64 protein-coding genes, 1 pseudogene and 1 other annotated feature (1 of these 66 running past the window's edge) are annotated in these 57671 nt (G+C 36.7%); of the genes and pseudogenes, 21 read left to right on the top strand and 44 right to left on the bottom strand.

Translation table 11 applies throughout. The features are described from left to right. A protein-coding gene (locus DN410_RS21800; protein WP_149178032.1) for an argininosuccinate synthase crosses the window boundary here: on the bottom strand, window positions 1-231 show its start. The gene continues 975 nt to the left of window position 1, outside the view; only the first 231 of its 1206 coding nucleotides appear in the window; the start codon lies at window positions 229-231; its stop codon lies beyond the left edge, outside the window. Window positions 232-397: 166 nt separating this feature from the next. Between DN410_RS21800 and DN410_RS21795 the strand changes: the two genes are divergently transcribed. Next, window positions 398-715 (top strand): radical SAM protein, encoded by a 318-nt coding sequence (locus DN410_RS21795; RefSeq protein ID WP_149178155.1) that lies wholly within the window; start codon window positions 398-400, stop codon window positions 713-715. A gap of 28 nt (window positions 716-743) precedes the next feature. Here the strand turns inward: DN410_RS21795 and DN410_RS21790 are convergent, their stop codons facing one another. After that, window positions 744-938, bottom strand: coding sequence for a hypothetical protein (locus tag DN410_RS21790; RefSeq protein ID WP_149178031.1), 195 nt, complete (start codon window positions 936-938; stop codon window positions 744-746). An 849-nt stretch (window positions 939-1787) separates the two neighbouring features. On the opposite strand from DN410_RS21790, the gene DN410_RS21785 reads away from it, so the two are divergent. Further along, a complete protein-coding gene (locus DN410_RS21785; protein WP_149178030.1) occupies window positions 1788-2450 on the top strand; it encodes a YitT family protein in 663 nt (220 codons plus the stop codon). Window positions 2451-2482: 32 nt separating this feature from the next. Here the strand turns inward: DN410_RS21785 and DN410_RS21780 are convergent, their stop codons facing one another. Further along, window positions 2483-3316 carry an EcsC family protein gene (locus tag DN410_RS21780; protein WP_149178029.1) on the bottom strand — a complete coding sequence of 278 codons (834 nt, stop codon included), beginning with the start codon at window positions 3314-3316 and terminating at the stop codon, window positions 2483-2485. 178 nt (window positions 3317-3494) lie between these two features. On the opposite strand from DN410_RS21780, the gene DN410_RS21775 reads away from it, so the two are divergent. Beyond that, complete coding sequence (locus tag DN410_RS21775) at window positions 3495-3929, top strand: NUDIX hydrolase (RefSeq protein ID WP_149178028.1); 435 nt, start codon at window positions 3495-3497, stop codon at window positions 3927-3929. 28 nt (window positions 3930-3957) lie between these two features. Here DN410_RS21775 and ackA read toward each other — a convergent pair whose 3' ends face one another. The 5 genes from ackA to DN410_RS21750 form a co-directional block, all read right to left on the bottom strand. Further along, window positions 3958-5151: an acetate kinase gene (gene ackA / locus DN410_RS21770; protein ID WP_098638781.1), complete on the bottom strand. Its 1194-nt coding sequence runs from the start codon at window positions 5149-5151 to the stop codon at window positions 3958-3960. Between the two features lie 299 nt (window positions 5152-5450). Continuing rightward, window positions 5451-6437, bottom strand: a complete 987-nt coding sequence (locus DN410_RS21765; protein ID WP_149178027.1) for a class I SAM-dependent methyltransferase — start codon at window positions 6435-6437, stop codon at window positions 5451-5453. Window positions 6438-6636: 199 nt separating this feature from the next. Further along, window positions 6637-7137, bottom strand: coding sequence for a thiol peroxidase (tpx, locus tag DN410_RS21760; RefSeq protein WP_000024529.1), 501 nt, complete (start codon window positions 7135-7137; stop codon window positions 6637-6639). Between the two features lie 134 nt (window positions 7138-7271). Next, a complete protein-coding gene (gene ytfJ, locus DN410_RS21755) occupies window positions 7272-7664 on the bottom strand; it encodes a GerW family sporulation protein (protein WP_149178026.1) in 393 nt (130 codons plus the stop codon). Window positions 7665-7676: 12 nt separating this feature from the next. Further along, window positions 7677-8315: a DUF2953 domain-containing protein gene (locus DN410_RS21750; RefSeq protein WP_149178025.1), complete on the bottom strand. Its 639-nt coding sequence runs from the start codon at window positions 8313-8315 to the stop codon at window positions 7677-7679. A gap of 205 nt (window positions 8316-8520) precedes the next feature. On the opposite strand from DN410_RS21750, the gene DN410_RS21745 reads away from it, so the two are divergent. Continuing rightward, entirely contained in the window at window positions 8521-9324 is an 804-nt protein-coding gene (locus DN410_RS21745) for an NAD kinase (RefSeq protein WP_087986429.1), read from the top strand. 126 nt (window positions 9325-9450) lie between these two features. Here the strand turns inward: DN410_RS21745 and DN410_RS21740 are convergent, their stop codons facing one another. The 8 genes from DN410_RS21740 to DN410_RS21705 form a co-directional block, all read right to left on the bottom strand. Then, window positions 9451-11019: an amidohydrolase gene (locus tag DN410_RS21740; protein ID WP_149178024.1), complete on the bottom strand. Its 1569-nt coding sequence runs from the start codon at window positions 11017-11019 to the stop codon at window positions 9451-9453. 87 nt (window positions 11020-11106) lie between these two features. After that, window positions 11107-11538 (bottom strand): VOC family protein, encoded by a 432-nt coding sequence (locus DN410_RS21735; RefSeq protein WP_149178023.1) that lies wholly within the window; start codon window positions 11536-11538, stop codon window positions 11107-11109. Between the two features lie 104 nt (window positions 11539-11642). After that, on the bottom strand, window positions 11643-13229 hold the full coding sequence (gene mbcS / locus DN410_RS21730; RefSeq protein ID WP_149178022.1) for an acyl-CoA synthetase MbcS: 1587 nt from the start codon (window positions 13227-13229) through the stop codon (window positions 11643-11645). A gap of 328 nt (window positions 13230-13557) precedes the next feature. Next, window positions 13558-13755: an alpha/beta-type small acid-soluble spore protein gene (locus DN410_RS21725; RefSeq protein ID WP_000124490.1), complete on the bottom strand. Its 198-nt coding sequence runs from the start codon at window positions 13753-13755 to the stop codon at window positions 13558-13560. 80 nt (window positions 13756-13835) lie between these two features. Continuing rightward, on the bottom strand, window positions 13836-15050 hold the full coding sequence (gene thiI / locus DN410_RS21720) for a tRNA uracil 4-sulfurtransferase ThiI (RefSeq protein ID WP_149178021.1): 1215 nt from the start codon (window positions 15048-15050) through the stop codon (window positions 13836-13838). A 6-nt stretch (window positions 15051-15056) separates the two neighbouring features. Next, a complete protein-coding gene (locus tag DN410_RS21715; RefSeq protein ID WP_149178020.1) occupies window positions 15057-16199 on the bottom strand; it encodes a cysteine desulfurase family protein in 1143 nt (380 codons plus the stop codon). A 169-nt stretch (window positions 16200-16368) separates the two neighbouring features. After that, on the bottom strand, window positions 16369-18081 hold the full coding sequence (gene ezrA / locus DN410_RS21710; RefSeq protein WP_149178019.1) for a septation ring formation regulator EzrA: 1713 nt from the start codon (window positions 18079-18081) through the stop codon (window positions 16369-16371). A 210-nt stretch (window positions 18082-18291) separates the two neighbouring features. Continuing rightward, a complete protein-coding gene (locus DN410_RS21705) occupies window positions 18292-19131 on the bottom strand; it encodes a LysR family transcriptional regulator (RefSeq protein WP_149178018.1) in 840 nt (279 codons plus the stop codon). 124 nt (window positions 19132-19255) lie between these two features. On the opposite strand from DN410_RS21705, the gene DN410_RS21700 reads away from it, so the two are divergent. Then, window positions 19256-20200 carry a DMT family transporter gene (locus DN410_RS21700; protein WP_149178017.1) on the top strand — a complete coding sequence of 315 codons (945 nt, stop codon included), beginning with the start codon at window positions 19256-19258 and terminating at the stop codon, window positions 20198-20200. A gap of 11 nt (window positions 20201-20211) precedes the next feature. On the opposite strand, the gene refZ is transcribed toward DN410_RS21700, so the two are convergent. Further along, window positions 20212-20850: a forespore capture DNA-binding protein RefZ gene (gene refZ / locus DN410_RS21695; RefSeq protein WP_149178016.1), complete on the bottom strand. Its 639-nt coding sequence runs from the start codon at window positions 20848-20850 to the stop codon at window positions 20212-20214. 147 nt (window positions 20851-20997) lie between these two features. Here refZ and DN410_RS21690 point away from each other — a divergent pair, with 147 nt between their 5' ends. Further along, window positions 20998-21477, top strand: coding sequence for a GAF domain-containing protein (locus DN410_RS21690; RefSeq protein WP_149178015.1), 480 nt, complete (start codon window positions 20998-21000; stop codon window positions 21475-21477). 61 nt (window positions 21478-21538) lie between these two features. Here DN410_RS21690 and megL read toward each other — a convergent pair whose 3' ends face one another. Further along, a complete protein-coding gene (gene megL, locus DN410_RS21685; protein ID WP_149178014.1) occupies window positions 21539-22714 on the bottom strand; it encodes a methionine gamma-lyase in 1176 nt (391 codons plus the stop codon). Window positions 22715-23113: 399 nt separating this feature from the next. On the opposite strand from megL, the gene rpsD reads away from it, so the two are divergent. After that, on the top strand, window positions 23114-23716 hold the full coding sequence (gene rpsD / locus DN410_RS21680; RefSeq protein ID WP_071710345.1) for a 30S ribosomal protein S4: 603 nt from the start codon (window positions 23114-23116) through the stop codon (window positions 23714-23716). A 246-nt stretch (window positions 23717-23962) separates the two neighbouring features. Here the strand turns inward: rpsD and DN410_RS21675 are convergent, their stop codons facing one another. From DN410_RS21675 to DN410_RS21665, 3 genes are read right to left on the bottom strand one after another with little or no spacing between them, the layout of a single operon-like run. Beyond that, window positions 23963-24334 carry a hypothetical protein gene (locus DN410_RS21675; protein ID WP_001018599.1) on the bottom strand — a complete coding sequence of 124 codons (372 nt, stop codon included), beginning with the start codon at window positions 24332-24334 and terminating at the stop codon, window positions 23963-23965. Window positions 24335-24374: 40 nt separating this feature from the next. Then, window positions 24375-24572 carry a hypothetical protein gene (locus tag DN410_RS21670; protein ID WP_149178013.1) on the bottom strand — a complete coding sequence of 66 codons (198 nt, stop codon included), beginning with the start codon at window positions 24570-24572 and terminating at the stop codon, window positions 24375-24377. Next, window positions 24569-24814, bottom strand: a complete 246-nt coding sequence (locus tag DN410_RS21665; protein WP_149178012.1) for a hypothetical protein — start codon at window positions 24812-24814, stop codon at window positions 24569-24571. Before DN410_RS21665 ends, DN410_RS21670 begins: the two co-directional genes overlap by 4 nt. A gap of 256 nt (window positions 24815-25070) precedes the next feature. On the opposite strand from DN410_RS21665, the gene DN410_RS21660 reads away from it, so the two are divergent. The 3 genes from DN410_RS21660 (at window position 25071) to DN410_RS21650 (ending at window position 28188) form a co-directional block, all read left to right on the top strand. Further along, window positions 25071-25988: a hypothetical protein gene (locus tag DN410_RS21660; protein ID WP_149178011.1), complete on the top strand. Its 918-nt coding sequence runs from the start codon at window positions 25071-25073 to the stop codon at window positions 25986-25988. 269 nt (window positions 25989-26257) lie between these two features. Next, window positions 26258-27760, top strand: coding sequence for a T7SS effector LXG polymorphic toxin (locus DN410_RS21655; protein ID WP_149178010.1), 1503 nt, complete (start codon window positions 26258-26260; stop codon window positions 27758-27760). A 5-nt stretch (window positions 27761-27765) separates the two neighbouring features. Then, window positions 27766-28188 carry an immunity 70 family protein gene (locus tag DN410_RS21650; protein WP_149178009.1) on the top strand — a complete coding sequence of 141 codons (423 nt, stop codon included), beginning with the start codon at window positions 27766-27768 and terminating at the stop codon, window positions 28186-28188. A 313-nt stretch (window positions 28189-28501) separates the two neighbouring features. Here DN410_RS21650 and DN410_RS21645 read toward each other — a convergent pair whose 3' ends face one another. Next, window positions 28502-28885, bottom strand: a complete 384-nt coding sequence (locus tag DN410_RS21645) for a hypothetical protein (protein ID WP_255446789.1) — start codon at window positions 28883-28885, stop codon at window positions 28502-28504. An 83-nt stretch (window positions 28886-28968) separates the two neighbouring features. On the opposite strand from DN410_RS21645, the gene DN410_RS21640 reads away from it, so the two are divergent. Together DN410_RS21640 and DN410_RS21635 are read left to right on the top strand one after the other, a co-directional pair. Further along, window positions 28969-29139 carry a hypothetical protein gene (locus DN410_RS21640; RefSeq protein WP_255446788.1) on the top strand — a complete coding sequence of 57 codons (171 nt, stop codon included), beginning with the start codon at window positions 28969-28971 and terminating at the stop codon, window positions 29137-29139. A gap of 56 nt (window positions 29140-29195) precedes the next feature. Then, window positions 29196-29684 (top strand): annotated as a pseudogene (locus DN410_RS21635) (tyrosine-type recombinase/integrase); the annotation flags it as partial. Window positions 29685-29761: 77 nt separating this feature from the next. On the opposite strand, the gene DN410_RS21630 reads toward DN410_RS21635, so the two are convergent. Then, window positions 29762-29890: a hypothetical protein gene (locus tag DN410_RS21630; RefSeq protein ID WP_000050940.1), complete on the bottom strand. Its 129-nt coding sequence runs from the start codon at window positions 29888-29890 to the stop codon at window positions 29762-29764. Window positions 29891-30040: 150 nt separating this feature from the next. Here DN410_RS21630 and DN410_RS21625 point away from each other — a divergent pair, with 150 nt between their 5' ends. Continuing rightward, window positions 30041-30343, top strand: a complete 303-nt coding sequence (locus DN410_RS21625) for a YjdJ family protein (protein WP_149178008.1) — start codon at window positions 30041-30043, stop codon at window positions 30341-30343. A gap of 77 nt (window positions 30344-30420) precedes the next feature. Here the strand turns inward: DN410_RS21625 and tyrS are convergent, their stop codons facing one another. From tyrS to acsA, 6 genes are all read right to left on the bottom strand, one after another. Continuing rightward, on the bottom strand, window positions 30421-31677 hold the full coding sequence (gene tyrS / locus DN410_RS21620) for a tyrosine--tRNA ligase (RefSeq protein ID WP_000512081.1): 1257 nt from the start codon (window positions 31675-31677) through the stop codon (window positions 30421-30423). 70 nt (window positions 31678-31747) lie between these two features. Beyond that, window positions 31748-31975, bottom strand: a binding site (T-box leader). Window positions 31976-32052: 77 nt separating this feature from the next. Then, window positions 32053-32298, bottom strand: coding sequence for a hypothetical protein (locus DN410_RS21615; protein WP_149178007.1), 246 nt, complete (start codon window positions 32296-32298; stop codon window positions 32053-32055). Further along, a complete protein-coding gene (locus DN410_RS21610; RefSeq protein WP_149178006.1) occupies window positions 32279-32824 on the bottom strand; it encodes an RNA polymerase sigma factor in 546 nt (181 codons plus the stop codon). The genes DN410_RS21615 and DN410_RS21610 overlap by 20 nt, the downstream gene beginning before the upstream one ends. Beyond that, window positions 32805-33260: a hypothetical protein gene (locus DN410_RS21605; protein ID WP_149178005.1), complete on the bottom strand. Its 456-nt coding sequence runs from the start codon at window positions 33258-33260 to the stop codon at window positions 32805-32807. Before DN410_RS21605 ends, DN410_RS21610 begins: the two co-directional genes overlap by 20 nt. A 93-nt stretch (window positions 33261-33353) precedes the next feature. Further along, entirely contained in the window at window positions 33354-33902 is a 549-nt protein-coding gene (locus tag DN410_RS21600; protein ID WP_149178004.1) for a GNAT family N-acetyltransferase, read from the bottom strand. 67 nt (window positions 33903-33969) lie between these two features. Beyond that, window positions 33970-35688 carry an acetate--CoA ligase gene (gene acsA / locus DN410_RS21595; RefSeq protein ID WP_149178003.1) on the bottom strand — a complete coding sequence of 573 codons (1719 nt, stop codon included), beginning with the start codon at window positions 35686-35688 and terminating at the stop codon, window positions 33970-33972. A gap of 176 nt (window positions 35689-35864) precedes the next feature. Between acsA and acuA the strand changes: the two genes are divergently transcribed. The 4 genes from acuA (at window position 35865) to DN410_RS21575 (ending at window position 39360) form a co-directional block, all read left to right on the top strand. After that, window positions 35865-36497 carry an acetoin utilization protein acetyltransferase AcuA gene (gene acuA / locus DN410_RS21590; protein WP_000581396.1) on the top strand — a complete coding sequence of 211 codons (633 nt, stop codon included), beginning with the start codon at window positions 35865-35867 and terminating at the stop codon, window positions 36495-36497. A 17-nt stretch (window positions 36498-36514) separates the two neighbouring features. Further along, window positions 36515-37159, top strand: a complete 645-nt coding sequence (locus DN410_RS21585; RefSeq protein WP_000634570.1) for an acetoin utilization AcuB family protein — start codon at window positions 36515-36517, stop codon at window positions 37157-37159. Next, on the top strand, window positions 37156-38322 hold the full coding sequence (acuC, locus tag DN410_RS21580) for an acetoin utilization protein AcuC (protein WP_149178002.1): 1167 nt from the start codon (window positions 37156-37158) through the stop codon (window positions 38320-38322). Before DN410_RS21585 ends, acuC begins: the two co-directional genes overlap by 4 nt. Before the next feature lie 162 nt (window positions 38323-38484). Next, window positions 38485-39360 (top strand): alpha/beta fold hydrolase, encoded by an 876-nt coding sequence (locus DN410_RS21575; protein WP_149178001.1) that lies wholly within the window; start codon window positions 38485-38487, stop codon window positions 39358-39360. A gap of 156 nt (window positions 39361-39516) precedes the next feature. Here the strand turns inward: DN410_RS21575 and DN410_RS21570 are convergent, their stop codons facing one another. Further along, window positions 39517-40206 carry a response regulator transcription factor gene (locus tag DN410_RS21570; protein ID WP_149178000.1) on the bottom strand — a complete coding sequence of 230 codons (690 nt, stop codon included), beginning with the start codon at window positions 40204-40206 and terminating at the stop codon, window positions 39517-39519. Between the two features lies 1 nt (window position 40207). Then, a complete protein-coding gene (locus tag DN410_RS21565) occupies window positions 40208-41662 on the bottom strand; it encodes a sensor histidine kinase (RefSeq protein WP_149177999.1) in 1455 nt (484 codons plus the stop codon). Between the two features lie 148 nt (window positions 41663-41810). Here DN410_RS21565 and DN410_RS21560 point away from each other — a divergent pair, with 148 nt between their 5' ends. From DN410_RS21560 to mscL, 3 genes are all read left to right on the top strand, one after another. Next, window positions 41811-42491 (top strand): ankyrin repeat domain-containing protein, encoded by a 681-nt coding sequence (locus tag DN410_RS21560; protein ID WP_149177998.1) that lies wholly within the window; start codon window positions 41811-41813, stop codon window positions 42489-42491. Window positions 42492-42570: 79 nt separating this feature from the next. Next, a complete protein-coding gene (locus tag DN410_RS21555) occupies window positions 42571-43497 on the top strand; it encodes a Gfo/Idh/MocA family protein (RefSeq protein ID WP_149177997.1) in 927 nt (308 codons plus the stop codon). A 128-nt stretch (window positions 43498-43625) separates the two neighbouring features. Beyond that, on the top strand, window positions 43626-44024 hold the full coding sequence (gene mscL / locus DN410_RS21550) for a large-conductance mechanosensitive channel protein MscL (RefSeq protein WP_149177996.1): 399 nt from the start codon (window positions 43626-43628) through the stop codon (window positions 44022-44024). A 48-nt stretch (window positions 44025-44072) separates the two neighbouring features. Here mscL and DN410_RS21545 read toward each other — a convergent pair whose 3' ends face one another. From DN410_RS21545 to DN410_RS21520, 5 genes are all read right to left on the bottom strand, one after another. Next, complete coding sequence (locus DN410_RS21545; protein ID WP_000636589.1) at window positions 44073-44345, bottom strand: DUF3917 domain-containing protein; 273 nt, start codon at window positions 44343-44345, stop codon at window positions 44073-44075. Window positions 44346-44606: 261 nt separating this feature from the next. Next, window positions 44607-45605 carry a catabolite control protein A gene (gene ccpA / locus DN410_RS21540; RefSeq protein ID WP_001103288.1) on the bottom strand — a complete coding sequence of 333 codons (999 nt, stop codon included), beginning with the start codon at window positions 45603-45605 and terminating at the stop codon, window positions 44607-44609. Between the two features lie 435 nt (window positions 45606-46040). Continuing rightward, complete coding sequence (locus DN410_RS21530; RefSeq protein ID WP_149177994.1) at window positions 46041-47060, bottom strand: CamS family sex pheromone protein; 1020 nt, start codon at window positions 47058-47060, stop codon at window positions 46041-46043. Between the two features lie 117 nt (window positions 47061-47177). After that, the gene (gene ytxJ, locus DN410_RS21525) at window positions 47178-47504 is read right to left on the bottom strand and encodes a bacillithiol system redox-active protein YtxJ (protein WP_001057467.1); all 327 of its coding nucleotides are present in this window, start codon (window positions 47502-47504) and stop codon (window positions 47178-47180) included. Further along, window positions 47504-48016, bottom strand: coding sequence for a DUF948 domain-containing protein (locus DN410_RS21520; RefSeq protein WP_149177993.1), 513 nt, complete (start codon window positions 48014-48016; stop codon window positions 47504-47506). Before DN410_RS21520 ends, ytxJ begins: the two co-directional genes overlap by 1 nt. Before the next feature lie 186 nt (window positions 48017-48202). On the opposite strand from DN410_RS21520, the gene DN410_RS21515 reads away from it, so the two are divergent. Next, on the top strand, window positions 48203-49318 hold the full coding sequence (locus tag DN410_RS21515) for an aminopeptidase (protein ID WP_000654724.1): 1116 nt from the start codon (window positions 48203-48205) through the stop codon (window positions 49316-49318). Window positions 49319-49356: 38 nt separating this feature from the next. On the opposite strand, the gene DN410_RS21510 is transcribed toward DN410_RS21515, so the two are convergent. From DN410_RS21510 to DN410_RS21475, 8 genes are all read right to left on the bottom strand, one after another. After that, window positions 49357-49791 carry a hypothetical protein gene (locus DN410_RS21510; protein ID WP_149177992.1) on the bottom strand — a complete coding sequence of 145 codons (435 nt, stop codon included), beginning with the start codon at window positions 49789-49791 and terminating at the stop codon, window positions 49357-49359. Then, window positions 49788-50192: a PH domain-containing protein gene (locus DN410_RS21505; protein ID WP_149177991.1), complete on the bottom strand. Its 405-nt coding sequence runs from the start codon at window positions 50190-50192 to the stop codon at window positions 49788-49790. Before DN410_RS21505 ends, DN410_RS21510 begins: the two co-directional genes overlap by 4 nt. Before the next feature lie 99 nt (window positions 50193-50291). Then, complete coding sequence (locus DN410_RS21500; RefSeq protein ID WP_149177990.1) at window positions 50292-50846, bottom strand: GNAT family N-acetyltransferase; 555 nt, start codon at window positions 50844-50846, stop codon at window positions 50292-50294. 55 nt (window positions 50847-50901) lie between these two features. Further along, complete coding sequence (locus DN410_RS21495) at window positions 50902-51807, bottom strand: DMT family transporter (RefSeq protein ID WP_149177989.1); 906 nt, start codon at window positions 51805-51807, stop codon at window positions 50902-50904. Next, window positions 51797-52210, bottom strand: a complete 414-nt coding sequence (locus DN410_RS21490; protein WP_149177988.1) for a MerR family transcriptional regulator — start codon at window positions 52208-52210, stop codon at window positions 51797-51799. Before DN410_RS21490 ends, DN410_RS21495 begins: the two co-directional genes overlap by 11 nt. Before the next feature lie 122 nt (window positions 52211-52332). Continuing rightward, the gene (murC, locus tag DN410_RS21485) at window positions 52333-53643 is read right to left on the bottom strand and encodes a UDP-N-acetylmuramate--L-alanine ligase (RefSeq protein ID WP_000219454.1); all 1311 of its coding nucleotides are present in this window, start codon (window positions 53641-53643) and stop codon (window positions 52333-52335) included. 251 nt (window positions 53644-53894) lie between these two features. Beyond that, window positions 53895-55013, bottom strand: coding sequence for a nicotinate phosphoribosyltransferase (locus tag DN410_RS21480; RefSeq protein WP_000658365.1), 1119 nt, complete (start codon window positions 55011-55013; stop codon window positions 53895-53897). 61 nt (window positions 55014-55074) lie between these two features. After that, window positions 55075-57671, bottom strand: a 2597-nt coding sequence (locus tag DN410_RS21475; protein ID WP_149177987.1) for a DNA translocase FtsK, incomplete at its 5' end; no start/stop codon positions are given.

Genomic DNA, 57671 nt, shown 5'->3' with positions numbered 1-57671 from the left:
TTGCATCGCCATCAATGCATATTCATTTGCAAATTCTTCTTGAACATCAATCATATATGATTTAATTGCACCTACTGAAAGTGCCTTTTCTTTTACAAATGCTAAGTCTTTACCTTCCCCTAAGTCTAAACAAAGCGCGATAATATCATAATTTTTCTCTTGTAACCATTTAATTGCAACAGAAGTATCAAGACCTCCGGAATATGCTAATACCACTTTTTTCTTCTCCATTTTGCATCCCCCTAAAGAATAAATATTCATTTTCTTTTATAATAATTCACACTTTAACACCTTTCACAAAATGTATCAAGAGTCATTTTCAAATTTTTTCAAACAATTTCGTCGAACTTCTTTCTGTTTTTATGTAAAATAGAGGCAGATAAATGGAGGTGTATCTATGGAAAAATATTTTATATACAATGAGCATCTAGGAATCGCAGTGCCGAATATACAAGAAGAATGGGATGACATCTCTGAAAAAATACAGCACGCTATTTTATTAAAATGGGAGCAAATTCGCGGAAAAATACCCGATCGTATAAAAGAACTTGAACATTACATCAATCAAAAACAACATCGTTTAAATAACGAAGAGAATTTTGAAATTTCCTGTAGGCTTAATTCTGAAATTGCTGATCTCGCTTCAATTATTAACGACCTTTGGCTTTGGTATCGTCTTACCCAAAACGTATCTGAGGGGAAAGCACACCAATGAAAAAAGCATGCCCCTCAATTACTTTGGGTCATGCTTTTTTGTCGTAACACGATTTACAATATATTTCTTGTGCTGTTTTCGCCAAACACACATCAAACGGACCAACTAATATACTTCTTTCTTTCGGCAACTTTACAAAAGCAACAAGCTCTTCTTCATATTGAATCTTTTTCTGACATGAAACACATTTTAATTCTTTTCTTTTGAATATATCTTTCAGCATATCTTCTCTCTCCTTTTCATCTATCTATATTAATATGCTCTCATAACAGTTAAGACTTGTAAAAAAATGACACATTCCGAAGCAAATTATTCATATAATATGTGCAAAAGGAGGTCTCAAACTTATGCGAGCTTTCGTTATTATCGCTTTAACTTTTTTAAGTGTGATTAGCTGGGATGCATTTTTTAAAGATAAAAGTGATGAGAACAATACCACTGAATAAAAACTTTTCTTATTTATCGGACAAACTTTCAAACTTGGCCAATTCCAGGAAAATACTTAGGCTTTTCTACAAAAATATTTAAACATAACAATTTTTGTAGATTCCCTCCGGTTATTGTCGGTTTCCATCCGCATACATTTTTTGAAAGTATGATATAATAGTATAAATCTTGAAGGAAGGGATTTTGATATCATGATCGCTCGAAGGAGCATGTGGCATCGTATTGACGAATCATACACGTAGCGTATTTTTCAGCTCAGATACTTTAGTCTAGCGAAAAAAATACGAGAGTGGGGAAATTATGATTGCCCGAAGGATAATTTGGCAAAAAAAAGACTCTTCTTACACGTAGCGTTTTGTTTAGGACTTAATTGTTACTAACTAAACAAAACAAAGAAGAGCAGGATTGCTAAATGACGAATCCTACTCCACGTTTTGTTTAGTCGCTTTAAGACTTAAACTAAAACGAAGGTAGGGAGAATTGATGGACGAGAGGATTATTCGTTATTTCTTCAGCGACATATAGCGTAGTTAGTTTTTTCGTAAACTAACTGAAAGCTACATGTGAGCTCGTAGTTAGTTTACAACACAAAAAGGACTACTAACTACGGAAAGAAGGAATAACGATGAGGAACATCCAAAGTCGACAAATTATTAAAGAAATTTTTATGGTTTTAATCGGTTCATTTATTTTAGCAGCAGCGCTATATCACATTCACTTCCAAAACCACTTAACAGAAGGTGGCTTTGTAGGTATTGCACTATTCATCCAAAATTTTTATGATATTTCACCATCTATTTCAACTGTAATCATGGATATCCCTATTATTTTACTGTGTGCTTCATTTTTAGGCAGAAAAATGGTTGGTTATTCATTCCTAGGTTCGATTTCATTCGGGGTATTTTATTCCTTGATGGAAAATTATTCTCCATTTACAGTAGATTTATCAAATAATTTATTTGTAGCTGCAGTAGTTGGCGGTGCGTTAGCTGGTATTGGACTCGGTTTTATATTACGATTTGGCGGTGCAACCGGTGGAGACGATATTTTAACAATTGTATTAAGTAAACGAACTCGTTTTACAATTGGGCAAATTTTCTTCGTCTTTGACGCGATTGTTCTTGCGCTTTCATTATATTATTTAAATTGGACAGAAATTGCTTTTACTATTCTTTCGATTGCCGTACAGGCAAAAACATTGGATTTAATCTATTATCCAAAAACAGAAAAAACAACAGAAAAGCAACCAGTATCTGTTCCAATGCCCAAAAAACATGCAACAAATTAAAAAAGCGAAAGGCTTCGGCCTCTCGCTTTTTTTTACGCTCTCTTTTCTTTTTCAACTATGTGGCGCACTTGATAAAATCTATTTGCAAATTCAGTAACATTTCTCGTTAAACGATAATTCACTGTAGATCCAATTGCCATTCCAATTACCGGAATACCTTGGAATAATTTACGACGAAGAGCATAGATCGAAAATGTTTTCAAAATTTGCTTTAGCACAACCTCAGTAGAAGCTGGTTGTAATACTGCTTCGTCTCCTTCATAAAAGAACGAATCTTCTTGCTCTAGTTCTTGCAATAAATTGTACCATGCGTATTGCTGAAGTCTTCCCGGTAGTAATGACGCATGAAATACCTTTAACGCAAGCATCATTTCATAAGGCTTGTTCACATCATGCCCAAATGACGTTGCAATCAGTTGTACGGCCTTCACATTTAACGCAATCATAACTGGAAAATCAGCTGTTAATAATAATAAACCTCCAGCACCCGTAGCTCCGCCTTGTACGAATGAATATAGACGATGACGTGCTGTTTGCTGCTCTGCTATGTATGTTAATTGATCAATAGATAATGCTTTTAAATCCTCTAGTTGCTCAATCGATTCATCAAATAATCTCGATGTTCCTAAAATACGATTACGCGCATCTAACTGTGATTGTGAACTTTGAATCAATGCATGCAAATGAAAGAGCCATCCATCTGCTTTCATAAAGAAGTCTTTTCGTTTTTTCTCAGGCAATTTCGCAATTGTAGTATGTACCCATTTATCAAACATTTTTTGAAAATCAGTCGCTTCTTGCTCAACTAATTGCGATTCCCATTCTTTTATATTGTCTAAAATGGCTTGTTCTCGCTTCGATCGCATCGTAACAACCACCTCGTTTGATTTTTTTCTATTGTAACATATTTGCAAATACGCTTGTACATTGCATGCTCTTTATTTCAGGCATAGGTCACAAGAATGTATCCGAATATATGTTACTACTTTCTCCTTAACTACATTATAATCATCCTTATACAAAACAAATAAGGAGCCATTATATATGTATCCACGCGCAAAAGCTTTTGGCATCGCTATACATCATGATCGACTTCTCGTACAAGAATATAATATGGACGACGAAATCTTTTATCGACCTCTTGGCGGCTCAATTGAACTTGGTGAAAAATCAGCAGATACCGTTATTCGTGAATTTAAAGAAGAACTTCATACAGAAGTGGAAATCACCAATTATTTAGGCTGCTTAGAAAACATCTTTCAGCTAGATGGGGAAATTGGTCATGAAATCATTCAGCTATATTCTTTACGCTTATTAGACACATCACTATATGAAATGGAAAAAGTGAATATACAAGATGAGCAAACAGTATCGTATGCGAAATGGATTCCCGTTACAGCATTCATTCAAAAAGAGAAAGCACTATATCCAGATGGAATTTTGAAATATCTCCAACAGAAAAAAGACGAAATCCTATAGGATCTCGTCTTTCTTTTCATATAGTATATTAACCAATATCTCCAAGACGTAGTACGTCACGAGCGATCATAACTTCTTCGTCAGTTGGAATTACGATAATTTTTACTGGAGAATGTGGGAAGTTGATGAATGCTTCCTCACCGAATACGTTATTGCGTTTTGCATCGAAGTATACGCCCATGTACTCAAGGCCTTCTAATACGCGTTCACGAATAATCGCACTGTTTTCACCTACACCAGCTGTGAAGATGATTGCGTCTACACCTTTCATACGAGCAGTGTAAGAACCGATGTATTTGTGGATACGGCTTACGAATACATCAAGTGCTACTTTCGCACGGTGGTCGCCTTCTTCTTCTTTCGCAATGATGTCACGTAGGTCACTAGAGTAACCAGTAAGACCTAACATACCACTCTTCTTGTTTAATACGCTAACTACTTCTTCTACTGTTTGGCCTGTTTTTTCCATGATATATGGAATTAACGCAGGGTCAATGTTACCAGAACGTGTACCCATTGTTACACCAGCAAGTGGAGTGAAGCCCATAGAAGTATCGATAGATTTACCGCCTTCTACTGCTGCGATACTTGCACCGTTACCTAAGTGACAAGAAAGTAAGCTTAAGCTTTCAAGTGGACGACCTAATAATTCAGCCGCACGCTCAGTTACATATTTATGAGAAGTTCCGTGGAAACCGTATTTACGGATACCAAATTTCTCATAGTACTCATATGGTAAGCTGTATAGGAATGCAGATTCCGGCATTGTTTGGTGGAATGCTGTATCGAATACTGCTACTGCTGGTACGTTTGGTAATACTTCTTGGAATGCTTTAATACCAACAACGTTTGCTGGGTTGTGAAGTGGTGCTAAATCGCTTAATTCTTCGATATCAGCTAATACTTCATCAGTAATTAGAACAGAGTCAGCAAATTTTTCGCCGCCGTGAACAACACGGTGACCGATACCGCCAATCTCATCTAGAGATTTAACGATTCCGTTTTCAGTTAATTTTTTAAGAAGCATATTAACTGCTACTGCGTGATCTGGAATGTTTGTAATTTCTTTTTGTTTTTCGCCATCTACAGTAATAGTGAAGATACTATCTTCTAAACCGATACGTTCTACTAAACCTTTTGTTAATACTGTTTCACTTGGCATTTCAAATAATTGGAATTTTAAGGAAGAGCTTCCTGCGTTAATCGCGATGATTTTTGACATCTAGTCTTTCGCCCCTTTTTCTCTTGGTAGTTGTGTGGATGTTTCCACAAACCGCTCGATTTTATCTGATTAAATTTACTAAATATGAAAACGTTTCATCATTAGCAAATTTTATACTCACGATTTTAATTTAAACATCGTCCGACATATATTTCAAGTGAAAAAATTGTAACACCAAGAAAAAAAATATATTACAGATTTCAAAAAAATTCAGTTAAATCTTGTATATATTTAAAAATATGACATATTATATAAAACTGTACTACATGAATTACTAACCCTGTTACATATACCTAGCCTTATTTATGCGTTGCAAACCAAGTATTTAATTGGTCCATAATGTCCTCCATCGCCTTCATGTTGGAGAATTTAGGTAACTCCACTAATAACGCCTGTTTTGGCATCGTTACACTAGGGCCTTTCTTTTGGAGAACAAATATACTTTTTGCATTTTTCTCGTTTTTAAACATGGAAACAGGTAGCTGTAATAACCCCTGAATAAAGCATGTTTCTTTAATAAATGCATGTAATTTCGGTGCTTGATCACTTTCAAAAATGAAGTTCGGTACTAGGAAGAATAAGTACCCGCCTTCTTTCGTATGTTTCACACTTTGTTCAATAAATAGGTGGTGGGCATATGACATTCCTTCATCTGCTTTTAACTTATATTCACTTGCACCGATTTCATTTGGATAGTAACCAATCGGTAAGTCTGAAACGACTGCATCAACCGGATCGATATAAAGTGGTGCTAGTCCATCTTGATGGAAGAATTCGATTGCATGCTTTTGTAAATTCGCATTTACTAAAGCAAGTTTAATTAGCACTTCATCCACTTCTACACCAAATCCACTCATTGCTAGTCCTTCTTTGGCGCTATTAAACACTGTAGTCATTAAGTTACCTGTTCCAATGGCAGGATCTAAAACAGTAATTTCATTTTGACCTTGCATAAATTTATGGAATAAGTAGCTCATGAACATACCAACTGCATCAGGCGTCATTTCGTGATTCGCTTGTACGCCTTCTTTCATTCCTTTTAAGATGGCTAACTGAAATGCTTTACGAATTTCTTCACCTTTATATGTTTCTTCATTAAACGTACTATATTCACGATTCAGCCTTTCAATTGCTGATTCTGATAATTCCTCTTGTAAAATCGCTCCTTCAAACAAGTTATCACCTGTTTCTACAAGCGCCTCTAAATATGTTACATCTAATTCTTTACGTAAAACTACCGCAGAAGAATCAAAAATAGAAAATAATGTTTCTACTGTCTGACTCACGTACATTCCTCCTTCTCTCTTTTACACATAACTTATATCATACCACAAAGTGTTTTTTTCCAAAAAGAAAAAGCGACCTCCTACAAAGAGCTCCCCTTTAAGTTATATATGATATAACGTTTTTTCTCATATACTGGTACCATTATGCAGCAATATATGAGAAAAAATGACCTCTTTATAAGAGGTCATTTTCTTCACATTACTTCGCAGATTTAGCTGCTTCTAATGCTGCTTCATAGTTTGGATGGCTTGTACCTTCGCTTACGTATTCTACGTAAACTACTTTGTCATTGCTATCTACTACGAATACTGCACGAGCAAGTAAACGAAGCTCTTTCATTACTAAGCCGTAAGCTTCACCGAATGAAAGGTCGCGGTGGTCAGAAAGTGTAACAACATTTTCTAAACCGTTCGCTGCACACCAGCGTTTTTGAGCGAATGGTAAATCAGCGCTAATTGTTAATACTTTCGCGTTTTCAATACCTGCTGCATCTTGGTTAAAACGACGTGTTTGTGCATCACACACACCTGTGTCGATTGAAGGTACAACACTAATTAATTTTACTTCGCCTTTGTATGTTTCTAAACTTACTGGAGATAAGTCGTTTGCTAATACTTGGAAGTTTGGCGCTTGATCGCCAACTTTAACTTCTGTTCCAACCAAAGTCATTGGGTTACCTTTAAAAGTTACGTTTGCCACTTGAAAATCCTCCCTTATTTAAACAAAATATGTACACTGTAAATGATAGTTTGTCCCTATCGATAATGCAAATAAAATCGCTTTATTTACAAAAAAATAAAAGAAGCTAACCTATTGATTAGCTTCTTTATTCGTTAAATTTGAAATTCAGGATCGTCTTCTTTTCGTTTATCCATCATTTCCTTCACTTTCTCAACAGCTTGTGGCGCTAATTCAATTATTTTATCGATGACGTGTGTTTGCTTATCTAAATGCAACACTTTTACACCTTCTCCATTTATAACAAGAAAAGCAACAGGATTAATAGAAACTCCTCCACCGCTTCCCCCGCCAAATGGATGACGGCCTGCTTGTTCTTTACCAAACTCACTTCCACCAGCGGCAAATCCGAAACTCACTTTCGAAACGGTAAGAATTACACTTCCATCTGCCGCCTTAATTGGGTCACCAACAATTGTATTTACATCAGTCATTTGTTTTAAATGCTGCATTGCGGTTGTCATTAAACCTTGAATTGGATGATCCATTCTATATCCCCCCTATGCTTGAACAGATTTTTCTTCCATACCAGATCTTTGCTTCTTCATAAACACAAGTAATTTTACCGCTGTTTTTACAGTACGGAATATACGAAAAGATGCTGTTAACTCACATCTTGATGCAAATCCCTTCCCTTGAAAAACAGGAGTAATTTCAAATTCTGGTACGTCGACAATATGCATATATTGTCCTACAACTCCAGCAGCCATTCCTTTTGTCCCCCATGCATATCCTGTGACAATTCCAGTACTAGCTGCGTCGCCTGCTCCAATTTGCGTATGCCATTTCCAACCATTGATTTTCACTCGTTTGAGAAAATCTTTAACAATAGTATGAACTTCTTGAAGCCTTTTTATCAGTTCCCCAATGCTATCAAGTTGGGCCATAATTTTATTATCAAGTCCGCCGTCCTCTTCAGCTTTTTCGATTTTTTGTCCTGTTTTCTTCTGTTGTTTCTCAATTCTTTCCAACACATCAAATGTATATCGAATCATCCATATTTTTACTTGAAGCAAACATTGCTTTTCCATTTCTGAATATAAAAATGTCACCTTAAGCTTTATTTTCGACAATAGTATAAACAAAATAAAAAGGAGAAGAATTATTATTCCAATTACGAGCCACTTCATACGTATCATCCTTTCACTCCGTACCCATTATCGACAACTTTATTCATCATTAAACAGCGTTTTATAAGATTGAATATAAAAATTTTTCTAAAAACAAAAAGGTATTTTGACAATTTATATCGAAATATATTATTTGAACATATCGTCAGGGAACGGACTCTAATGATATGTAGCACGAAGCATAGAAAATTTAACTGCAGTGGAGGGATACATAATGGCAGATCGTCGCAATTTATTTTTCTTTTATGGTGATGACAAAGCAAAGCTCGTTGAAAAAATGAAACCAATCTATCGTATTTTAGAAGAGAATGGATTTACCATATTAGATCATCCAAAAAATGCAAACGCTATCGTCAGTGTTGGAGATGATGCAACTTTCTTACAAGCCGTTCGTAAAACCGGTTTTAGAGAAGATTGCTTATACGCAGGAATTTCTACGAAAGATGAAATTTCATTCTACTGCGATTTCCATATTGATCACGTTGATACAGCCCTTCAAGAAATTACAAAAAATGAAATTGAAGTGCGAAAATATCCAACAATTCAGGTAGATGTGGATGGCAGCACATCTTTCCATTGTTTAAATGAGTTCTCATTACGTTCTAGCATTATTAAAACATTCGTTGTAGATGTTCACGTTGATAATTTATATTTCGAAACATTTAGAGGTGACGGTTTAGTTGTTTCTACTCCAACAGGAAGTACAGCTTACAATAAATCGTTACGTGGTGCAGTTGTTGACCCGCTTATCCCTTGCTTCCAAGTAAGTGAATTAGCGTCTTTAAATAACAACACATACCGTACACTTGGTTCACCGTTCATTTTAAATCACGAACGTACATTAACTTTAAAACTAAGACCAGACGGTAACGATTATCCTGTTATCGGTATGGATAACGAAGCGCTTAGCATTAAACAAGTGGAAAAAGCCGTTGTACGCTTAAGTGATAAACAAATTAAAACAGTTAAATTAAAAAATAATTCGTTCTGGGAAAAAGTACAGAGAACGTTTTTATAGTATTAAAAAACCGTCGCATTATGGGAATTCCATAATGCGACGGTTTTTCTTTCTCTCGCTATCAGTCGCGGTTTTCGTCACCTTTTGTCGGTAAGTCGATATATTTCGGTCATCGTTGATCTATTCTTACGCTTCTTTGCTATAAACAATCTTCCCATCAATAACGGTCATCGCTGCTTGTACTTCTTTTATTTCTTCTGCCTCGATTTCAAAAATATTGCGGTCTACTATCGTAAAGTCTGCCTCATATCCTTTTGTAATTTGTCCCCGCTTCGCTTCTTTTCCGATTGCATAGGCACTTCCTGTTGTAAATAAAGAAACAGCCTCATATACTGTTAGCCTTTCTTCTGGCATATAACATACGCCGTCAATAAAACTTCTACGTGTAACAGCGCTATATATACCTAAAAAGGGGTTTACTTGTTCAATGGGTGCATCAGAGCCACCGTTACAGTGTAATCCAGCTTCTAAGAGCGTCTTCCAAGCATATGCGTAACGGAGACGACGCTCTCCTAGTTTTTCAATCACTGACGGGAAATCCGATGATACAAAGACAGGCTGAATATCGATAATAGCTGGCAAGTGTTTCATTCGTTCAATCAACGCTTCACGAGCAAGCTGACAATGAATAATACGGTCACGTAATCCTTTTGCTGGCGGATATAATTCGAGTGCATCAATGACGTATTCAAGTGATAAATCACCAATTGTATGGATGGCAACTGGCATATGTAAATCTCGTGCTTTTTTCACTAACTCCGCAAGCTCTTCACGTGAGAAGATTGCAACGCCATTCGTTTCTTTCTCATCTTCATACGGTTCACTTAATAAAGCTGTTCTTCCGCCAAAAGAGCCATCAGAAAAAATTTTCATCGCACCAAATTCAATATAGTGCTCATTTTCATATTCTTTTCGTTCATTCGCTACTTCATGGTGAACGAGTAAGTGCGCTTTAAATGGCATTTCTTTTATGACATAAGAACACGCATTATACGTTTTTCTAAAACCACCGTAATAATTTAAATCTTCCGTATGCCCGCCAACGAGTCCATATTGCCAACAATCTTTAATCGCTGTTTGCAGCGCTCTTCGTAAATAAGCTTCATCAATTTCAGGCTGCACATGTTTAATTAACTCTTGCCCTTGTTCATATAAAAGTCCTGTTAACATATTTGATGAATCACGGCCAATTTTCCCGCCTTTCGGGTCTTTTGTCTTTTCTGTTATGTTCGCTTTTTGCAATATGTATGAGTTCACCCATGTAACGTGACGACAAACTCGCTTTAATAAAATGGGATGTTCTTTCGAAATGGCATCTAAATCACGCGCGTGAACGTCTTTTGTATCTGTAAAGTTATTTTCATTCCATCCTTCTCCAATAATCCAAGACCCTTTTGGCGCCTCTTCTACTCGCTTCTGAACGAGAGTAAGCACTTCGCTATAAGATATACAATTGGATAAGTCTAGACGAAGTAGCCTCTCCCCATGACCAATAAGATGCATATGACTATCCACGAGACCTGGAATCATTGTTTTACCTTCTAAATCGTGCAATGTAACCGCAACATATCGGTTTTCTAACTCTTCTTTACTTCCAACATCAACGATCATACCGTTTTCAACGTAAACAGCGTCCACTTTTTCATTTTCTTCTCTCATCGTGTAAATGTTGCCGCCATACCAAATTTCCCCCATATGCTCATCCCCTTTTCTCTTTAGTCTACGAAATTTGTTCGTATAAAAAAAGCACCATTTCAATTAAAAATGGTGCTTTCCCCAAAACTATTTTTGTTCAGTAGTAGACGTTGTAATTTGCCATTCAATGCTAAATTTATCTTTTAGTTGTCCGTATGCTGGGCTCCAGAACGTTTCTTGAAGTGGCATAATAACTTCGCCACCTTCTTGTAACTTGTTGAATACTTCTTTCGCTTTTTCTGCATTACTAATTTGAATTGCGATTGTTACTTGAGATCCGATTGCATGCCCTTTCCCTGGGAATGTATCAGAAATCATAAGGTCCGTATTACCAACTTTTAAAGTAGCATGTAAAACGCGCTCTTTCGCTTCAGCTGGAATCGGATATTCTGGATTTTCAGGCATGTCACCAAAAGTTTGCATGACTTCTACTTTTGCATCTAACGCCTCTTTATAAAACTGTACAGCTTCTTGCCCACTACCATCTAAAACTAAGTACGGATTAATACCTAAAATCATACGGACACCTCATTTTTTTAATTTATAAAATCGAACTTGTGTTCGTTTTTATATTATCATATGTTTTACATTTCATTCAACTATTTACTACACTATTTTCGAAATTATTTTGAAGGAAGCTCCATCTCTTTGTTTCTAAGTTCAATGCGGCGAATTTTTCCTGAAATTGTTTTTGGTAGTTCATCTACAAATTCAATTTTGCGAGGGTATTTATATGGTGCAGTAAGTTCTTTGACGTGTTGTTGTAGTACTGGAATCAATGTTTCTTCTTTCTTTTCTATATTCTCTCTTAATACGATAAATGCCTTCACGACACTTCCACGAATTTCATCTGGACTTGCAACAACCGCACATTCTCTTACGTATGGATGTTTTACAAGTGCATCTTCTACTTCAAACGGCCCGATTGTATAGCCAGAGCTAATAATGATATCATCTCCGCGTCCTTCAAACCAAAAATAGCCGTCTTCATCTTTCTTCGCTTTGTCACCAGTAATATAATAATCACCACGGAATTGCATCGCTGTACGCTCATCATCTTTATAATATTGTTTAAAGAGGGCTGGTGTTTCAATGTGAACTGCAATATCACCAACTTCTCCTACCTGAACCGGAATACCTTCCTCATTTACGATATCAACATGGTTGCCTGGCGTCGGTTTTCCCATTGATCCTGGCCTAATGTCCATCCCTTTCATTGTCCCTACAAGTAATGTGTTTTCCGTTTGCCCATAGCCATCCCTCACTGTAATATCGAAATGCCTTTGGAACGTTTCAATAACTTCCCTATTTAGTGGTTCACCTGCTGATACAGCGCTATGTAACGCTTCTAAGTTGTAAGTATTTAAATTTTCTACCTTAGCCATTAATCTATACTCAGTCGGCGTACAACAAAGCACGTTCACTTTATTGTCATCTAATAAATTCAAATATGTTTTCGGTTCAAATTTACCGTGATATACAAATCCCGTTGCCCCTGAGCCGAGAGTTGCTAAAAACGGGCTCCAAATCCACTTTTGCCAGCCCGGACTAGCCGTCGCCCATACAACATCATTCTCTTCAATTCCGAGCCAATTTGGGGCGCTCGTACGTAAATGAGCATATGCCCACGCATGCGTATGAACGACACCTTTTGGGTTTCCTGTCGTTCCTGACGTGTAAGATAAAAAGACCATATCTTCTTTATCTGTCTTCGCCATTTCTAACATGTCACTTTCTGTTTCTAACGCTGTTTTTAAATTCACCCATCCATCTACTGACTGCTCGCTCAGAACGAATTTTTGAAGAGATTCCATCGCTTCTATATCATCAAACTGTCCAATGTACGGCTCATAACTTACGATTGCTTTTACTTCCCCATGCCCGATGCGATATTCGATATCTTTTTTGCGTAACATTTCCGAGCTTGGGATTACAACAAACCCCGCTTTAATCGCAGCAATATACGTCATATAGGCTTCAATTAAGCGCGGCATCATAATGAGAAGCTTGTCCCCTTTTTGTAAACCACTTTTTATAAAAGCGTTTCCAATTTTATTCGCACCTTGCATTAATTCACAATATGTAACTTCTTTTCTATTCCCTTTATCATCTTGCCAAATTAAAGCAAGCTTCTCTTTATCACCTGTATATTTCTCTATTTCAGAAACTAAGTTATAAGACGATGGCGCCAATAATTCCTCTCTCTTCATAAAATATCCTCCTTCATTTCTATGCCTCCCTTTTATAATAAAGAATTTTCAGTTAATTTTGAACCCTCTTCTTTTGACAAATTTTTCACGCCTATGTCGAAATAAAGTGAAACTTTAATCAGTAGGGGTTTTGTTCATCCCCCACTGATTATTAGTTGAACCAATCGGACTTTTACGGACAGTTGATCCCCCACCTAACTTCTTTGCTTCCGCTGAATTTTGAGGTGGGGGTCTTACTGCCCGTTAAAGCGGGATAAATGTATCCCGATGCAAACAACAAAAAGAAAGAGCGGGAGAACCCGCTCTTTCTAAGCCATCATATATGGGATTATTTTTGGAAACCGCCTAATTGTTGCTCAGCTAGTGAAACTAGACGTTTAGTGATTTCGCCACCAACAGAACCGTTAGCGCGAGATGTTGCATCAGCTCCAAGTTGAACACCAAACTCTTGAGCGATTTCGTATTTCATTTGGTCTAATGCTGATTCAGCACCAGGAACCGCTAATTTATTTGTGCTACGTGCCATGTTATATCACCTCCTTGTGAGTATAGAGTGTGATAAATAACATGACTTCATACACGTTTTATATATGGTAATTTATGGTTTTAGAAAAGTTCTTCGAATTTTTCTTCTTCCGCCACTACTTCTACTGTTTGTAATACCATTGTTTCTTTGTTTGCTACAGCTTCATCGATTAACGGTGTGAAATCGTATTTCGCTTCAAAACGATTTGCTTTTTCACGCTTCGGCTTCGTCGCTGGGCTTGCTGGTGTGAATACTGTACAGCAATCTTCGTATGGACGAATCGAAATATCGTACGTTCCAATTTCTTCAGCAATTTTAATAATTTCTAATTTATCCATCGTAATAAGCGGACGAATAACTGGGTAGTTTGTTACTTCATTAATCGTATGCATACTATCTAATGTTTGGCTTGCTACTTGTCCAAGACTTTCACCAGTCGTGATTGCAAGTGCATTACGCTCCTCAGCAATGCGCTCTGTAATACGCATCATCATACGGCGCATAACCGTCATTGAATAGCTAGATGGAATTTCTTTATTAATCGTTTTTTGCACTTCCGTAAATGGAACAAGGTGAAGCGTTACACGTTTACAATACTTCGTTAACTCTTGTGCTAAATCGATTACTTTTTGTTTTGCACGCTCGCTTGTGAAAGGTGGACTATGGAAGTGAACTGCTTCCACAGATACGCCGCGTTTCATCGTTAAGTACGCTGCTACCGGGCTATCGATACCACCAGAAAGAAGTACCATTACTTTTCCGCCAACGCCAACTGGTAAACCGCCAGCTCCCATACGCTCATCGCACATAATGTAGCTATAACCACTGCGAATTTCTACACGTACATTTACATCTGGATTGTGAACATCTACAGTAATATCTTCTGTATTTTCTAGAATGTGTCCACCAATCTCAGGTAATAATTCCATCGTTCTCATTGGGAAATGCTTATAAGAACGGTGTACAGTAATTTTAAATGTTTTCACATCGCCTTTTACTTGTAGGAAAGCTGCTAATGCACCTTTTTTAATGTCTTCTAGTTCTGATGGTACTTTCATTGCTAGGTTAAACTTATGAATACCGAATACATCTTGCAATCTTTCAGAGATCGCTTCATGATCTTCACCATTTAATTGGATGTACATACGGTCATGTGTTGCATCGATTTTAATATTTGGGAATTTTTTCAGTTTGAACTTCACATTATCTTTTAATGTGCTTACAAATTTAGAACGGTTCTTACCTTTAGTCGTCATTTCTCCGTAACGCACTAAAATATATTCATATGTCATCATATTCCTTTACCTCATCACTTCATATAATTTTGGCATCGTCTCTTTTACAATACCTTCAAATTGCTTTACTTCTTCCATCGTGTTTTCTGGTGCCAAACTAATGCGAATCGCACTTGCAGCTGCGGCATGCGGTACTCCCATTGACACTAACACTCTGCTCACTTCATTTGCTTTTGAAGAACAAGCAGACTTCGTTGATACATAAACACCGTGCTCTTCTAAAGCATGAACGACCACTTCTGGTTTTAAACCAACAAATGATACATTTAAAATGTGCGGTGCTGCATATGCAAGCGACGTATTGATCGTTACATCTTCCATTTCTTTAAAGAAACGGACAAGCTCTGTTTGTAAACTCTGCAAATGAGCTATCTTTTCTTTCACTTGTTCCATCGTCATGCGAAGTGCTTTCACCATCGCTACAATGCCGGGTAAATTCTCTGTACCAGAGCGATATTTAAGCTCTTGTTGACCGCCTGATAAAATTGGATCTAACCTTACGCCATCACGTACATAAAGAAGGCCCGTTCCTTTTACACTATGGAATTTATGTCCAGATATTGAGCAAAGGTCAATATGAGAAGCGTATAAATCAAGCGGTACTTTTCCTATCCCTTGTACATTGTCCACATGGAATCTTATTTTCGGATAATTCGATAATAACGTTCCAATTTCAGCAACAGGCTGAATTGCTCCAGTCTCGTTGTTCACATGAATAATGGACACAAGAATCGTATCTTCACGAAGCGCTTGCTTTACATCTTCTACCGATACAACACCATGCTCGTTAACCGGTAAATATGTTACATCAAACCCAAGCTCTTCTAATTGCTTATATGCTTCAAACACAGACGCGTGTTCAATATTCGTTGTAATAATATGTTTGCCGCGCGAACGATTCCTCATCGCAATCCCTTTAATCGCAAGGTTATTCCCTTCCGTTCCACCTGATGTGAAAATAATTTCAGAAGGTTTAACGTGAAGGAGCTGCGCTGCAATTGTTCTTGATTGTGTTAATAGACGCTCTGCCTCTCCTCCTAGCGAATGAATGGAAGAAGGATTTCCAAAATATTTTCCAGCAACCGTTACGTACGATTGAAGGGCTTCTGGATATGGCTTCGTCGTCGCACTATTATCAAAATAGATCATCGTTCTTCCCCTTTCAGCGCTATCACATCATATAATCATATCACAAATACGTGTAATTACGCTAAGACTACTCAAAGGTTCCGTTATATTTTCAAACGAACAACCTTACTGTATTCCGCTATTCATTATAGCAACATCGTCTTCAAAATTACACAAAAAAACAAACCCTTTATGAAAGGGTTTGTTCATTGTCTACATATTCAGCTATTTTTTGAACAACACCAGGTTCAAGTTGTTCTAGTACAGAAGCCGCTTGTTCTAAAGCTGCATCGTATTGATATTCACGGAATAATTTCTCCGCGTAGTTTAAACTTTCTGCCAGGTTCTCATCGTGACTGCGGTAACGGTTACCGTATTGAATTAATTTTTCAACTAAATACGCCTGTCCAATTAACTCTTCTGTCATTTCAGCTACACCATTAACAGTTGTGTATGCTTCTTCTAAACTACTATTTACAGCGTTCATATTTAACGGTTTCACTTCTAATTGCTCATAAACAGCTTGCATCGCCATTTGTCCTCTTTGTAAATCTTCCATAATACTCTCTGGAAGACCTGGCAAATTCGATTTTTGCATAAAGCGCTTCGTTTCTACAATTGTATTTCGCATTTCTTGTAATTTCTCACGCGCTTCAAATTCTTCTTTACGCATCGTTTGTAGCATTTCTTTATACTCTGCATGAAGTACTTTCAACGTTTCACATTGCTCATAAATCTCTTCTAGTTCCTCACGAATAATAGAGAAGGCAATATCTTGATCCGCAACGCGTAATTGCAGCACTTCAAAACGTTTCGTTAAAATGTGCATTTGCTTTTCAATTACTTTTTGAGATTCAATGTCCTTATCTTGCAATTGATAGCTTTGTTTCACAAGTTGTGTTTCTGTTTTCGTTTCAATTGTTTCAGTGCGAATTTCTTCTAAATCTTCATAAACAGAAAGTGTTTTTTGCTCCACATAATGTCTCGCATGCACCTCTTGCTCAAGTTGATCATAGAAACCATCTAAACGAGTTTTTAAGTTTTCTACTTTTTCAGCTGCTTCTGTTATGTGCAGCTCCTGTATATCCATTAAACATGTGTGTAGTTGTGTCGTCATATCACGAACTTCTTTAGGAATTTCCAAATACTCTAATACATAGCCTTGTCTTACCATATCATTATGTCCCTGTAATAAATCTTCCAGCTGAACTGGTAATGTCGCCTGACATTCTACCAATAAATCTGGAATTTGGTGAATAATGATTTCTAATTCTGCTAAACCTTCTTCCAAACTAATAACGATCTCTCTCGCTTTTAAATAATCACCATTATCGGTTGCTTCTTCAAAAGTTTTGAACTTATTAGATTCAGCGTCTAGCATCTCTTCAATTTTCTGCTCTGCTGCTCCATACATATGTCTATGAGCAAGAACACTCTTCTTCATACTACGATATGTATCACGTAATCCTTCAATTTCCGAACTATTTTTCTCATGGCTTTCTAACAATTGCTGTAATTCATTTAAAATGTCAGTAATACGATTATCAGCGTCATCTAAACCACTTATGGATTCATTCATTGCATGTTTTGCTTTTCGGAAGGAGAATTGCGAGGCGAATTTTCGCGCTTGCGCTAAATCTTTGTCAGCTTTCGGAAGGGTTGTTGATACAATTTCATCCCATTCTTCACGCCATTTACCAAACAGCTCTTCTGTTTGACCCGTCATATTTAAATCTTTTACCCGTTTTAGTTCATCTGCCACAGGTTTATCTTTTATTTCTTGTTTCCACTGCTCCAGTGCCTCAATATCTTTATATGAACGATTTCTTATCACAAGCTCTATCATGAGCAGCACTAGAATAGAGCTTACTACAATGATAACGATCGTCAGGATAGAATCCATGCAAAAAAGCCTCCTAGTTATATCTCTTTTTTTGTCCGTTCCGTTTATGAAATGGAAGGCATTATGTATAAAAAGGGAATTCCCCTATATTTAACAACTAACAATGTACTAATCATACCATGTAATGGCTTGTTTTTGACCTAGTTTTTTTTAAAATTTCATGTTTCTTTCAATGCAATTGTAATCTTTCTCAATCTTCAGCTTACTCCTCTACCTATCCTCAAATGATTGTAGTAACAGGTTCTCTTCTATATGAGATGCGAAATAAATTTTGCGCACAAGTGGTGGTTCAATAGGAATCGCATGCACATTCCCTTGCTTTATCGCTTGCTCTACTACCATTTCTGGAAGTAACGTAATACCAAGTCCAGCTCCGACCATCGCAAGCATCGGCTCTGCATAAGAAGTTTCAAACGCAATGATTGGTTTCACACCTATCCCTTGAAACATGTTCGTAATCATTTTCCTTACATCACAGATTTCTGGGTATACGATTAACTTTTCATTTTGCAAATCTTCCATTCGGATTACTGTTTTCACTTTATAAAGATGATCATTTGAAACGACACAAACAATTTTCTCTTCTCGCATTTCTTTTATAAACGTAGCACCTTCTACTACTGAATCGACGAACATCGCTTCAATCTTCCGTTCTTTAAAGAGTCCCATCAATACTTTCGTATGCTCAATTTTCCATTCCACTTCGAATCCGTCGCCTAATATATCTTTACATTTTGATATATAATGCGCTGCTAAACTTGGCAATACGCCTATAGAAATGTTCCGCTTCTCTTGAAATTTCTTCATTTCGGCTTTCACTTCTTGTATCTGTTTCAAAATCGGCAACATTCTTGTTATAAATAACTCTCCTGCCGCTGTTAACTCCACTCCTTGCGCAGAGCGCCTTAGTAAAGTAACCTCTAAATCCGCTTCTAGTCTTTGAATTTGTTTACTAAGCGCTGGTTGGGAAATGTGTAAAAGCTTACTCGCCTTTGATAAACTTCGCATATTCTTTACTTCAATAAACGATTGTACTGCATCCAAATCCATCGTACACACCTCTAACAAAAAGTTATAACTGCCATAAAAAATCGATATTTCCTTCTATAAACAATTACTCTTTATACTTATTTCATCAACTTACTATAACGAAATGTAAAGGGGAAAGATACTCTTGGACAAAAAACAAATACTACTCGGATCCCTCCTATGCTTACTTGCCGTAACAGCTTGGGGATTTATGTTTCCTGTCATGGCAAATGCCCTGCAGTTTATTGATCCATTCTTCTTCACAACTATCCGATACGGATCAGCGGCTATTATTTTTCTTATTTTGCTATTAATTACTGAGGGGAAAACTTCACTCCGCTTAGAAAAAAGAACACTTTCTTTATTCTTTTACGGAACAGTCGGTTTCGCTGGATATGGTTTCCTCATTTTTTACGGCCAACAACTTGCCGGACCGTCTGGAGCCATCCATGCAGCGATGATTCAGTCTCTTATGCCGCTCATCGCTTTATTATTGCAGTGGATAACAAAAAACAAACGCCCACAAAATTACACTTTCATTTGTATGTTCGTTGCATTAATCGGTGTTATGCTTGTCATTTCAAAGGGAAATATTTACTTATTATTTGGAGCTGCCAGTCACCTCTCAACAAATATACTTATGCTATGCGGCGTTACTTGCTGGGTCATTTACACGAACGGCGGGGCTCGTTTTCAATCTTGGTCACCACTGAGGTACACGACGTTAACTTGTTTATTCGGCTCGATTTCACTCATCATTATTGTCACTTTCTTCACTTACACAAACATCGTTACTGTACCGTCACTTCGTACAATTATGAGCGTTCGTTTTGAACTCGTGTATATGTCGATTATTGCAGGTGTTATCGCTGTATTTTGCTGGAACACAGGAAATCGCTATATTTCATCTATTAACGGCATATTATTTATGAACTTAGTTCCTGTGCTTGCACTTAGTGGTTCCATCTTTCGAGGTTATACAGTCGACAAAATTGAAATTGTCGGCGCCTCGTTAACAATTATCGCGCTATTATGCAACAATTTATGGCAAAGAAAAGAAAGCACAAAAATCCCCACCTCAGTTCGTTAGGTGGGGATTTTTCACATATGAACAGCTCTTGGCCATTCCTGATACACATTCGTTTTACATAACGCTTGTTCCATCCATTGCTCAATTTCTTTCGTGTACATTTCTAAGAAGAATGTCTCGGACGGGAATGAATGCAATACTTCTGATATATATTGCGGATATAAAAACGGCATATTCATCATGCCTTTTAATTGCGTCATAAACATTGTAAAAGATACCTTTTGAAACTCTTGTTTCGTCTGCCCTTGTCTAATAATTTGCTCTATATAATATCTTTCTTTTGAAAAATAAATCGTCATCACTTCACGAATTAACGTCGTATCAAGCGAAAGCTCTCGGTAGAAGAAACGTGTCAGCTCCCTATTTTCAAATTGATATCGTAAAATCCCGCGCACCATTTGCACCATCACATCTTTAGCCGACAAATACTCTCTCTGTTCAAACGACATTTCAATCACATGAATATATCCTTCTAAAAAATCAGTAATAAGCTGTTCTAATAAACCTTGCTTTCCAGCAAAATAATATGAAATATTCGCTACATTCACATCCGCTCGCTTTGCAATGTCTCGCACCGACGTTCCGTCATACCCTTTCGTATTAAACAACGATATTGCCGCATCAATTACTTTTTGTTTCGTCTGTTTCATGCGCTCACTTCCTCTCACTGAACAGCTATAGTGTAAATTTCTTGACTTTTAAGACAAATTCCTTTAATTTTCTATCGACAAAGTCATGTGAAATACATCGTATTTTGCTAATATTTTACACATCTCGATAAAAAGGGAGTTGTTTCCATGTTTACTAAAGAAAGTTATGCAGGATCTCGTGAACAGCAATATGAGACAGTAATTAAACAATTGGATGCATTATTAACTGGCGAATCAAACGTAGTCGCAAACTTATCAAATGCGTCCGCATTATTAAACCAATTTTTAGATCGCGTGAATTGGGTTGGCTTTTATGTAACAGAAGGAAATCAGCTTGTTCTTGGACCATTCCAAGGAATGCCTGCTTGCGTGCGCATTCCATTTGGACGCGGCGTTTGCGGCGCAGCAGCCGAAACGAAAACAACGCAGCTTGTAGCAGACGTTCATCAATTCCCAGGACATATCGCTTGCGATAGTGCTTCGAATTCAGAAATCGTCGTACCGATTGTGAAAGAAGGAACTGTCATCGGTGTACTTGATATTGATAGTCCTGAAAAAAATCGTTTCGACGAAGTAGATCAGCGCTATTTAGAAAAGTTTGTGGAAACACTCCTAAAACATATGTAACAAGAAAAAGGGAGTTATCGATTCAGTACATCACGTACGAAACCGATAGCTCCCTCTTTTTTTATTGATTCACAGTAGATATTTTCTTTAACGCCTGCTCTAAGTCAGAAACGATATCCTCCCACGATTCTAAACCGACAGATAAACGTATTAAATTATCATAAATCCCCATTTCTTGTCTTAACTCAGCTGGAATCGCGGCGTGCGTCATCGTCGCTGGATGCTGAATTAACGTTTCTGTATCTCCTAAACTTACCGCAATCGTAATAAAGTGTAGATCATTGATAAACGCTTGCGTCTCTTCTTTTCCGCCTTTTATTGAAAAAGAAATAACACCGCCGCCCCGCTTCATTTGGCGAGATGCTAACTCTCCTTCTGGATACCAAACACCTTCTACCGCGTCATGATTTTTTAGAAACGATACGATTTTTTCTGCATTATCACAATGGCGATCCATTCTTACAGCTAACGTCTTTAATCCGCGTAACAATAACCACGCATCAAACGGCGCCATAATACCGCCGATATCTTTTCGCATCGGGCGAATTTTTTCAGCTAGCGCTTTCGTTTTACAAATCGTTACACCTGCTACAACATCACCGTGGCCACCAATATACTTTGTCGCACTATGAACAACAGCGTCACAGCCAAGCTCAAGCGGTCTTTGTAAATAAGGTGAACAAAACGTATTATCAACAATGACAAGTAAGCCATTTTGCTTCGCAACCCGAATCACCTGTTTTAAATCAATTAATTTCATCGTTGGATTAATCGGTGTTTCAACGAAAATAAGCTTTGTATTGGGACGAATCTTACTTTCAAGATCTTCTTCTGTCTCCATATCACAAAACGAATGCGTAATCATAAACTTCTCTTCTAACACTTCTAAAAAACCGTACGTACATCCATATAATCCATTTGAACAAATAATATGATCTCCAGCCTTTAAAAAGCCAATTAAAGTTGCCGAAATAGCTGCCATACCGGATCCGAAGGCAAGTGCTTCTTCTCCTCCTTCTAACACCGCCATACGTTCTTCAAATAATTTCACAGTTGGATTTCCAAGCCTTGAGTAAATATAAGATGGGGCCACTCCCGCAAAACTCGCCTCTCCTTGCTCCGCAGTCTCAAATGTAAATGTAGACGTTTGAAATAAAGGTGGTGTTAAACTTCCTTTATGTTCCTCAGATGTATAACCGTGATGAATTAACGCTGTCTCCATATGCTTCTTTTTCATAAAAACATCCCCTTTTATGTTTTTATTGCCGCATATCCATCAACAAAAATTTGATGAACGTTTTTACTACATTTTATGTAAGCGTTTTATTTGTGTTTCTATCTCTTCTTTTATATTGTTTTAAATTCCTTCTTGTTAATTTCCAAAATTTATATGCATAAAACAAAAACGTACTCGCTTGACGAAACTCTGGGTAAAAGATATAATAGCGTTTGTGTAAAATAAAAAGGCAGCCTTGTAATGTGAGTTTATCGTTTGTATTTTGTTCCTCTACGGAGGTGTATCTCGTAACTCCCTGCTGCTGGAGCGAAGGTACATGAAAACAAAATGCCCGTAAATATCGATTACGTCTGTTTTTATTTTACGTAAATAAAAACATTTTTAAAGGAGGAGTCAACTATGGCTCGTTATACAGGTCCAGCTTGGAAACTGTCTCGTCGTCTTGGAATCTCTCTAAGCGGCACAGGAAAAGAATTAGAAAAACGCCCTTACGCACCAGGTCCTCACGGTCCTAACCAACGTAAGAAACTTTCAGAATACGGTTTACAATTACAAGAGAAACAAAAACTTCGTCACATGTACGGCATGACTGAGCGTCAATTCCGTCGCACATTTGACCAAGCAGGTAAAATGCCTGGTAAGCACGGCGAAAACTTCATGATCCTTCTTGAAGCTCGTCTTGACAACTTAGTTTACCGTATGGGCTTAGCTCGCACTCGTCGTGCAGCTCGCCAATTAGTAAACCACGGTCACATCACAGTTGATGGATCTCGCGTAGATATCCCATCTTACCGTGTAAAACCTGGTCAAACTATCAGCGTTCGCGAAAAATCTAACAGCCTTGTTGTTGTTAAAGAAGCGATCGAAGTTAACAACTTCGTACCAGAATACTTAACTTTCGATGCTGACAAATTAGAAGCTACTTACACTCGTCACGCTGAGCGCGCTGAGTTACCAGCTGAAATCAACGAAGCATTAATCGTAGAGTTCTACTCTCGTTAATTCAATCGCTTAGTAGATGACAGTATTAAAAACCCTAGAAAAAGCGTTATTACAACGTTTCTAGGGTTTTTTTCTATTCTGATGCTTTGTAAAACAACTTAAATAAAATTAATGATTTGGGGGAGGTTTTTGGGGGAACTTTTTGGATAAAATAAGCGTGGGCAAATGCTATTCTCCCTATATTTTCACATACACATCTCCAAGGAATAATAAAAAGCCACACCGATTGTGTGACTTAATTTCACATTATTTTTTTGGAATTTTAGACTCTGGTACACGAAGATGTGCTGCACCACAATTTCTACAGGTCCCCGACCATCCTCGAGTATAAGCATCTAGGATTGGAACATTAACCAGTTTCTTATTTACATCCCAACATGTAGGGCAATACGGGCCACTACCATCGCTCTTTCTATAATAAAAGTCCGGTAGGTACTCTAAATCATGAGAAATTTCATCAGTACGTTGAATTTCTTCCAACTTCAGTCTTAGTTCTCTATTTTCATCTAAAATTTCATATGCTTGTGTTTGTAGGTCCATTAGTTTACTTATTAATTCTACATTTTCCATACCTACAGCTAATGCTTTTATCCCTTTTATTGTATCTGTTATTGCCATCAAGCTTCACCCCGTTAATATAATATATAATTAAATTATATCAACTATTAAGCTTTATTTCTTCACCTTCTTTATCCCCTTTCTTTTCAACTTCCTCTTCAACCTTACGAGCAGCTAATACACGAGGAACCATTGTTTTCATTAAAAATTCAACCATTTTCAACTTTGTTTCTTCACTTGGTGGATTATCCAATACCGTTCGTTCTCTTCTTTCCTCAAGATCCTCCCTTTCATTCATGACTTTTTACCTCTTTTCTTTTTATTTCCTTTGTAAGTTAATATGGTGCATAACTTACCATCTTTCAGAACAACTTTTCTATCATAATCTGCTAGAATTTCTTCACGATTAATTCTTTCTATTTTTTCACCAATTCCCCAATATCCAGCACGAAGTAGAAACTCAGAATACCCTTCTGGAATAGGCAATTCATAGCCATCTAAGGTAATTCTAGTTACCTCAATACCTTCTCTAATAATCATCGACTCACCCTTTCAGTTTGAATATGGATAAGTTCGTTTTAATTTACATTAATACCTTTTTCAATCAAATAAAAAAGAACCTACTCATAGCTAAGTAAATTCTCCATCCATTTCTTAATAAATTATCTTCAAATATTAAGCACTTTTCGTTCTTCCATGGAAAAACTTAACCGCTTCAAATATCAATAATGGTAAAATATCCTATATAACTATATTTTATTATGACAGTAAACTTTATTTATTAGGAGGCGAAAGAATGGCAGTAACAATGAAAGAAGCTTACTCGACGATTTTGAACGAAAAGATTTCAGCCCAAGAAATAGATAAACCTGTAAATAAGCATTTAAAACAAGGATTAGAATGTGTGGATTGCAGAATACCTATAGCGCATCGTACAAGACACATGAGAAATGAAACAGAAATTCCATCACTTTTTTATCGAAAAGGCAGTATAAATCATGAGGAATTCTGTTCATACAATACACTCGGTCAGATTAAAGTAATAGCACGTGACTCTGATGATGATATTTTAAAAAGCGTAGAAGGTAAAACTTTTTCATTTCGCTTAACAATGATCCATGAACCTTTAGAAACATTAAAGAATCAAGAGAGAAAACAAGAGAATAATCAAAAAAAAGAACTAAACAAAAAAAATAGAACTTATCATTCTAACGGAAATTTAAACTCTTACTTATCAACCATGAAAAAAGTAATCGAGCTGCGGAATGTTCTAGAAAACCGGAATGAGCTACACTCTATTATAGAAATTGAAATGCACGGAAAAAAAATGAATTGGAGTGATTTTTATTATGAACCTGACCGTTATATACAATCGTGCAATTACGTCAAACAACTAAAATGGGAAAACAGACATCCCATTTGTATAGAAGGCATTGTAGACAGCGTGCGATATATAGAAATGTCAGGGAAATATGCTATAAACCTTCGTTGGGGAAAAAAAGGAATTAGCAGTAATGGTATAGAGCAAATTCCTTCACCATCTATTTACTTCGATTCTGAAACACTTTCGCCAGAAGATATAAAGCCGGGACAGCATATCGCTGTATGCGCAGTATGTACATATCGGATTTCAGGCGGGAAAATTAGACAATTCATGAATACAATTGCCCATTTGTATCACAAAAACCAGCTTGTAATTTTATCTGATCAATAAAAGTTCAAACTTTTCACTTCCAACTTTCAAACTCACATTCCATAATAAAAAATGTGAGTTTGAATTTTTTAATGTCTCCCCTATCATTTGAAATATGGGTAAGTTCGCTTTGAGATATGTTAATACCTTTATTTCATATGTTAGCTAAATAATATATGAAATAACTTAATGGACAAGTTCTATTTTGACCGTGAATTTATGGAAATATAAGTTTTACAATTATCTCCTTAAATTGGTATGATTTACTTATTAAAAAGGAGGGGAGATCTTTGAGTTTAAATATGTATTTAGGGGAAGTACATACCCAAACACAAAGTATGAATGCTATATGTACCGCTACCATTCAAGGTATGGAACAAGCTATTCAGTCGATTGATGCTTTTACAAGTGATACCGTTCTACAAGGACAAACTTACGATAGTGCAAAAGCATTTTTCGCAGAAACTTTTCGCCCTTTAGCACAAGGAATCATTTACTTATGTGAAGAATTAATCCGTCAGAACGATGCCTTTCCAAGTCAATTTCAATCACAGGTAGCTTCAACTGATGTAATTGAACAAGAAATATTAGAACAAATTCGAGAAATTGATCGAATGATAGCAAGTACGGAAGCAATCAATCAGGCTATGCCAATCCCTGACATGGACACTATGGTAAACCTTTTTGCTGTCATGAAGCGTAAACTACAAGAAAAGTTAGAACATCTATATGAATTTAATCAAACATCTAGCGATAACTATAGTACAGCAATTCAATTAGCCGCTAGTATTGCAACAGGTCTTGCAGAAGTCCAAAGTGGAAAAGGTTTTAGTCCCGCAAGTGGTACATTTAGTACACAAGGATTGAATATGGAATGGACGACTTCTATCCAGGCGATTACAGAAGATAGGAAGCGTCAGGCTGATAATTCAATTGAAGAAGGTGCAATGTGTGGTAAACCAAAATCTGATTTAGAGAAAGCTTGGGATGGTCTTTATGATGGTGCAGGAAAAGGTGTTGGAGATGCTTGGGAAGGATTTAAAGCGTTAGGTGACGGTGAAACATGGTCAGACATGTGGGATGCTATTGTCAATTATGATGAGACTCTTCCTGCTATGTGGAACGCTTTCTCAGATTCTTTTATGAATGACGTTTGGCATGGCGATGTCGAAAGTGGATTCCGCTGGGGTTCTTATTTAGTAACATCAGTCGGTCTAGGGTTACTTGGTGGGAAAGGTCTTGATAAGGCTTCTAAACTTGCTAGAGGAGCAAACATGTACAAAGTAACTGAAGCTTTTCCACCACGTTTACAACCTGCTCTTGCAGGTGGTGGTCTCACTAGTGAAGGAATATTAAGTACACTTCCACCATCAGGACATTGGGGAAATTATTTAAGTGGTTATCTCATGTTTGCTAGGCCATCTTGGAGACAGTCAGAACTTGACGTAGGTAAGGAGTATCCTAATTATGACGATCAAGTTGCTTTTAAAGATAGAGAAGAAGTTTCAAAAGTTACAAAAGGTAGTACAAGACCTGATTTTTACACAAAGGGTCACAGCTTGGAAGTGAAAAATTATGACTTGTCTACTTCATCAAAAAGAAGTAACCTAGTTAGAGTTATTGTTAAACAAGTTAATGATAGGGTTGATAATTTACCTATAGGTACAAAGCAAACTGTCATCATTGATATACGAGGACAAACTGTTCCTGAAGAGGCTTTATTTGATATCGTAAGAAAAATAAGAGAAAAGTCTAAAGAAACACCCGAGGTAATATTTAAGCGAGAGGATTGATATTAATGGCAGTAGGATTTAAAGTAGATATATTTTTCTATGAAACAGGACACCCTGATTTTTTACATAGCTTTTTTTCAACCATGTCATATCATACAGAGTCTGAAGGTTGGGGCACTAAGTACCCACTATTAATGAAGAATTTATATTTCGACAAGTTACGTTGGGAGGACACAGAAGAAGCACTTCAAAATGTAGAAGAGATAAGAACAATTTTAAGTGAATTACCTCCTGCAGAAGTCATTTGGGATATTGAGCACACGGAAAAACAGCCACCTTGGGGAAATAAAATCCCTAATAAAATAACTAGTTTAGCCAATTACCATGCTACTCCAACAGGTACAACTTTTTTAGATTTACTAAGCAACGCTTTAAACACTGCAAAAAGAAACAAAATTGATATAACAATTTCAAATCTAGGAAAATAAATCCTGCTAGATATCTTATGGTTTCATTTGAGTTTTAATCAATTTACGCTTCGAGGCTGAGGTTGAATAAAAACATTTAAGTCACACTCATATGAGTTGTGGCTTTTATTATGTAATAATTTATAGAATTTCGTAGACATTTCACACCCCCCCTTTGTTTTTTTAATGTTGTCTAACGATAGAAATGCCCCCTACGCTACCTATCCTCCCCAGAGGACAAATTTTAATTTTTGGTAGGGGGGCTTATCCAAAAAAATAAAAAAGAACACCGAATGAAATATATACCCATTCAGTGTTTCTTTTATTATTTATATTATACTGTTCTATTCGATTTATTATTTCTTTTCAGTGCTAACACAACATTAGATCTATCATTCCTAAAGTTAGCCAGTGTACCTTCTTCTAAACCAGTCAATGCTTCAAACATATCTTCACGTAGGCTTAATTGGTACTCACTTGAAAGTTCTTCTAAAATGCTATTACCATCAAAAACATCATTTTCAAGCAATGCAAGAATTGATTTTTTAATTAAAACTGGACTTGTAGGCTTAGATTGTCCGTCTAATGGTTCTTTTTTTCTCCAACCATTTTTACTCATTTGTCTTTGCAGATATGAATATTGATTGAAAGTGATTACCCCTAAATTATATGCTCTTCTAACCATTACTCCCACAGAAACATGCCACTTCTTCTTCATAAAGACATAATGGTCTAGATCAATCGGAAACATACTAACATCTCTAATAAAAGGTTCTTTAGATTGTAGATAAAGAAAACAAAGTGAACATTGAAGTATATAAGGAAAACGGCTTAACCCTTAATGAACAAGATACTCGCGAGTTAACTGCCATGATAAATGGGTTTCTCTATGGGAAAAAATTTGTATCTAAAGAAGATGAAGAAAATACAGCTTTCGAAGATGCTTATAATGATGAAGATAAAAATTATTAATAACTAAAAGTCTATCCCCGATAGCGTTTGCCCACGCACGAAAGGGAAGATACATGATGAAGTTATATAAAACAAAGAAAGCCCCTGAATTATACTATTATTTCAATACTAAAGGTGTAAAACTATGGTGTTTTTGGCATAGATATTATGATTCATTAGGAAAAAGGCGAGAAAAATATAAACAAGGGTATAAATCAGAAAACGAGGCTTATCGAGATCTACTTGAAGTGAAGACCAGTATCTTAAATGGCGAGGTTAAACAGGTTAAAAACTCTAATTTAACTATTTCAGAATGGTTAGATATATGGTACGAAACTCATAAAAACGAATGGAAAATCTCTTCATGTTCACAACGAGAAAATGCTATTAAGTATCAAATGAAGCCACTGCTCGGTAAATATAAATTAGCTGAATTAGATAAATCAACTTACAAGCGTGTTTATATTAATGAACTATTAAAGAAATATAAACCTAGTACCGTTCAACTTTTCCACAGACTTTTTAAAATTGCAATCAATGCAGCTGTGGATGATGAACTTATTCCTCTTTATTCATAATGTAAAAAGCTACCGAAGAAACCAAAACAGTTACTTCGAGTAGCTTTTATTTATATATATTAAAGTTATTTATTTTCCTCTTTCTGAACATATACATAAGCATCTTTCTGCTCTTTATGTATATCCACCTTCGAATTCTCTGCAAGCTGACCCGCATTTAGCAAAGAAAAAATAATGAGCGCTTCTAGTGACATTTCGTTTTACCACTCCTTTCTATTTGTTATACGTTTATCATACCGCTTACATGTGATTTCCGTATGAACTCGAAAAGGAGATTACAACAAAAAGGTTACAGGCATACGAATGCACGCTATAATAACCATAAAATAGGAGGTGGATACTTTTTGACAATAAACCAAATGGTTCAACTCGGAAGTTCATTTATGTTGTTTATTACTTCGGCACTTATAAGTTGGTATCAGGGAAGTAATTTAATAGATTATCCTGATGAATGGAAATATAGCGCTAAGTTTACGAATTACTTTAAAGGCACTGTTTCAAATTACCAAGATATTTATCAAATTGACTTCTTTATATATGCAGCAAAATTTTATCCCGCGGCATTTGTCGTTATGCTCATTAGCTTACTTTATATGCTCGTATTAATTCTTCATATTCTATTTACAAGAACTCGTAAGGTAATCTAAATTCATACATAAAAACCCCGAATCATAAACTTTTCAGCCTACAATTCGGGGTACTATTTGTTTATATTCGTTTCTGATTAGTAACGAATTAAGAAATATTTCTTTTTACCGCGGCGAATGATTGTGAATTTACCTTCGATGCGGTCGTTTTCTGTTACAACATAGTCTAATGCTTGTGTACGCTCACCGTTTACGTAGATTGCGCCGTTCGTTACATCTTCACGTGCTTGACGTTTTGATGGAGAGATTTTGCTTTCTACAAGTAAGTCGATTAATACTGTATCTTCTGCAGTACGTTCTACAGATGGTACGTCTTTGAATCCTTGTTCGATTTCGCTTGCAGTCAGTTCTGCTACAGAACCGCTGAATAGTGCAGCTGAAATTTTAATTGCTTGCTCTAACGCTTCTTCGCCGTGAACAAGTTTTGTCATTTCAGAACCTAATGCTTTTTGTGCTGCACGTTTTTCTGGCGCTTCAGCTACTTGCTTTTCAAGCTCAAGAATTTCTTCATGAGATAAGAATGTGAAGTATTTTAAGTATTTAACAACGTCGCGATCATCAGTGTTAATCCAGAATTGGTAGAACTCGTAAGGAGTTGTTTTTTCTGGGTCTAACCAAATTGCGCCGCCTTCTGTTTTACCAAACTTCGTACCGTCAGATTTAGTAACAAGTGGAATTGTTAAACCGAATGCTTTCGCATCTTCTTCTGATTTACGGATTAATTCAAGACCCGCTGTAATATTACCCCATTGGTCACTACCACCGATTTGCAGGCGGCAATTATGGTGTTGGTATAAGTTTAAGAAGTCGTATGATTGTAAAATCATGTAACTAAACTCAGTAAATGAAATACCAGTCTCTAAACGAGATGCTACTGTATCTTTCGCTAACATATAGTTTAAACCGAAGTTTTTACCGATATCGCGTAAGAATGAAATTACATCTAAGTTACCAAGCCAATCATAGTTATTAGCCATTGTTGCTGGGTTGTCCACGTTTTCGAACTCTAAGAAGTTTGAAAGTTGGTTTTTGATGCTTTCTGTGTAGTAAGCAACTGTATCTTTCGTATTTAATGTACGCTCTGCTTTTTTACCACTTGGGTCACCGATCATACCAGTACCACCGCCAACAAGTGCGATTGGTTGGTGACCAGCTAATTGGAAACGACGTAACATTAATACTGGTAACATATGACCGATGTGTAAGCTATCCGCTGTCGGGTCGAAACCACAGTATAATTTAACGCTTTCTTTTTCTAGTAATTGCTCAAGGCCCTCAGCATCTGTTTGCTGATTAATTAGACCGCGAAATTCAAGATCTTGTAAAATACCCATATCCTACATACTCTCCTTTAAGTTCATTACTGGCGTGAAGGTTGAAAACATAAAAAAATCGCCCCTTCAAATAAGGGACGATTTTGATTATCGCGTTACCACCCTAGTTGCAGGCAAAAAAGCCTACCACCTTATTTACATAACGGCTTAGTACCGTCTTTTCCCTTTTGAATACAATTCAATCGAAAAAAGATGCTCTAGGGGCGTAATTCGCGATCATCTATGTGCTGATTTCCACCGACCATCAACTCTCTAAAACAGGGAAATGATCACTACTTCTCCCTTTCCACGCTCAATTATTCATATACTTTTCTTTATACCATCATTTATATAGGCGTGTCAAATAAGGGCCGGATTTCTCTGCTTACCAATCCTTTACAACGTCGCAAAGAATATCGTAATGAGAGAAAGAATTGGAACACCGACTAATAGTGAGGTATGAAAAACAATGGATAAATCATTCCCAATCGTCGCCTCCACAGGATCTTTCGCCGGTGAACCAATAAATCCGATTAATCGATCGAAGCGACTTGCCGTTTTTGGAAAATCTGGTATTTCTACATGATCACTATCTAAATGTTGCTGCAATTTATATTCATTCTTAAAGGGATTTTCGCTCAATTTCATCCACCTCCAGCAATTGTTTCAATTTCTTTATTCCGTTATGAAGTCTCGACTTCACCGTTCCGACTGGAATATCTAATACCTCTGCAATTTCTTTTTGCTGCATGTCATGATAATAAGAAAGGATTAAGACCGCTCTTTGCTCTTCGGGAACTTTCAAAATTGCTTCTCTTACTGTGAGCCGATCTTCGTGAGAAAATTCTTTTTCCTGAATCGGCACTAAAAATGGCAAAAGCGTACGCCACTTTTTTCTTCTATTTAATTTATTAATCATAAGACGATAACCAATTTGAAATAAATACGTTTTTATTTTTCCCTTTTCAGATTCATACATATGTTTCTTACGCTCTAGCGTCAAAAACGTATCTTGCACGAGGTCGATACTCAATTGTTCATCTCGATTAAATCGATACAAAAATGTGTATAGCGCTGGTTTGATTAAAACATATAGTTTTTCTCCCGCCTGCTTATCTCCATTTTTGTACGCAAGCATGAGCTCTTCCTCAATCCCAATCTGCGCCATGATTTTTGATCTCCTTTATTCCTTTTAACGTTAACGAAATACGGGAAATTAAATAGCAACTTGCGACAATAACCCACGTTTGTGATTGAAGCGTAAAAAATTGAACATATGGATTTTGTATTGTATGACCACTTAAAACTAAAATATTTAATGCTTGCACACATATGCATGCATACACTGCCAGACAAGCTGAAATCGTATCAAATACATTCCAGCGAAAGTACACTTTTGTTTTTGTAAAATCAATTTTATATCCTTTTTTCCGTACTATATATTTTCGATCAAATGGAATGATGATGGAAAACATAACAATCATCATAACGCCAGCTGTAATCATTGAAACTTTAAATCCGATTGGCATCGGTAATAGCAAACCACAAGAAAATACGACTATAATTCCAATTAAAGCAAAAGTAAGAAGTAACTTATTAGACATAAAAAAGCCTCCCTCATCTATTCTTTCATAAATGTATACAGACGAGGAAGGCGCTTCGTTCAAATATTATTTTATTTTTTCAGCCATAACCTTTTATCCAAACCAGTCCTCTTTAAATAGTACATAATGGTTTTCCAAAAATAGTTCATTGTATTTAAGAAATAAGCGTTTCACTTGTTTCTCTAATTTAAAGCCTATTTGTTCCATAGACCTGCATGAATTGATATTATTATCCCAAGCCTGCGCATGAACCTCATCTACATTTAAAGTTAAAAATATGTAATTATATATTAAGTTTCTCGCTTCTCGATTGACCCCTGTACGCCAATACTTACGCGCAATCCGCTGAGCTTCCGAAGTTACAATTAACTTTTTATTTTCATTCATTATTGGCATAGAAATCCAATAGGTCCCTATCATTTCCTTTGATTTCTTCATTACGATTGCCCAAGCCATAATATCTTTTAAATTTTTATAAGTATGTAACAAGTCCTTAATTTCATTACTATCTTTTGGAGTCACATTCCCTGTCCAATGGTGCATACCTGGATCTTTCATTACCTCATACCACTGTTTGTAATCCTTTTCCGGTTCCACAGAACGTAAGCATATTATGTTTCCTTCTAAAACAGGTATCTTCATCTACATTCCCCCTTTATTATTTATAAAAAGAAAGGTCTGAACGTTGTTTCGTTCAGACCTTTCTCTCTTAATCTTCCATCGTCGATAAGTCACCTGTTGGTAAATTTAACTCCCACGCTTTTAATACGCGGCGCATAATTTTACCACTTCTCGTTTTCGGTAATTTATCTTTAAATTCAATTTGCCTTGGCGCTGCATGAGCTGCTAGGCCTTTCTTTACAAATTGACGAATGTCTTCTTTTAATTCTTCTGATGGCTCGTATCCTGCTCGAAGCGCGATAAATGCTTTAATGATTTCTCCGCGAACCGGATCAGGAATACCAATTACACCAGCCTCTGCAACAGCAGCGTGCTCGATTAATTTACTTTCTACTTCAAACGGTCCAACGCGCTCACCTGACGTCATAATTACATCGTCAATACGTCCTTGGAACCAGAAGTATCCGTCTTCATCCATATAAGCTGAATCACCTGATACGTACCAATCTCCCGGCATGAAGTAAGACTCATATTTTTGCGGATTATTCCAAACCGCACGCATCATAGATGGCCAACCTTTCGCAATTGCTAAGTTCCCCATTGTGTATGGAGGCACTTCATTTCCTTCATTATCAACAATCGCTGCTTTCACACCTGGAATTGGCTTCCCCATTGAACCCGGACGGATTTCCATACAAGGATAGTTACAAATAACTTGTCCACCTGTTTCTGTCATCCACCACGTATCATGAATACGAAGTCCAAATGCGTTCATACCCCAGCGAATTACTTCTGGATTTAATGGCTCACCAACGCTTAACACGTGGCGCACTTGTGATAAATCATATTTTTTAATTGCATCTTGTCCAGCACCCATTAACATACGGAAAGCTGTTGGTGCGCTATACCAAACTGTTACACCGTAATCTTGCAGTGCTTCATACCAAGCTTCTGGACTAAATCGTCCACCTAAAATAACATTTGACGCTCCGACTAACCACGGTGCGAAAATGCCGTAAGCAGTTCCCGTTACCCAGCCTGGGTCAGCAGTACACCAATATACATCATCTTCTTTTAAATCTAATACCCATTTCGCCGTTTGGTAATGCTGAACCATTGCGTTCTGTGCATGTAGAACACCTTTTGGCTTACCAGTAGAACCAGACGTATAATGAAGAATTAAACCGTCTTCACGGCCTAACCATTCGATATGTAATTCTTTTGAAGCTTGTTCAAATAAAGGATTGAACGCTACCGTTTTACCGCCTTCTTCTACATTATCTCCAACAAGGAAGACTGTTTTTAAAGCAGGTAAATCATTTAATGGTACACGCTCTAACAATTCAGGCGTTGTAATTAACACCTTTGCTTCGCTATCTTCTAAACGATCGCGAACTGCACCTTCCATGAACGCTTCAAATAGCGGCCCAACAATTGCCCCTAATTTCACCGCACCTAAAAGTGCAAAATATAATTCTGGAGAACGCGGCATAAAAATAAAAACGCGATCGCCTTTTTCAACATCGCCATAATTTTTCAGGACGTTTCCTGCTTTATTAGAAAAATCCTTCATTTCCTTAAATGTATATTTCTCTTTTCGCGATCCATCTTGATAATAAAGAGCTACTTTATTTTTACGATCGGATTTCGCATGCTTATCAATTGCTTCATACGCCATATTTACTCGGCCTGTCTCATTCCAAGTAAAGTTTTTATTAACCTCTTCCCAGTTAAAATTCGCGTATGCCTCTTCATAATTCGGCAAATTATTTTTTCCTTTAATGACTGGAAGCGTTTCTACTTTCATACTTTACATCCCCCTCCTATGTATTCTATTATCTATTATAATGATATTATTTAAAATTTTCAGTATATTTGTTGATTTTTAGACAAATTTTTAATGACAAAATTCGATTCACATCGCATATATTATAAAGTACGATATTAATAGATTCTCAAACCCTCAAGGTGGTGAGCAATACATTGATCCATAAAAAAATATATAATGCTAGAAACTTAAAAACAGCGAAAGGCACTTTAATTATTGAAGGTCCTGTCTCTACACATAACTTAGAAATGTATGAATTTCATCCAGATTTAGTTGCGTTTCGTCCTGCCGAGCAGCAATATAAAGCAATTGTCGAAATTTCTAAATTACCAGAAGCTCGTCTCATTATCGCTAGACATGACCAAACGATTGTTGGATATGTTACATACTTGTATCCTGATCCACTGGAACGATGGTCAGAAGGAAAAATGGAAAACTTAATTGAACTTGGGGCGATTGAAGTTGTCCCAGCCTTCCGTGGTTGCGCTGTCGGAAAGAACTTATTAGAAGTTTCAATGATGGACGATTATATGGAAGATTACATTATATTAACGACTGAATATTATTGGCACTGGGATTTAAAACAAACAGGCTTAAATGTTTGGGAATACCGAAAAGTAATGGAAAAGATGATGAATGCTGGTGGCTTACAATGGATGGCTACAGATGATCCTGAAATTTGTTCCCACCCTGCTAACTGTTTAATGGTCCGCATCGGTAAACGCGTTGATACGGATTCTATTCAAGCATTCGATCGTCTACGTTTTCACAATCGTTTTATGTACTAATAAAGGGGGCAACTGGAATGATTGTAGAAGAAATTATGAATCAAGATGTAGTGACACTCCATCCAAACGATACAATCGAAACAGCAATCCGAACGATACGCACGAAAGGCATTCGACACATTCCAATTGTCGATCAAAATAATCATGTCGTAGGCATTATTTCTGATCGGGATGTAAGAGATGCAAGTCCGTCTATTTTAGATGAACAAGTTTCACTCGATATGCTGCAGCAACCGCTTGAACTAATTATGAAACATCCTGTTATGACTTGCCATCCTCTCGATTTCGTTGAGGAAATTGCTACTTTATTTTTTGAAAATAAAATTGGCTGTCTTCCTGTTACAAAGGCTGGAAAGTTAGTTGGAATTATTTCCGAATCTACTGTACTGCATACGTTAGTGAAATTAACAGGGGCACATCAACCGAGTTCACAAATTGAAATTCAAGTAAAAAACGAACCTGGCATTCTTGGAAAAGTGGTTGCTATTTTTAGCGATTTACAAATAAATATCGTGAGCGTTCTCGTCTACCCAGCAAAAGATGAGAATGATAAAGTACTCGTTTTCCGCATTCAAACGATGAATCCGCTAAAAGTGATTGATGCACTTGAAGCAGAAGGCTACCGCGTATTATGGCCAAACATTATGGGGATGCAAGCATGAGTAGCGCATTTATCTATTCGGATGACTTTCGGGGCTATTCGTTTAGCCCTGATCATCCTTTTAACCAACTGCGCGTCACACTTACGTATGATTTATTACAAAAGGGTGGTTTCATCTCTCCTTCCCAAATCATCTCACCACGGATGGCTACAGATGAAGAGATCGCCTACGTTCATACAGAAGAGTACATAAATGCGGTAAAACGTGCTGGAGAAGGTAAGTTAGAAAAATCAATTGCGATGACGTATGGACTCGGAACAGAAGATACACCGATGTTTCCAAATATGCACGAAGCAAGCGCATTACTCGTTGGCGGTACGTTAACAGCTGTCGATGCTGTTCTTTCCGGGAAAGTAAAACGCGCACTTAACTTAGGCGGTGGCTTACATCACGGCTTTCGCGGCAAGGCATCTGGATTTTGTATTTATAACGATAGCTCTATCGCAATGAAATATATTCAAAAGAAATACGGTTTACGTGTTTTATATATTGATACAGACGCTCATCACGGTGATGGTGTACAATGGTCTTTTTATGACGACCCTAACGTATGCACTATTTCATTACACGAAACTGGGCGTTATTTATTCCCTGGAACTGGTGCTGTAAATGAACGCGGACAAGGTAATGGCTATAGTTATTCTTTTAACGTTCCACTCGATGCTTTTACAGAAGACGAATCGTTTTTAGATTCCTATCGAACTGTCGTAAAAGAAGTTGCCGCATACTTTAAACCGGATATTATTTTAACGCAAAACGGTGCTGACGCACATTATTACGACCCACTTACACACCTTTGCGCAACGATGAATATTTACCGTGAAATACCGAAGCTCGCTCGCGAAATCGCTAACGAATATTGCGAAGGTCGCTGGATTGCTGTCGGCGGCGGTGGCTATGACCACTGGCGCGTCGTCCCAAGAGCTTGGGCACTCATTTGGCTCGAAATGAACAACATCCAAAACATCTCAGGTTATCTCCCTCCAGAATGGATTGACGCTTGGAAAGGACAAGCAGAAACAGAACTTCCCCTCACATGGGAAGATCCAGACAACATGTATCAACCTATCCCCAGAAAACCAGAAATTGAAGAAAAGAATGCATTAACTGTAGCGAAATCCCTCGAAATTATTCGGAATAATATGACAAAATCTTTGTACTAAACGAAAAGGAGGCTCGTTTTTGAATAGCCTCCTTTTATTTATTGTCGGTTTCTGTCGGTGAATCGATATATTTTGATAATCGCTGATATATTTCGAGTTGCGCCGATATATTTTGATAATCGCTGATATATTTTTATTTAATAACAGTTTGACCCAATTTTTATGTGGAAAGGTCGTGAAATTATGTGGACACAACAAATAATCAACACAAAACGCGGCACATTCGAACTCTTCACAAAAGGAGATGGCGAACCACTTTGCATTACACATCACTATTCACAATTTAATGAGACTGGTGATTACTTTGCAGATGTCTTCACTTCTACGCATCTTGTATTCCTCGTTAATTTACGAGACGCTGGTAACTCAGCAAAAGCCAATTTAGAAAAAGAATTAAGTATGATTGAAACCATTCACGACTTAGAAGCGATACGAGCATCTTTACAATTTCCAATATGGCATTTCGCGGGTCATTCAACAGGTGGTATGCTTGGACTTTTATATGCAATTACCTATCCAAATTCCTTACAATCATTAGTCGTGGCCGGAGCTGCAGCAAGTAACTATACGGAAACACCATTTTGTATTTATCACCCAGCACATCCACAGTTTCATTATATGCAACAGCTCATCGAAAACTTAAAAAGCCCTCATCTTACAAATGAAGAGCGGAAAGAACTATCTACTAAGAGAACAAAATTATCATTGTATAAACCAGAAAACTACAACTCTTATTTTGGTAAACCGATCCAAAAAACAATGTCAGCTAGCCGGATGAACGCTTTCGCCAATGAATATCCGTCATTTGATTTAAGAGAGTATTTACCTTCCATTCAAAAAAAGACCCTTATTACATGCGGAAGACATGATGTACAGTGCCCGATTCAATATTCTATCGAGATGCATGAGGGAATACGTAATTCTATTTTTGTGACATTTGAAGAGAGTAATCATTATCCTTTTTTAGAAGAAGCTGCTCAATTTACTTCTACTACTCAAACATTTTATAAATCGTTACGCCAGTACCGTCATTATTAAGGAAATATAAACAAATAAAAGAACACAAGAAATAACCACTAAACCTACATCAAGTAGTACTGACTTTTTATCTCTTTATATCTTAACACGAACTACCTATTTTTCCCTTCTGTTCAAATAACATATAAAAAACCTGCCAATTACTCGGCAGGTACATTACACGTTAAAGCGATAACCAGCTCCCCACACTGTTTCAATATATTGCGGGTGAGCAGGGTCTCTTTCAATTTTTTCACGTAGCTTTCTAATGTGAACAACGACAGTGGCTAAATCACCAGCGGAATCTAATCCCCAGATGCGTTCAAATAACTGTTCTTTATTTAATACTTGGTTTGGATGTGTTACAAAGAATGTTAATAAATCAAATTCCTTCGTTGTAAACGCGACTTCTTCATTGTTTATAAAAACTTTCCTCGCCCTTTGATCAATAGAGATTCCGTGAATATATAACGTATCGCGTTGCTTACTTATATTTCCTGATAATCTTTCATAACGAGAAATATGGGCTTTTACCCTTGCGACTAATTCACTCGGGCTAAACGGTTTCGTTATATAATCATCCGCCCCTAAACCGAGTCCGCGAATTTTATCTATATCTTCTTTTTTTGCTGAAACAAGTAAAATCGGAATATCTTTTATAGCTCGAATTTGCTTACAAATTTCGAATCCATTCATCTTTGGAAGCATAATATCTAAAATAATTAAATCGTAGTCTTCTTTCAGAGCCATTTGTAAACCTGTCTCTCCAGAGTGTTCTACATCAACTTGAAAATCACTAATTTCTAAATAATCTCGCTGTAATTCTGCAATGCTTACTTCGTCTTCTATTAATAAAATCCTTTTCAAATTACTCACCACATTTCTCTACTTTTTCCAATGAGAAGAAAATGCTCGTGCCTTTCCCAAGCTCGCTTTCCGCCCAAATATTCCCGCCATGTTCTTCGATAATTTGCTTCGCTATCGCTAAGCCAAGTCCACTTCCACCTGTACTAGAATTTCGCGATTGCTCTGCACGATAAAAACGTTCAAAAATATAGGGGAGTGTATCCGATTCGATACCTGATCCGTTGTCCATTACTTTTACAATAACTTTATCGTCATCACTCGATACTGTTACAGTAATTTTCTTCTCTTCTTTATCCATGTATTTCACACTATTATGAATTAAATTTGATATCACTCTATTTATCTTTTCGCAATCAGCTGTTACATATAGTAGTGATGCATGTAATTGTAAGTTAACTTCTATACCTTCTTTACTTAAATCCATCTGCATCTCTTCTATTAATTCTTGCATAAACATATTTAACTCAACCGTTTCAAACTGAAATGGAACTCGATTCAAATCGAGCTTCGAAAATAAAAATAGTTCGTCAATGAGTGTATCCATATGTCTTGCTTTCGTGTGGATAGTCGTTAAGTACTTATCCATTTTTTCAGGTGTATTTGCTACCCCGTCTTTTATTCCTTCTACATATCCGATAATAGATGTTATCGGTGTTTTTAAATCATGAGAGATGTTTGAAATGAGCTCTTTTCGATTTTCTTCATACTGTGTTTGCATCTCTATCGACTCTTTTAATTTCTTCCTCATTTCCTCAAACCCTTGATTTAATTGTCCTATTTCATCGTGCGATGTAACTGGTATTTGAAAATCTAAATTTCCTTCTTTAATTTTCTCAGTCGCATCTTTCAATACAAAGATTGGTTTTATCACACTTCTGGAGACGAGATAACTTAATAATCCAATAAGCAAAATGGCTAAAAGTAAAAGCGATATGAACAAAATCGGAAATAATTTCTGTGTAAGATCTACAAATGAACTTTGCTTTTTTAATACAAATATACTCCCTTCTTCTTTCTCAGGAAAATAAAAATCGAATTTTACATATCGATAGAATGTATCGCCTAGTTCTGTTGTACCACGACTATTAATATTTGCTGATTCAAATTTCGGGAGTGCGTCCGTTAAAGCTGAACTCTCAAATACTTTTGAAGCATATGAAATGTTTTCTCCCTTTCTAACAACTATTTTCACATTTTCTTTTTCAATAGATGACACGAACGATTCATCTAACAATTGAGATTGATGCTGTTTGGCGGCTGATTTCAACTCAAGATAGGCATTCTCTTCTTCTGGTGTAAGCGGCTTTTGAATGTAAGAACTTTTATAGAAATTTTTCACTGACTCCAAGTCGCCTGTTATTGAAAAAACAATTAAAAACCCTGCCACTAATATGAGCGTAATAGAAACGAGAATGACAGCAATATAAGAAAATAAAAACCTTGTTTTAATAGACATATGTTAAATCCTCACTTTATCAAACCTTATTATTTAAAGCATAAAAATATATGTTCAAATACTCAAGCGATTTTATAGTAATTTTAGCGTCAGTTTATAAAAATTTAATGTTCTTATTTTACAGTTAAAATTAGGAGGTTGAGATTCCATGTTCAAAAAAACAGTAAGCATGATATGTTGCGTAATTTTTTTGCAAGGATGCTCGCAAGAACAAGAAGTTAAAAAGGAGATGACAAACATGGAGACCGCGCTACTAACAGCTACTGAGAAACAAGAAACGAATACTGTTATATCGTTACTCAAAAAAGGGGCTGACATAAATATAACAGATAATAAAGGACGTACTCCTCTTATGATTGCTACATACAAAAATGATGTAAAAACCGCAAAAGCGCTTATCGATGCTGGGGCCAACGTAAATATCCAAGATGATATAAAAAATAATCCCTTTCTATACGCTGGTGCAGAAGGTTACTTAGACATTTTAAAACTAACAATTGATGCTGGCGCAGATCCATCGCTTACGAATCGATACGGCGGTACAGCTCTTATCCCAGCCTCGGAACATGGCTATATTAATGTTATAAAAGAACTCCTCACTCGAACAAATATTGATGTAAACCATGTCAATAATCTCGGATGGACAGCTTTAATGGAAGCCATCGTACTAAGCAACGGAGATGAAACACAACAACAAGTCATCCGCCTACTCATTGAACACGGTGCAGATATAAACATTCCAGACAATGATGGTGTTACTCCGCTAGAGCACGCTCGCGCTCATAATTTTGAAGAGATAGAGAAAATTTTGCTAAAAGGACATAAGTAAAAAGCTAATTTTTGCCTTCCTCCCCCGCCCTATGCTACATTTAAGCCGTTACATCAATATTGATAGGGTGGGAATACACATGAACAAACCTAAAATCGGGATGATTGGACTTGGAAGTATTGCACAAAAGGCCTATCTCCCAACACTTACAAAAGAAACAGATTGGAATTTTGTAGGGGCGTTTACACCTAACGCGGAGAAAAGGAAACAAGTTTGCCAGCAATACCGCATTCAAGACTTTCATTCTATTGAAACGTTAGCTTCAGAATGCGATGCAATCTTCGTCCATAGTTCAACTGCTACACATTATGAAATCGTTTCTGAACTTCTGAAAAAAGGAATCGACGTTTACGTTGATAAGCCGCTAGCAGCTACAGTGGAACAAGCTGAGAAACTAGTCGATTTGAGCGAAAAATATAACCGAAAGTTAATGGTTGGATTTAATCGCCGCTTCGTTCCTATGTATGTTGCTGCAAAAGAGCAAGCTAATAATATTTCATGGATTCGAATTGAAAAGCACCGCACAAATAAAGTAGGACCAAATACGTACGACTTTACGATGTTAGATGATTACTTACATATTGTAGATACTGCCCGCTGGTTAGCTAATGATAACCTTAACGTCGTTCATAATATGATGCAAATTAATGAAGAGAATGAACTTCTTTATGGACATCATACATATACGACTCCAAGTGGACTATTACTTTCAACAGCAATGCATCGTCATGCAGGTACAAACTTAGAACAAATTGAACTTGTAACGACAGGAAAAATCATTCGTGTAAAAAATATGAATACATTTGAAATTGAGGAGGCAAACTCTGTTTCACAAAGCGGTTCTCCGTCTTGGGAAACGACATTAAAGCAGCGCGGTTTTGAAGATGCTGTTCATCATTTTATTAAATGTGTACATGGAGATACAAAGCCTGTTGTAGATGGATTAGAAGGATTAAAAACGCAACAACTGTTGCAATCTCTACTGGATAATGTAAACAAAAATTAAAACGGATACATTTTTCAGAATTTACTTTCATTCCCATTTCCCCTTTATTTCTCTCGCAAATTTCTATAGAATATGTTGATAGGAATTATAAATTTCATATTGAATCGTGGAAAGGATGGGATTAACACATGTGGAACGAGTTTAAAAAGTTCGCTTTCAAAGGGAATGTCGTTGATTTAGCTGTCGGGGTTGTAATCGGTGCTGCATTCGGTAAAATCGTTAGTTCTTTAGTAAAAGATATTATTACACCATTACTTGGTATGGTATTAGGTGGCGTTGACTTTACAGATTTAAAACTTACATTTGGTAAGTCATCTATTATGTACGGTAACTTCATCCAAACTATTTTTGATTTCTTAATTATTGCAGCGGCTATCTTTATGTTTGTTAAAGTGTTCAACAAACTAACATCTAAAAAAGAAGAAGAAAAGACAGAAGAAATTCCAGAACCAACAAAAGAAGAAGTTCTTCTTGGCGAAATTCGCGACTTATTAAAACAGCAAAACTCTTCTAAAGATAGAGCATAATTGAACGGATAAAAAGGCATGTCCCTCGGGACATGCCTTTTCTATATGCTATAACGTTTCCGAATTCATATGAATAAATAAAATAATACCAGCAACCATGAGTACCATAATGCTACCTGCAAATAGTGTAATACCAATAAACATTAAACTTGTGCTCATATCTACTGATACACTTTCAATAAAAATAGAAATTACATACGTGATAAGGGCAATTCCTGCAAGAATACTTCCTGGAACAAATCGCTTTAAACCATTTTGTTTTAACGTCATATATGCAAAAATAGCAGTCATACAAAGCGTAATTATCCAAAGAACGATCATCTCTTTTCCCCCCTCACAAGCCTTTTCTTTCTATTATACATGACATTGCCCTATAATAGTTAAATTTGCACTTATGTGACATATAACAAGGAACAATACCATTTTGCAGCGAAGTCACCAATAGGTCATATGCTCAGGAGGATTTCAATTGGCAGATGATATTGTAGGATATTTTAAACAAGTAGAGCGATTCAATAGCAAAAACATACTATCCTGAACACGAAAAAAAGCTCACAGCAATCGCTGTGAGCTTTTTTATACTTACTTCGTTGAATCTCTAAATTGGATACGGTGAGGTAAGATAACAGTGTGATCTTCCACTTTTTCTTTGTTCATATACTTCGTTAATAGACGCATTGCTACTGCACCGATATCATACATTGGTTGTACAACTGTCGAAAGCTGCGGGCGTACCATTAATGCTAAGCGTGTATTATCGAAACCAAGTACTTCTACATCAGTTGGTACGTTTAATCCAGCGTCTTGTGCTGCGTGGATTACACCTAGTGCCATTTCATCAGAAGATACGAAGATCGCTGTTGGCTTTTCATCAATGCTCCAAAGCTTTTCGAATGCTTCAATACCTGAATCATATGTGTAATCTCCATCGATTATAAGATTTTCATCATATGAAATACCTGCTTCTTCTAAAGCTTTTTTATAACCTTGTAATTTCTTTGCGCTTCCCGCTTTATCAATGAAAGGACCAGAGACGAAACCGATACGCGTATGTCCTTGCTCAATAAAGTGCTTCATTGCATCGTATGCTGCTTGTGTATAATCAATATTTACTGATGGCGTTTCATTTTTCTCATCGAATGACGCTGCTAATACAATCGGTACTGGAGACTTTTTAAATTCTTCAATATGAATGTCTGTAATATCTTCACCCATGAAAACAATTCCGTCCACTTGTTTTCCAAGCATCGTATTTAATAAATGGAATTCTTTCTCTTTGTTTTGGTCAGAGTTACTTAAAATGATGTTGTACTTGTACATTGTTGCGATATCTTCAATTCCACGCGCAAGTTCCGCATAAAACGTATTTGAGATATCAGGGATAATAACACCCACTGTAGTTGTCTTCTTACTTGCTAGTCCACGTGCTACCGCATTTGGGCGGTACCCTAAACGATCAATTGCTTCTAATACTTTCTTTCTTGTTGTAGGCTTTACATTTGGGTTACCGTTCACAACACGTGATACGGTAGCCATTGAAACGTTCGCTTCGCGCGCTACATCATAGATTGTTACGTTCATCTCATCGCACACTCCTTCTATTTTTGTTATCTATTTTTATGTATCGGTTACTTGAATGAAAAAAAGACATCAACTCTATTTGCAGATGCCACCAATCGTCCCGAGTTCTTCCTTTTACTAATGATACGATAAAAACGCAGGCTCATACAATATTTTCCCGCAAAAGTTTCGAAAAAATTCGCTTCTTTTCTCGTATTTTCGTATTTTTTATGAAAAAAAGAGCATTTTTTGTAAAAATATAGATGTTCCATAATAAAAAACCTTATTTTAAGCAGTACGATTGTAAATGAAATTTATATCGGCGATTTTTTAAATATATCGACTTACCAATAAAAATCGACAATGACAGTCAATATACAATAAGAGAAAGCTGTTCCAAAATGCTTTTTAGAACAGCTCCTTAAAAATTCTTATCGTTTACTTCCAAATGATTTTTTATAAGAAGGAAACAAACGGCTTATCGCTGTTTTTCTCTTTTATAATAACAGCCTCGATTTTACTCTCGGACTTTATCTGCAATTGTACTTTCGCATCTTTAGGCAATTTCTCTAACATACTTTGAGCAGCCATTTGAGTAAGGGCCATTAATTCTGTTTTACCGTTATATTTAATAACAATATTCATATTTAATGTATCCATTTGCTGCTGTTTATACGAAACTTTAGCATTGACTGGAATGTAATCTCCAGGAGAAAACTTTTTTATTGACTCAGCAAATTCATTTATTTTTGTATTATCTTCTCCATGTGCTTGTTTAAATTCATCAGAAGGATATGAATATGCTTGTTCATCAATCGTACCCCAGTTTCCAAGATTTGTATCATTCTTTTGAACAGTAGCACTAGCAATATACGTACCATTTTTTAAAGAACTTGTATTTTCTTGCTTAAAGATCGCAAACGTAATTGGAGATTTGTTATATTTATCGTTTTTGTTAATAGCTTCTATAAGTTGTTTAGCAACTTCAGTACCTTTAGAAATGGCCTCTTCATTAGACACACTTGAAGACATAGCTAAACCAATCGTAACGCCAGATAAACTTAATTCGTTTGAATTCTGCTTTCCGAAATAGTCTTGTTCGATAATGTTCGTCAAAACTGGCGCTTCTACTTTCGCGACTAGTTCATCAATTAACTTCTCCGGAATGTACTGATTTAATTGAAGCACATGATTTTCTGTATCAAATTGCCCTTTTGCAATATTCATTAAACCATTTTCATATTCTGCTAAATCTAATTTAGAATTTGTTTTTATATTAGCTGTATTAATGACCTTTTGTTCTTTTAAAGGAATAACAGTTCTATAATAATCTTTAGAAACAGCCGTTCTTGGAATCATACTTTTTTCTTTCGTATCCTTTTGTATAACTTCATCCTTCTTACTAATCGTATTATTACTACTACAAGCTCCCAGTAGTAAACTTACGACCGCGAAGGATAATGCCATTTTCTTCATTACTTAAAACCTACTTTCAACAATCTAGTTATTTAGTTTGAACTATTAACAGTTTACCATTAAATATATTTCAACAAAAACAAAAAAAAGAAGCAAGCACCTTTCGCTTGCTTCTTTTTACTTAATATTCTCTTCTAAAGCATCTTTTTTAATGTTCCAATGAGACGTATTCCATACTACCATCCCATCTTTTATGTATAACACTTGCGGAGATTCATGTCTAATGCTGTATTGTTCTGCAACACGATTCGAAACATCTCTCGCATCTTGTACGTATAAATAGTAAGCTGGTACTGCTCTTTCTTCACTACAATACGCTTGAAACTCTGTGTATGCACCATGACTAATCGGACATGTCGTGCTATGTTTAAAAAGAACATATGGCTCATTCTTTTCCACTAATACTTCAAGCTCTTCAATTGTTTCGAGTTTTGTCATATTCATCAAGATTCACCTCTCATACGAAGTCTAGAGCGCTTCTCTTTCTTCTCTGCTTTTTTCTCAAGCCTTTCTAGTTTACGCTCTTCTTTTTCAATCTTCTTCTCTTGTCTTGTTGCACGATAATGATTGTATACTTCAATTGCTGCGCTACTCCATTGTACAACTTGCGCTACTTTATCTGCATTATTTTCAATTTCGTCCGTAACAGACTCTGATACATTACGAAGTTTCGTATTTAAAGAATGGATTGTCGTTCCAATTCCATCTACACCTGCTACTACTTTATTTAACGACTGTGACTTCTGTTGAATATCATCAGCTAACGCATTTGTCTTATGTAATAATTGCTCTGTCTCTACGCTAATTCCTTGCATTTGCTTTTCTAAACCTTCTAACGTGCTTGCAACGTTTTCTAACGTCTTTTGAACCGATAACAACGTTCTGCATACATACACTACTAATACAGCGAAAGCAACCGCGATAATAGCCGCACTTACATATAAAAGAACTTGCATTTCATCACTTCCTTTATCTTTTTCTTACTTTCCCCTATTATACAATCATTTGCCGTTTCATTCTAATCCCTATATTCCATTAGAATTTTCATACTTATTCGTTAACTTTAACATAAATGATTCAACAAATTCCACTAAGTAGGTTACAATAGGAGAGGATACATAATTAGTAGGGAGGCTTTACATATGAAAGATCCACGCATTGAAAAGTTAGCATACAATTTAATTAACTACTCTATTCGCTTACAAAAAGGCGAAAAAGTATTAATTGAAAACTTCGGCTTACAAAAAGAACTTGTAACTGCACTTGTTAAAGAAGCATATGCAGCTGGTGGTTTCCCATTCGTTTCTTTAAAAGATCATCAAGTAGATCGCTCTTTATTAATGGGTGCTACTGAAGAACATTTCGAACAAATCGCTGCATATGAAGCAAGCGTAATGAAAGATATGGACGCTTATATCGGTCTTCGCTCTGGCGATAACATTAACGAACAAGCTGACGTTCCAAGTGAGCGAATGAAAGTTCACGGCCAAACAGTTGGTAAGAAAGTTCATAGAGACATCCGTGTTCCAAAAACGCGCTGGGTTGTTCTTCGCTATCCAAATGCTTCTATGGCACAGCTTGCTAAAATGAGCACAGAAGCTTTCGAAGACTTCTACTTCGAAGTTTGTAACTTAGACTACGGTAAAATGGATAAAGCGATGGATAGCCTTGTCGCATTAATGAATAAAACAGATAAAGTTCGCTTAACTGGTCCTGGAACTGATTTAACATTCTCTATTAAAGACATTCCAGCTATTAAATGCTCAGGTCATTTAAACATTCCAGACGGTGAAGTATACTCTGCACCAGTTCGTGATTCTGTTAACGGTACAGTTTCTTACAACACACCATCTCCTTACAACGGTTATACATTTGAAAATGTACAACTTAAATTTGAGAACGGTCAAATCGTTGAAGCAACTGCAAACGATTCAGAACGCATTAACAAAATCTTCGATACAGACGAAGGTGCACGCTACGTTGGTGAGTTCGCAATCGGCGTAAATCCATACATCTTACATCCAATGGGCGATATCCTATTCGATGAAAAAATCGATGGCAGCTTCCACTTCACACCTGGACAAGCCTACGAAGATGCATGGAACGGCAACAACTCAAACATTCACTGGGATTTAGTATGCATCCAACGCCCTGAATACGGCGGCGGCGAAATTTACTTCGATGACGTACTAATCCGTAAAGACGGACGATTCGTTGTATCTGAATTAGAAGCTTTAAACCCAGAGAACTTAAAATAATAATAAAAACGCTCGGGATTTCTCCGAGCGTTTTTTTATTAATACTTTAATAACTCTTTCGCCACATCTTCTGGCACTTTAAAACTCATTTTCTTATTTTTCATTCCAACTTCAACATAAGGTACATCTTTATATACTGTCAGCGTACCAATTTCATGTAACTCTTTTTTATCTTTACTCGAATCCAATAATTTCGGTGTATCCTCTTGATACATTTTAAATGTTTTCCCTTGCGGAGTATCTAAAGGAGCCGATTGCATTTCCCACTTATCCATTTTCATGACTTCAAACAGCTTTTCAATTTCTTTCTTATCGGTAATTACTTTTTTCTCACTTGAATCAGTAAGTGATTCAATTTCAACTTTTTGTGCCTTTTCTAAGTTCATATCTGCTTTTTCCTTCTTCGTACTACATCCTATTAAAAGAATAGATGCCGTTAATAAAAGCACAAACAACGTACAGATTCTTTTCATTTCTTACCCACCATTTCTATTTTCACATGTGGATTCTCTTTTTCTACAAGCGACAAAAACTGCTCCATATCTTGCGGCATCGCAACCATATGTACTTTGTATGCATTCGTCGTAATTTCAAGGTACTTCCCAACTTGACGAACAACTCTAATATCTTTTAATACAACATCATCATTTAAAATACCGTACTTTAATACACCATCTTCTACTTTATGCTTTTTAATAAATATTTCCCAAACGAGTGGTACATTTACAATGAAGCATAGCCCCATCCCAATCAGCGCTGAAATCCACTGCTCTTTATTTGTGAAAAGCATGACAATTGGATACACAAACATAAAAGCTAACGTGAGACTCACGAAAATTACTGCTGATTTACTTCTTTGAATTGGAAAGTCCATACCTACACCCCCTAACCAAATTATACCACTATTTCCATTTTAATTAATAAAAAAGGCCATTTGCAAATGACCTTTTTAAACAATCTGTCATAAAATTTCTTACTCACCTTGAATCTCTTTCCATTCTGAAGCTAATAAACTATATACAGCAATATCCTGAAAATGATCATATATCCATTCTTCATCTCTTAAAATACCATCTAATTTAAACCCTAAACGCTCTGGAATCGCGCGGCTTTTTGCATTTTCAACACCGCACCGAATTTCAACTTTATTCAGCTTTAAATTTTCAAATGCATAGTGAAGTACAGCCTTCACACTACGCGTCATAATACCTTTCCCACCAGCATCTTCCGCAAGATAATACCCAAGACTCGTCGCTTTCTTCCCCCAGCTCACTGGATGAATGCCTACCATCCCAACGAGCTTTCCTTTGTAGCGTATACCACTTTCAAAACCGTCGCCCTCTGCAAATTTCTTTAACCACATCGGGAAAATTTCATCATAAGCATCCGCAGATTTCGTCCCATCTACCCAAGGAAGCCATCTTCGTAAATGATTACGGTTTTGATCTAATAATTGATATAATTCCTCTTTATGATGTTTTTCTAATAATTGTAGTTCGATTTCGTCATCTACTCGGAGTGTGAACATGTTTTTAGTCCCCTTTTTAGTTTTCTTATTATTCTAACACTTATAGATGTAAAAGTTAAATATTAACACTTTCTTTTGATTTTCTTTGTATAAAACCAGAAGAATACAATACTCCCGTAATAACTAATATCATTCCTACAGATTGTGCAGATGTTATATTGACTCCTTCAATAAAAGAAATAAGCATTGTAACAACAGGCACTAGATTAAAAAATAAAGATGTCCTTGCTGCCCCAATTTGAGCAATTCCATTATTCCACCATAAGTAACCAAGCACACTCATTCCAATTGCCATAAAGAGAATCGCTCCCCATGCCAACAAAGGAATTTCTAAAACTGGTACTATACTTTTTTGTGTAAAAGATATGATAATAAAGGCAAGTGCACCAATAGTCATCGTATATGTCGTCGTTTGTATTGGATTACCAGTTTTAATAAACCTTCTGCCTAGCACGCCGTATAACGCCCAGCAAATATTCCCTAATAAAATATAAAAATCCCCTTTTGAAAATGATAAATGTTGTAGTATTGTAAACGAACCCTGTGTAAGTACAAAAACAACGCCAATTAGTGCAAGTAACATTCCAATACCTTGGCGCTTCACAATTTTCTCTCGTAAAATGACACTTGCTAACAGCGTCGTAACGAGAGGATTTGTCGCCATAATAAGTGCACCATTAACAGCTTCTGTATATTTCATTCCTAAAAAGAAAAAGAAGTTAAAGCCGAATACACCAACAATACCTAGCAAAAGGTAATAGGTCCTATTCTGCATCCATACTTCCAAATCAAAATCTTTTCGTATTTTTAACAAACATAACATCACAAATGCAGCAATCCCAAAACGCCATGCTGCTATATGAATTGCTTCGAAATACTGCACCGCATATTTCGAAGCATTAAATGTCCCACCAGTAAATATCGCAAAACCTAATAACTGCGTATATACTTTATTTTTCATTGCCGGCCTCCAAGTCTTTTTCTTCTAGAAAACCGTAATAAATTTCTAACTTCTCCTCCGTTAGCTGAACAACTTTTTGCAATTGTTCCTGCTGTTCTTTTAATCGCTCCAAGTGCGTTGTTAAAATGGAAATTCTCTTTTTTACTTTCGCTGGTACTTCCTCTTTCTTCTGCCTAATTTCATCTATAATGCACCCATCACTTGCAAACTCAGCCATCTCTTCTAATGACATCCCTGTTTGTTTTAATGAATATAAAAATTTTAATAAACGTACATCGCCTTCTGTATATTGACGAATACCGCTATTTCGCGTTGGTGGTGGTAATAAACCTAATTTCTCATAGTAGCGCAAAGTGTGAATGCCCATCCCTGTTAATTCTGCTACTTCACCGATTTTATACATGTTCTCTCCCCCTTGTTTATACATTTTCATCTTACAACCTAGAGTTAGCTCTAGGTCAATACATAAATAAAAGTTGAACACAACAAAAAAAAGACGCACAGCCAAGCTGTGCGTCTTTTCTATTACTTCTCTGCAACTTGAACTTCTTTTACGTAAGCTGCTTCGAATTTTTGGATGTCTCCTGCGCCCATGAAAATAAGAACGCCATTTTTATGTTTCTTTAACACATCTGTTGTTGTATCTGTAATTAGTTCTGCACCGTCAATACGCTTCTGCAGATCTTCGATTGTTAATTCACCTTTGTTTTCGCGCGCTGATCCAAAAATATCACATAAGTATACTTGGTCAGCTTTGCTTAGGCTTTCTGCGAACTCATCTAAGAACTTTTCTGTACGTGAGAATGTATGTGGCTGGAATACAGCGACAACTTCACGCTCTGGATGTTTTTGACGAGCTGCTTCAATCGTTGCGTTAATTTCTGTCGGATGGTGTGCATAGTCATCGATGATAACTTGCTCTCCCATTGGCTTTTCATTAAAGCGACGTTTTACGCCTTCAAAAGTTGTTAATTGATGTTTAACTGCTTCTACATCAACGTTTTCATAATGGCAAAGCGCGATTACTGCTAATGCATTTAATACGCTGTGATTGCCGTATCCAGTAATTTTGAACGTATCATAGTACGTATTACGAACGAATACATCGAATATTGTACCATCTGTTCTCTTTTGAATGTTACGTGCTTGGAAATCATTATCTTCTCCAAATCCATAGAAAATAACAGGTACTTTCGCTTGAATTTTTTGAAGTTCTTCATCATCACCACATGCAATAATACCTTTTTTCACTTGCAATGCCATCTCTTGGAATGCACTGAATACATCATTGATGTCTGAGAAATAATCTGGGTGATCGAAATCAATGTTTGTCATAATTGCATAGTCTGGATAGTAAGACAAGAAATGACGACGATACTCACAAGCTTCAAATACAAAATACTTACTATTTTCTACCCCATGCCCAGTTCCATCTCCAATAAGGTAAGATGTTGGGTGTGCACCTTGCATTACATGGGCTAACAAACCTGTAGTTGATGTTTTTCCATGTGCACCAGTTACAGCAACACTTGTGTACTGATTCATAAGGTCACCTAAAAAGTGATGGTAACGATGTACTGGGATATTTAATTCTTTTGCTGCTACGATTTCTTCATGCGTATCAGGAAACGCATTTCCTGCGATAATCACTTGTCCTTCTTTAATATTATTTTTATCAAAAGGAAGGATGGAAATACCACGCTTTTCCAATGCTGTTTGTGTAAAGAAACGCTTTTCATAATCAGACCCTTGAACAGTATGCTTCATGTCATGAAGAATTTGTGCTAATGAACTCATTCCTGTTCCTTTAATTCCTACAAAATGGTAAACTGTCATCTTAAAGAACCTCCAACATTTCGAACTAATACAACGGCCTATCTATAAGACAGTATATGAATCTTTTCTTATTTTGGTAATCATCATACATTTCTGATGAAGTGAAGTTCTCTTTTATCTTCACTTATCAGGATAAACACGTACGTACTTCTTTTATGTCCATAACAAACTTATTATAGCAAAAAACCAGCTGTTATACTATGATAACAGAAAAACTGATAGGGTCAATCACCTATCAGTTTTTCTCTATTTTACATATCTTCTCTTGTTTCCAATTGAACACGCTCTAAACGTGGATTTGGACGGTATTTACGACCAGCCTTAGCTTCTGGTTTTCCATTTAATTCTACGTTGTCACCAGTAAAGCCAATATTCATTTTTAATAAGCTACTTCCTACGCCGTATATATCGACAGGAACATTTTGAGCTTCAAATTCACGAATACGCTTCTCATCAAACCCACCAGTTACAACGATATCTACATGTTGGAACCCTTCCTCATCAAGAGCCTTACGAAGTGCAAATACAAGCGATGGGTTTACACCACGTGGATCGAAGGTTCCAAGTACTTCTGGATGACGAATGAAGTATTGATCAATCATTGTACGAGACGTATCGACACGTACACCTTTTAATGTTGATCCAAATTCACGTGCTACGCGAAGTGCATCTGTAATGACATCATTGTTATAATCAATTAGTACGACTAATTCATCTTCTGGGAATTTTTTATGATATGCTTTTGCCGCTTCAACAACATCACCATTAAACATTTGAATTAGTGCGTGAGGCATTGTCCCCATACCACTCTTGCCCCACCACTCATTCATTGCATGCGTCGCTTGTGCGCTCATACCTCCGATGTATGCCGCATAACCATCACCCGCTTGTTGCGTATAATGATCATCACGATCTCCCATGAAAATAACTGGTTTTTCTTTATCTACACTACGTGCAGCTTGGACAACGTTATATACGTTTGTCGCAACTGATGTACGACGAGCTAAAATCCCATCAATTACACCTTCTAAAAATCCGAAATTTTCATAAGGACCATGAATTGTTAAAACTGTTTCAAACGGACTAATATTATCGCCATCCTTTAAAGAATGAATTTCTAATTCCTCAGGATTTTTGGCAAATGTTTGTAGCAATGCGATTACTTCATCTGTTCCGCAAAGTACTGCATTCTCTTTTTGGAAAAACTGCATCGTTACAACACTTTTCGGGCGAAATTCTTCAATGATTTCTCTAGTTTTTAAAAAGTAAACGGCGGAGAACCAACCTTCTCCAACACGCTCATCAAATTTAAATGTTTTATTTGTTAGTCGATTTATTTCACCTTTTAATTTTAATTCAATTTCTTTCATGTCGCTTTACTCCCTACTTTACTATCCAACATTTTCTCTTAGTATACAGCAAAACCTGCTACTATACATTTGTTTCCTGCATAGCAGCAAATTCATCCTCAGAAATAAGAACATCTCTCGGCTTTGTTCCTCTTGCTTCAGAAATAATCCCTTGCGACTCCATCTCTTCAATGAGGCGGGCCGCGCGATTATAACCGATGCGGAATTTTCGCTGTACAGAAGATGTGGACGCTCCCCCTTGTTCTACAACAAATTGACATGCTTCAAAGAACAATTCATCTTCCGACTCAGCCTGTTCTGTTTTCGCTAATAAATCCTCTTGCTTAAATAAGTAATTCGGTTTCATTTGCTTTCTCACATGATCAACTGTCTTTTCAATCTCATCATCCGATACATATACGCCTTGTACACGAACTGGCTTAGATGTACCGTTCCCTAAGAATAACATATCACCACGGCCAAGTAATTTCTCCGCGCCCCCAATATCGATAATCGTACGCGAATCAACTTGAGATGATACTGTAAACGCAATACGCGTTGGAATATTTGATTTAATTAAACCTGTAATAACATCTACAGATGGACGCTGCGTCGCAACTAATAAATGAATACCACAAGCACGTGCTTTTTGCGCAATACGACAAATCGCTTCCTCAACATCACCAGGTGCTACCATCATTAAATCGGCTAACTCGTCAATGACAATAACGATATAAGGTAATGTCTCTCCCGGAATGTCTCGCTCACTTACAATTGTATTATAGCGAGTTAAATCACGAGCCCCTGCGTGCGCAAACAATTCATAACGGCGCTCCATTTCTTCAACTGCCCACTTTAATGCAGCTGTCGCTGCTTTTACATCCGTAATAACAGGCGCTACAAGATGCGGAACAGAATTGTATGGTGCAAGCTCAACCATCTTCGGATCGATTAACATTAACTTCACTTCATGTGGTTTCGCTTTATATAAAATACTCGTTAAAATTGCATTAATGCACACACTTTTACCAGAACCCGTTGCACCTGCAATAAGTCCGTGTGGCATTTTTCGAATATCCGTTACAATCGGATCGCCTGAAATATCAAGCCCAAGCGCAACTGTAAGTGGTGATTCACTCTTTGTAAATACAGGACTTCTTAAAATTTCACGAAGAAATACTGGCTTACTTTCTTTATTTGGAACTTCAATTCCAATCGCACTCTTCCCTGGAATCGGCGCTTCAATACGAATATCTTTCGCAGCTAAACTTAACTTAATATCATCACTTAAGTTTGTAATTTTATTTACTTTCACACCTGGATCTGGCTGTACTTCAAAACGAGTTACTGCCGGACCTTGCGATACATGAATAACATGTGCGCCAACGTGGAAATTATTAAACGTTGTATCTAATAATTCTTTCTGTTCTTCCAACCATTCCGTATTATCTAACGCTGCTTGCTGTGGAATTTCCAACAATGTTAATGGCGGAATAGCGTATGTCGGTGGTGTTTGCAGTACATTTCGCATATCGTTCTCTCTTTGATTTACAACATACGCCTTCTCTTGTACTTCCGTACTTGAAATTGGCTCTTGCACTTGCTCTACCACCACTTGCTGCATTGGTTTCTCTTCCACTTGTGGTTCTACTGCCACTTGTTGCACTGGGCGTTCTCCCACTTGTGGTTCTACTGCCACTTGTTGCATTGGTTTCTCTTCCACTTGTGATTCTACCACTACTTGCTGCATTGATTTCTCTTCCACTTGTGGTTCCACTGCCACTTGCTGCACTAGTGTTTCTTCCACTTGTGGTTCCACTGCCACTTGCTGCACTGGTGTTTCTTCCACTTGTGGTTCTACTGCCACTTGTTGCACTGGTGTTTCTTCTACTTGTTGTACAGGCTTATTCTCTACTCGTTCACTCATAGAAGATTGTATTGCATTCGCTCTAGCCGCATGTCTTTCCATTAATCGTGTTCTATCTTGTTTCAACATAACAACATTAAATGGTACGTGACGCTTTTTCTCACGTTTTGGTTCTTCTTTTTGTACAACTGGCTGCTCTTCTGCAATCGGTGCTTCTTCTACAATTTGTTGCTCTTCTATTACCGGTGTTTCCTCTACAAATCGTTGCTCTTCTACGAACGGTGTTTCCTCTACAACTCGTTGCTCTTCTACGAACGGCGTTTCCTCTACAACTTGTTGCTCTTCTGCAACCGGTGTTTCCTCTACAACTCGTTGCTCTTCTACGAACGGTGTTTCCTCTACAACTCGTTGCTCTTCTACGACCAGTGTTTCCTCTACAACTTGTTGCTCTTCTGCAATTAAAACATCCGCGAAGCTTTGAACATCTTTCTTCGTTTGTTCATCAGCCTCAGCAACATGTATGAACTCATTCTTTTGTTCAATTGCTTCATTTAACAATATTTCTTGCTGCGTTTCCTCAAGTGTTACAGATTCCGCTTCTGCAATTGCTTCTACTTCTTCTGATTCTTCTGCTTCTGCAATTACTTCCACTTCTTCTAGTTCTGCAATTACTTCTACTTCTTCTAACTCTTCTGCTTCTGCAATTACTTCCACTTCTTCTGGTTCCGCGATTACTTCTACTTCTTCTAACTCTTCTGCTTCTGCAATTACTTCCACTTCTTCTGCTTCTGTAATTACTTCTACTTCTTCTT

Source organism: Bacillus sp. SH5-2 (assembly GCF_008368905.1).
Taxonomy (GTDB): Bacteria; Bacillota; Bacilli; order Bacillales; family Bacillaceae_G; genus Bacillus_A; species Bacillus_A luti.
This window is presented reverse-complemented; position numbering and strand designations above follow the sequence as displayed.

What these genes read in the sequence shown, in the direction of transcription:
- ytxJ (WP_001057467.1), bottom strand. Translation starts at nt 47,504, where the DNA reads ATGAATATGACAAAACTCGAAACAATTGAAGAGCTTGAAGTATTAGTG.
- mscL (WP_149177996.1), top strand. Translation starts at nt 43,626, where the DNA reads ATGTGGAACGAGTTTAAAAAGTTCGCTTTCAAAGGGAATGTCGTTGAT.
- DN410_RS21665 (WP_149178012.1), bottom strand. Translation starts at nt 24,814, where the DNA reads ATGATTATTAGAGAAGGTATTGAGGTAACTAGAATTACCTTAGATGGC.
- murC (WP_000219454.1), bottom strand. Translation starts at nt 53,643, where the DNA reads ATGACAGTTTACCATTTTGTAGGAATTAAAGGAACAGGAATGAGTTCA.
- DN410_RS21785 (WP_149178030.1), top strand. Translation starts at nt 1,788, where the DNA reads ATGAGGAACATCCAAAGTCGACAAATTATTAAAGAAATTTTTATGGTT.
- ytfJ (WP_149178026.1), bottom strand. Translation starts at nt 7,664, where the DNA reads ATGGATCATCCAATTCAAGGTTTAATGACAACCGCAATGCAGCATTTA.
- DN410_RS21500 (WP_149177990.1), bottom strand. Translation starts at nt 50,846, where the DNA reads ATGTTCACACTCCGAGTAGATGACGAAATCGAACTACAATTATTAGAA.
- DN410_RS21650 (WP_149178009.1), top strand. Translation starts at nt 27,766, where the DNA reads ATGGCAGTAGGATTTAAAGTAGATATATTTTTCTATGAAACAGGACAC.
- ccpA (WP_001103288.1), bottom strand. Translation starts at nt 45,605, where the DNA reads ATGAACGTAACAATCTATGATGTAGCGCGCGAAGCGAACGTTTCAATG.
- tyrS (WP_000512081.1), bottom strand. Translation starts at nt 31,677, where the DNA reads ATGGGTATTTTACAAGATCTTGAATTTCGCGGTCTAATTAATCAGCAA.
- DN410_RS21735 (WP_149178023.1), bottom strand. Translation starts at nt 11,538, where the DNA reads ATGATTTTAGGTATTAATCCGTACTTAGTTTTAGATGGTAGTGGGCAA.
- acuC (WP_149178002.1), top strand. Translation starts at nt 37,156, where the DNA reads ATGAGTAGCGCATTTATCTATTCGGATGACTTTCGGGGCTATTCGTTT.
- DN410_RS21495 (WP_149177989.1), bottom strand. Translation starts at nt 51,807, where the DNA reads ATGAAAAATAAAGTATATACGCAGTTATTAGGTTTTGCGATATTTACT.
- DN410_RS21515 (WP_000654724.1), top strand. Translation starts at nt 48,203, where the DNA reads ATGAAAGATCCACGCATTGAAAAGTTAGCATACAATTTAATTAACTAC.
- DN410_RS21530 (WP_149177994.1), bottom strand. Translation starts at nt 47,060, where the DNA reads ATGAAGAAAATGGCATTATCCTTCGCGGTCGTAAGTTTACTACTGGGA.
- DN410_RS21780 (WP_149178029.1), bottom strand. Translation starts at nt 3,316, where the DNA reads ATGCGATCGAAGCGAGAACAAGCCATTTTAGACAATATAAAAGAATGG.
- ackA (WP_098638781.1), bottom strand. Translation starts at nt 5,151, where the DNA reads ATGTCAAAAATCATCGCGATTAACGCAGGAAGCTCTTCCTTAAAATTC.
- DN410_RS21745 (WP_087986429.1), top strand. Translation starts at nt 8,521, where the DNA reads ATGGCAGATCGTCGCAATTTATTTTTCTTTTATGGTGATGACAAAGCA.
- DN410_RS21775 (WP_149178028.1), top strand. Translation starts at nt 3,495, where the DNA reads ATGTATCCACGCGCAAAAGCTTTTGGCATCGCTATACATCATGATCGA.
- mbcS (WP_149178022.1), bottom strand. Translation starts at nt 13,229, where the DNA reads ATGAAGAGAGAGGAATTATTGGCGCCATCGTCTTATAACTTAGTTTCT.
- DN410_RS21705 (WP_149178018.1), bottom strand. Translation starts at nt 19,131, where the DNA reads ATGGATTTGGATGCAGTACAATCGTTTATTGAAGTAAAGAATATGCGA.
- DN410_RS21795 (WP_149178155.1), top strand. Translation starts at nt 398, where the DNA reads ATGGAAAAATATTTTATATACAATGAGCATCTAGGAATCGCAGTGCCG.
- DN410_RS21565 (WP_149177999.1), bottom strand. Translation starts at nt 41,662, where the DNA reads ATGTCTATTAAAACAAGGTTTTTATTTTCTTATATTGCTGTCATTCTC.
- DN410_RS21750 (WP_149178025.1), bottom strand. Translation starts at nt 8,315, where the DNA reads ATGATACGTATGAAGTGGCTCGTAATTGGAATAATAATTCTTCTCCTT.
- DN410_RS21610 (WP_149178006.1), bottom strand. Translation starts at nt 32,824, where the DNA reads ATGGCGCAGATTGGGATTGAGGAAGAGCTCATGCTTGCGTACAAAAAT.
- acsA (WP_149178003.1), bottom strand. Translation starts at nt 35,688, where the DNA reads ATGAAAGTAGAAACGCTTCCAGTCATTAAAGGAAAAAATAATTTGCCG.
- DN410_RS21510 (WP_149177992.1), bottom strand. Translation starts at nt 49,791, where the DNA reads ATGAAAAGAATCTGTACGTTGTTTGTGCTTTTATTAACGGCATCTATT.
- DN410_RS21575 (WP_149178001.1), top strand. Translation starts at nt 38,485, where the DNA reads ATGTGGAAAGGTCGTGAAATTATGTGGACACAACAAATAATCAACACA.
- DN410_RS21725 (WP_000124490.1), bottom strand. Translation starts at nt 13,755, where the DNA reads ATGGCACGTAGCACAAATAAATTAGCGGTTCCTGGTGCTGAATCAGCA.
- DN410_RS21560 (WP_149177998.1), top strand. Translation starts at nt 41,811, where the DNA reads ATGTTCAAAAAAACAGTAAGCATGATATGTTGCGTAATTTTTTTGCAA.
- DN410_RS21490 (WP_149177988.1), bottom strand. Translation starts at nt 52,210, where the DNA reads ATGTATAAAATCGGTGAAGTAGCAGAATTAACAGGGATGGGCATTCAC.
- refZ (WP_149178016.1), bottom strand. Translation starts at nt 20,850, where the DNA reads ATGAAACAGACGAAACAAAAAGTAATTGATGCGGCAATATCGTTGTTT.
- DN410_RS21670 (WP_149178013.1), bottom strand. Translation starts at nt 24,572, where the DNA reads ATGAATGAAAGGGAGGATCTTGAGGAAAGAAGAGAACGAACGGTATTG.
- DN410_RS21690 (WP_149178015.1), top strand. Translation starts at nt 20,998, where the DNA reads ATGTTTACTAAAGAAAGTTATGCAGGATCTCGTGAACAGCAATATGAG.
- DN410_RS21600 (WP_149178004.1), bottom strand. Translation starts at nt 33,902, where the DNA reads ATGAAGATACCTGTTTTAGAAGGAAACATAATATGCTTACGTTCTGTG.
- DN410_RS21505 (WP_149177991.1), bottom strand. Translation starts at nt 50,192, where the DNA reads ATGGACTTTCCAATTCAAAGAAGTAAATCAGCAGTAATTTTCGTGAGT.
- thiI (WP_149178021.1), bottom strand. Translation starts at nt 15,050, where the DNA reads ATGATGACATATGAATATATTTTAGTGCGTTACGGAGAAATGACGACT.
- DN410_RS21740 (WP_149178024.1), bottom strand. Translation starts at nt 11,019, where the DNA reads ATGGGGGAAATTTGGTATGGCGGCAACATTTACACGATGAGAGAAGAA.
- DN410_RS21555 (WP_149177997.1), top strand. Translation starts at nt 42,571, where the DNA reads ATGAACAAACCTAAAATCGGGATGATTGGACTTGGAAGTATTGCACAA.
- DN410_RS21630 (WP_000050940.1), bottom strand. Translation starts at nt 29,890, where the DNA reads ATGTCACTAGAAGCGCTCATTATTTTTTCTTTGCTAAATGCGGGTCAG.
- rpsD (WP_071710345.1), top strand. Translation starts at nt 23,114, where the DNA reads ATGGCTCGTTATACAGGTCCAGCTTGGAAACTGTCTCGTCGTCTTGGA.
- DN410_RS21790 (WP_149178031.1), bottom strand. Translation starts at nt 938, where the DNA reads ATGCTGAAAGATATATTCAAAAGAAAAGAATTAAAATGTGTTTCATGT.
- DN410_RS21585 (WP_000634570.1), top strand. Translation starts at nt 36,515, where the DNA reads ATGATTGTAGAAGAAATTATGAATCAAGATGTAGTGACACTCCATCCA.
- DN410_RS21605 (WP_149178005.1), bottom strand. Translation starts at nt 33,260, where the DNA reads ATGTCTAATAAGTTACTTCTTACTTTTGCTTTAATTGGAATTATAGTC.
- DN410_RS21715 (WP_149178020.1), bottom strand. Translation starts at nt 16,199, where the DNA reads ATGATCTATTTTGATAATAGTGCGACGACGAAGCCATATCCAGAAGCC.
- DN410_RS21645 (WP_255446789.1), bottom strand. Translation starts at nt 28,885, where the DNA reads ATGAAGAAGAAGTGGCATGTTTCTGTGGGAGTAATGGTTAGAAGAGCA.
- megL (WP_149178014.1), bottom strand. Translation starts at nt 22,714, where the DNA reads ATGAAAAAGAAGCATATGGAGACAGCGTTAATTCATCACGGTTATACA.
- DN410_RS21545 (WP_000636589.1), bottom strand. Translation starts at nt 44,345, where the DNA reads ATGATCGTTCTTTGGATAATTACGCTTTGTATGACTGCTATTTTTGCA.
- DN410_RS21660 (WP_149178011.1), top strand. Translation starts at nt 25,071, where the DNA reads ATGGCAGTAACAATGAAAGAAGCTTACTCGACGATTTTGAACGAAAAG.
- DN410_RS21480 (WP_000658365.1), bottom strand. Translation starts at nt 55,013, where the DNA reads ATGAAAGAAATTGAATTAAAATTAAAAGGTGAAATAAATCGACTAACA.
- ezrA (WP_149178019.1), bottom strand. Translation starts at nt 18,081, where the DNA reads ATGGATTCTATCCTGACGATCGTTATCATTGTAGTAAGCTCTATTCTA.
- DN410_RS21675 (WP_001018599.1), bottom strand. Translation starts at nt 24,334, where the DNA reads ATGGCAATAACAGATACAATAAAAGGGATAAAAGCATTAGCTGTAGGT.
- DN410_RS21520 (WP_149177993.1), bottom strand. Translation starts at nt 48,016, where the DNA reads ATGCAAGTTCTTTTATATGTAAGTGCGGCTATTATCGCGGTTGCTTTC.